This is a genomic window from Pseudomonas sp. Irchel s3f19, from assembly GCF_900187555.1.
Lineage (GTDB): Bacteria > Pseudomonadota > Gammaproteobacteria > Pseudomonadales > Pseudomonadaceae > Aquipseudomonas > Aquipseudomonas capeferrum.
On record NZ_FYDW01000010.1, the window covers coordinates 2,491 to 60,161 of the forward strand.

The 57,671-nt window shown below is 62.5% G+C and carries 41 protein-coding genes and 1 tRNA gene; 31 read left to right on the forward strand and 11 right to left on the reverse strand.

Features of this window, described 5'->3' with window-relative positions; genetic code table 11:
- From CKW22_RS20305 to CKW22_RS20330, 6 genes are all read left to right on the forward strand, one after another.
- Positions 1–17,803, forward strand: a 17,803-nt coding sequence (locus CKW22_RS20305; RefSeq protein ID WP_095064924.1) for an immunoglobulin-like domain-containing protein, incomplete at its 5' end; no start/stop codon positions are given.
- Between the two features lie 163 nt (positions 17,804–17,966).
- Positions 17,967–18,308 carry a hypothetical protein gene (locus CKW22_RS20310; RefSeq protein ID WP_033703347.1) on the forward strand — a complete coding sequence of 114 codons (342 nt, stop codon included), beginning with the start codon at positions 17,967–17,969 and terminating at the stop codon, positions 18,306–18,308.
- Between the two features lie 202 nt (positions 18,309–18,510).
- Positions 18,511–19,410 (forward strand): TauD/TfdA family dioxygenase, encoded by a 900-nt coding sequence (locus tag CKW22_RS20315; RefSeq protein WP_033703328.1) that lies wholly within the window; start codon positions 18,511–18,513, stop codon positions 19,408–19,410.
- Positions 19,411–19,428: 18 nt separating this feature from the next.
- Entirely contained in the window at positions 19,429–20,448 is a 1,020-nt protein-coding gene (locus CKW22_RS20320) for an ABC transporter substrate-binding protein (protein WP_047582859.1), read from the forward strand.
- A 6-nt stretch (positions 20,449–20,454) separates the two neighbouring features.
- Positions 20,455–21,318, forward strand: coding sequence for an ABC transporter ATP-binding protein (locus tag CKW22_RS20325; protein WP_033703325.1), 864 nt, complete (start codon positions 20,455–20,457; stop codon positions 21,316–21,318).
- A 14-nt stretch (positions 21,319–21,332) separates the two neighbouring features.
- A complete protein-coding gene (locus CKW22_RS20330) occupies positions 21,333–22,196 on the forward strand; it encodes an ABC transporter permease (RefSeq protein WP_033703323.1) in 864 nt (287 codons plus the stop codon).
- A gap of 75 nt (positions 22,197–22,271) precedes the next feature.
- Here the strand turns inward: CKW22_RS20330 and CKW22_RS20335 are convergent, their stop codons facing one another.
- A complete protein-coding gene (locus tag CKW22_RS20335; RefSeq protein WP_033703321.1) occupies positions 22,272–22,832 on the reverse strand; it encodes a WYL domain-containing protein in 561 nt (186 codons plus the stop codon).
- 206 nt (positions 22,833–23,038) lie between these two features.
- On the opposite strand from CKW22_RS20335, the gene CKW22_RS20340 reads away from it, so the two are divergent.
- The 7 genes from CKW22_RS20340 to CKW22_RS20370 all read left to right on the forward strand — a co-directional run bounded on the left by CKW22_RS20340 (position 23,039) and on the right by CKW22_RS20370 (position 31,510).
- A complete protein-coding gene (locus tag CKW22_RS20340) occupies positions 23,039–23,833 on the forward strand; it encodes a tetratricopeptide repeat protein (RefSeq protein WP_033703320.1) in 795 nt (264 codons plus the stop codon).
- Positions 23,834–24,009: 176 nt separating this feature from the next.
- Positions 24,010–24,462, forward strand: coding sequence for a MarR family winged helix-turn-helix transcriptional regulator (locus CKW22_RS20345; RefSeq protein ID WP_033703319.1), 453 nt, complete (start codon positions 24,010–24,012; stop codon positions 24,460–24,462).
- Positions 24,459–26,546, forward strand: a complete 2,088-nt coding sequence (locus tag CKW22_RS20350) for an FUSC family protein (protein ID WP_033703318.1) — start codon at positions 24,459–24,461, stop codon at positions 26,544–26,546. The genes CKW22_RS20345 and CKW22_RS20350 overlap by 4 nt, the downstream gene beginning before the upstream one ends.
- On the forward strand, positions 26,543–26,755 hold the full coding sequence (locus CKW22_RS20355) for a DUF1656 domain-containing protein (RefSeq protein ID WP_033703316.1): 213 nt from the start codon (positions 26,543–26,545) through the stop codon (positions 26,753–26,755). Before CKW22_RS20350 ends, CKW22_RS20355 begins: the two co-directional genes overlap by 4 nt.
- Positions 26,752–27,627: an HlyD family secretion protein gene (locus CKW22_RS20360; RefSeq protein ID WP_033703315.1), complete on the forward strand. Its 876-nt coding sequence runs from the start codon at positions 26,752–26,754 to the stop codon at positions 27,625–27,627. Before CKW22_RS20355 ends, CKW22_RS20360 begins: the two co-directional genes overlap by 4 nt.
- Complete coding sequence (locus CKW22_RS20365; protein WP_033703314.1) at positions 27,624–29,045, forward strand: efflux transporter outer membrane subunit; 1,422 nt, start codon at positions 27,624–27,626, stop codon at positions 29,043–29,045. Before CKW22_RS20360 ends, CKW22_RS20365 begins: the two co-directional genes overlap by 4 nt.
- Positions 29,046–29,566: 521 nt before the next feature.
- Positions 29,567–31,510 carry a cytochrome c/FTR1 family iron permease gene (locus CKW22_RS20370; protein WP_033703313.1) on the forward strand — a complete coding sequence of 648 codons (1,944 nt, stop codon included), beginning with the start codon at positions 29,567–29,569 and terminating at the stop codon, positions 31,508–31,510.
- Between the two features lie 181 nt (positions 31,511–31,691).
- Here the strand turns inward: CKW22_RS20370 and CKW22_RS20375 are convergent, their stop codons facing one another.
- Together CKW22_RS20375 and CKW22_RS20380 are read right to left on the reverse strand one after the other, a co-directional pair.
- Complete coding sequence (locus CKW22_RS20375) at positions 31,692–31,937, reverse strand: TIGR02647 family protein (RefSeq protein WP_033703312.1); 246 nt, start codon at positions 31,935–31,937, stop codon at positions 31,692–31,694.
- 69 nt (positions 31,938–32,006) lie between these two features.
- A complete protein-coding gene (locus CKW22_RS20380) occupies positions 32,007–32,306 on the reverse strand; it encodes a hypothetical protein (protein ID WP_033703311.1) in 300 nt (99 codons plus the stop codon).
- 147 nt (positions 32,307–32,453) lie between these two features.
- Between CKW22_RS20380 and CKW22_RS20385 the strand changes: the two genes are divergently transcribed.
- Positions 32,454–33,116 carry a glutathione S-transferase gene (locus CKW22_RS20385; RefSeq protein WP_033703310.1) on the forward strand — a complete coding sequence of 221 codons (663 nt, stop codon included), beginning with the start codon at positions 32,454–32,456 and terminating at the stop codon, positions 33,114–33,116.
- Between the two features lie 115 nt (positions 33,117–33,231).
- Here the strand turns inward: CKW22_RS20385 and argH are convergent, their stop codons facing one another.
- On the reverse strand, positions 33,232–34,626 hold the full coding sequence (gene argH, locus CKW22_RS20390) for an argininosuccinate lyase (protein ID WP_033703309.1): 1,395 nt from the start codon (positions 34,624–34,626) through the stop codon (positions 33,232–33,234).
- Positions 34,627–34,934: 308 nt separating this feature from the next.
- Between argH and CKW22_RS20395 the strand changes: the two genes are divergently transcribed.
- The 7 genes from CKW22_RS20395 to CKW22_RS20425 all read left to right on the forward strand — a co-directional run bounded on the left by CKW22_RS20395 (position 34,935) and on the right by CKW22_RS20425 (position 41,506).
- On the forward strand, positions 34,935–35,678 hold the full coding sequence (locus CKW22_RS20395; protein ID WP_033703307.1) for a LytTR family DNA-binding domain-containing protein: 744 nt from the start codon (positions 34,935–34,937) through the stop codon (positions 35,676–35,678).
- A 306-nt stretch (positions 35,679–35,984) separates the two neighbouring features.
- A complete protein-coding gene (gene hemC / locus CKW22_RS20400) occupies positions 35,985–36,926 on the forward strand; it encodes a hydroxymethylbilane synthase (protein ID WP_033703306.1) in 942 nt (313 codons plus the stop codon).
- The gene (locus CKW22_RS20405; protein ID WP_095064926.1) at positions 36,923–37,690 is read left to right on the forward strand and encodes a uroporphyrinogen-III synthase; all 768 of its coding nucleotides are present in this window, start codon (positions 36,923–36,925) and stop codon (positions 37,688–37,690) included. Before hemC ends, CKW22_RS20405 begins: the two co-directional genes overlap by 4 nt.
- A gap of 45 nt (positions 37,691–37,735) precedes the next feature.
- Positions 37,736–38,836, forward strand: coding sequence for a uroporphyrinogen-III C-methyltransferase (locus tag CKW22_RS20410; protein WP_047582865.1), 1,101 nt, complete (start codon positions 37,736–37,738; stop codon positions 38,834–38,836).
- Positions 38,833–40,071, forward strand: a complete 1,239-nt coding sequence (locus CKW22_RS20415; RefSeq protein ID WP_047582867.1) for a heme biosynthesis protein HemY — start codon at positions 38,833–38,835, stop codon at positions 40,069–40,071. Before CKW22_RS20410 ends, CKW22_RS20415 begins: the two co-directional genes overlap by 4 nt.
- A gap of 232 nt (positions 40,072–40,303) precedes the next feature.
- The gene (locus CKW22_RS20420) at positions 40,304–40,804 is read left to right on the forward strand and encodes a disulfide bond formation protein B (protein WP_095064928.1); all 501 of its coding nucleotides are present in this window, start codon (positions 40,304–40,306) and stop codon (positions 40,802–40,804) included.
- Between the two features lie 231 nt (positions 40,805–41,035).
- Complete coding sequence (locus tag CKW22_RS20425) at positions 41,036–41,506, forward strand: Rsd/AlgQ family anti-sigma factor (protein ID WP_033703299.1); 471 nt, start codon at positions 41,036–41,038, stop codon at positions 41,504–41,506.
- A gap of 9 nt (positions 41,507–41,515) precedes the next feature.
- On the opposite strand, the gene CKW22_RS20430 is transcribed toward CKW22_RS20425, so the two are convergent.
- Positions 41,516–42,166, reverse strand: coding sequence for an FKBP-type peptidyl-prolyl cis-trans isomerase (locus CKW22_RS20430; protein WP_033703297.1), 651 nt, complete (start codon positions 42,164–42,166; stop codon positions 41,516–41,518).
- Between the two features lie 228 nt (positions 42,167–42,394).
- Between CKW22_RS20430 and CKW22_RS20435 the strand changes: the two genes are divergently transcribed.
- Positions 42,395–43,450: an AlgP family protein gene (locus CKW22_RS20435; RefSeq protein ID WP_095064930.1), complete on the forward strand. Its 1,056-nt coding sequence runs from the start codon at positions 42,395–42,397 to the stop codon at positions 43,448–43,450.
- Here the strand turns inward: CKW22_RS20435 and CKW22_RS20440 are convergent.
- On the reverse strand, positions 43,426–43,908 hold the full coding sequence (locus CKW22_RS20440; protein ID WP_047582871.1) for a TIGR02444 family protein: 483 nt from the start codon (positions 43,906–43,908) through the stop codon (positions 43,426–43,428). The two genes, CKW22_RS20435 and CKW22_RS20440, sit on opposite strands and share 25 nt — an antisense overlap.
- A 50-nt stretch (positions 43,909–43,958) precedes the next feature.
- On the opposite strand from CKW22_RS20440, the gene CKW22_RS20445 reads away from it, so the two are divergent.
- The 3 genes from CKW22_RS20445 to CKW22_RS20455 all read left to right on the forward strand — a co-directional run bounded on the left by CKW22_RS20445 (position 43,959) and on the right by CKW22_RS20455 (position 47,213).
- Positions 43,959–45,869 carry an ATP-binding cassette domain-containing protein gene (locus tag CKW22_RS20445; RefSeq protein ID WP_033703293.1) on the forward strand — a complete coding sequence of 637 codons (1,911 nt, stop codon included), beginning with the start codon at positions 43,959–43,961 and terminating at the stop codon, positions 45,867–45,869.
- Complete coding sequence (locus CKW22_RS20450) at positions 45,869–46,456, forward strand: mechanosensitive ion channel family protein (RefSeq protein WP_033703292.1); 588 nt, start codon at positions 45,869–45,871, stop codon at positions 46,454–46,456. Before CKW22_RS20445 ends, CKW22_RS20450 begins: the two co-directional genes overlap by 1 nt.
- Positions 46,457–46,580: 124 nt before the next feature.
- Positions 46,581–47,213, forward strand: a complete 633-nt coding sequence (locus tag CKW22_RS20455; protein ID WP_033703291.1) for a LysE family transporter — start codon at positions 46,581–46,583, stop codon at positions 47,211–47,213.
- Between the two features lie 69 nt (positions 47,214–47,282).
- Here the strand turns inward: CKW22_RS20455 and CKW22_RS20460 are convergent, their stop codons facing one another.
- Together CKW22_RS20460 and CKW22_RS20465 are read right to left on the reverse strand one after the other, a co-directional pair.
- Positions 47,283–48,035 carry a slipin family protein gene (locus tag CKW22_RS20460; RefSeq protein WP_027595137.1) on the reverse strand — a complete coding sequence of 251 codons (753 nt, stop codon included), beginning with the start codon at positions 48,033–48,035 and terminating at the stop codon, positions 47,283–47,285.
- 2 nt (positions 48,036–48,037) lie between these two features.
- The gene (locus tag CKW22_RS20465; RefSeq protein WP_095064932.1) at positions 48,038–49,378 is read right to left on the reverse strand and encodes a nodulation protein NfeD; all 1,341 of its coding nucleotides are present in this window, start codon (positions 49,376–49,378) and stop codon (positions 48,038–48,040) included.
- A gap of 97 nt (positions 49,379–49,475) precedes the next feature.
- Here CKW22_RS20465 and CKW22_RS20470 point away from each other — a divergent pair, with 97 nt between their 5' ends.
- From CKW22_RS20470 to CKW22_RS20480, 3 genes are all read left to right on the forward strand, one after another.
- Positions 49,476–49,934: an aminoacyl-tRNA deacylase gene (locus tag CKW22_RS20470; protein WP_033703289.1), complete on the forward strand. Its 459-nt coding sequence runs from the start codon at positions 49,476–49,478 to the stop codon at positions 49,932–49,934.
- A 61-nt stretch (positions 49,935–49,995) separates the two neighbouring features.
- On the forward strand, positions 49,996–50,238 hold the full coding sequence (locus tag CKW22_RS20475; protein ID WP_033703288.1) for a DUF2789 domain-containing protein: 243 nt from the start codon (positions 49,996–49,998) through the stop codon (positions 50,236–50,238).
- 69 nt (positions 50,239–50,307) lie between these two features.
- Positions 50,308–50,946 carry a hypothetical protein gene (locus CKW22_RS20480; protein WP_033703287.1) on the forward strand — a complete coding sequence of 213 codons (639 nt, stop codon included), beginning with the start codon at positions 50,308–50,310 and terminating at the stop codon, positions 50,944–50,946.
- 6 nt (positions 50,947–50,952) lie between these two features.
- Here the strand turns inward: CKW22_RS20480 and CKW22_RS20485 are convergent, their stop codons facing one another.
- On the reverse strand, positions 50,953–51,390 hold the full coding sequence (locus CKW22_RS20485; RefSeq protein ID WP_033703285.1) for a CBS domain-containing protein: 438 nt from the start codon (positions 51,388–51,390) through the stop codon (positions 50,953–50,955).
- A gap of 254 nt (positions 51,391–51,644) precedes the next feature.
- Here CKW22_RS20485 and CKW22_RS20490 point away from each other — a divergent pair, with 254 nt between their 5' ends.
- The 3 genes from CKW22_RS20490 to CKW22_RS20500 are packed head-to-tail and all read left to right on the forward strand — an operon-like array spanning position 51,645 to position 55,646.
- Positions 51,645–53,189, forward strand: a complete 1,545-nt coding sequence (locus CKW22_RS20490) for an OmpA family protein (RefSeq protein ID WP_095064934.1) — start codon at positions 51,645–51,647, stop codon at positions 53,187–53,189.
- Between the two features lie 22 nt (positions 53,190–53,211).
- Positions 53,212–54,816, forward strand: a complete 1,605-nt coding sequence (locus CKW22_RS20495) for a hypothetical protein (protein ID WP_095064937.1) — start codon at positions 53,212–53,214, stop codon at positions 54,814–54,816.
- The gene (locus tag CKW22_RS20500; protein ID WP_033703282.1) at positions 54,813–55,646 is read left to right on the forward strand and encodes a hypothetical protein; all 834 of its coding nucleotides are present in this window, start codon (positions 54,813–54,815) and stop codon (positions 55,644–55,646) included. The genes CKW22_RS20495 and CKW22_RS20500 overlap by 4 nt, the downstream gene beginning before the upstream one ends.
- A 39-nt stretch (positions 55,647–55,685) precedes the next feature.
- Here the strand turns inward: CKW22_RS20500 and CKW22_RS20505 are convergent, their stop codons facing one another.
- On the reverse strand, positions 55,686–57,416 hold the full coding sequence (locus tag CKW22_RS20505) for a dipeptidase (RefSeq protein WP_095064939.1): 1,731 nt from the start codon (positions 57,414–57,416) through the stop codon (positions 55,686–55,688).
- 161 nt (positions 57,417–57,577) lie between these two features.
- Positions 57,578–57,654 (reverse strand) — tRNA-Arg (locus CKW22_RS20510).
- Between the last annotated feature and the right edge of the window lie 17 nt (positions 57,655–57,671).

Here is a 57,671-nt window from a genome sequence, read left to right on the forward strand (position 1 = left end):
GCGGGGCGAAACCAGCGCGCCCTACAGCCACGATGCGCAAGGCGACGACGTTTACCAGGACGCCGGTGAGATCAGCCTGGGTATCAAGTCCGCCGTCGATGTCGATGGCCGTGCTTTCGAGAACCTGCAGCTGGGTGATGCCGCGTCGGTCAAAGTCACCGACACCACCGACGAAGTCATCGCCAAGCTGACCGCTACGCCTTCGGTCACCGAAGGAGGCGAGATTACGTACACCGTCACCCTGACCAACAAAGACGGTTTGCCAATCAACAACCACTCGCCGCTCTACTTCACCCTGAGCGACGGCAAAACGGTCATCACAGTGCCAGCCAACGGCACCGTCGGTACGGCCACTGTTACTGCTCCGGATAATGTCTACGTGGGCAGCAACACCCCGGTAGAGCAGAGCCTGCAATCGGTCAGCGGCGCAGACGCGTGGAAGTTCGAGCAACTGACCTTGGACAAGACCCCGGTCAGCACTACGGTTACCGACGAGCCAGGTACTCCGGGCAACGAAGGCGACGTGGTCAAAGTCACCATCACCGCTGACCAGGTATCGGTCGCCGAGAACGTCCAACCGAGCTTCACCGTTCACATCAACACTGCCCTGGACCACGACCTGGTCGTGACCCTGAGCAACAATGCCACCGTCACCATCAAGGCTGGCGAAACCAGCGCGCCCTACAGCCACGATGCGCAAGGCGACGACGTTTACCAGGACGCCGGTGAGATCAGCCTGGGTATCAAGTCCGCCGTCGATGTCGATGGCCGTGCTTTCGAGAACCTGCAGCTGGGTGATGCCGCGTCGGTCAAAGTCACCGACACCACCGACGAAGTCATCGCCAAGCTGACCGCTACGCCTTCGGTCACCGAAGGAGGCGAGATTACGTACACCGTCACCCTGACCAACAAAGACGGTTTGCCGATCAACAATCACTCGCCGCTGTACTTCACCTTGAGTGACGGTAAAACGGTCATTACCGTCCCGGCCAACAGCACCACCGGTTTCACCACCGTTACTGCACCAGACAACGTTTATGTCGGCACTAACGCCCCGGTTGAGCAGAGCTTGCAAGCGGTCAGCGGCGCAGACGCCTGGAAGTTCGAACAACTCACCTTGGACAAGACCCCGGTCAGCACCACGGTGACCGACGAGCCAGGTACCCCAGGCAACGAAGGTGATCTGGTCAAGGTCACTATCACCGCTGACCAAGTCTCGGTTGCCGAGAACGTGAAGCCGACCTTCACCGTTCACATCAACACCGCGCTGGCGCACGACCTGGTCGTGACCCTGAGCAACAATGCCACGGTTACCATCAAGGCCGGTGAAACCAGCGCGCCGTACGCTCACGACGCGCAGGGCGACGACGTTTACAAAGATGCCGGTGAGATCAACTTGGGCATCAAGTCCGCCGTCGATGTAGACGGTCGTGCCTTCGAAAACCTGCAGTTGGGCGATGCGGCGTCGGTCAAAGTCACCGATACCACCGACGACGTGGTTGCCAAACTGACCGCTACCCCTTCGGTGACCGAAGGTGGCGAGATCACCTACACCATCACGCTGACCAACAAAGACGGTCTGCCGATCGACAAACACTCGGCCCTGACTTTCACCCTGAGCGACGGCACCACCGTCATTACCGTGCCGGCCAACAGCACTGTTGGCACTGTCACTGTCACTGCTCCGGACAACGACTACGTCGGTGCGAACGACCCAGTGATCAAGTCGATCGCTTCGGTTGATGGCGCTGATGTCGGTAAGTTCGAGAACCTGGTTCTGGACAAAACCCCAGTCAGCACCGCTGTCACCGACGAGCCAGGTACTCCGGGCAACGAAGGCGATCTGGTCAAGGTCACCATCACGGCCGATCAGGTTTCGGTTGCCGAGAACGTGAAGCCGACCTTCACCGTCCACATCAACACCGCGCTGGCGCACGACCTGGTCGTGACCCTGAGCAACAATGCCACGGTTACCATCAAGGCCGGTGAAACCAGCGCGCCGTACGCTCACGACGCGCAGGGCGACGACGTTTACAAAGATGCCGGTGAGATCAACTTGGGCATCAAGTCCGCCGTCGATGTAGACGGTCGTGCCTTCGAAAACCTGCAGTTGGGCGATGCGGCGTCGGTCAAAGTCACCGATACCACCGACGACGTGGTTGCCAAACTGACCGCTACCCCTTCGGTGACCGAAGGTGGCGAGATCACCTACACCATCACGCTGACCAACAAAGACGGTCTGCCGATCGACAAACACTCGGCCCTGACTTTCACCCTGAGCGACGGCACCACGGTCATTACTGTGCCGGCCAACAGCACCTCGGGCTTCGTCACCGTTACCGCGCCTGACAACGTTTACGTTGGGACTAACGCGCCGGTTGAGCAGAGCCTGCAAGCAGTCAGCGGCGCTGATGCTTGGAAGTTCGAAAACCTCGTTCTGGATAAGACGCCGGTCAGCACTACTGTGACCGACGAGCCGGGCACCCCAGGCAACGAAGGCGACGTGGTCAAAGTCACCATCACTGCTGACCAGGTCTCGGTTGCCGAGAACGTCAAACCGACCTTCACCGTCCACATCAACACCGCGTTGGCGCACGACCTGGTCGTGACCCTGAGCAACAACGCTCAGGTCACCATCAAGGCTGGTGAGACTTCGAGCGAGCCTTACACCCACGATGCGCAGGGCGACGACGTCTATAAGGACGCCGGCGAAATCAGTCTGGGTATCAAATCGGCAGTAGACATCGATGGTCGCGCCTTCGAGAACCTGCAACTGGGCGACGCGGCGTCGGTCAAAGTCACCGATACCACCGACGATGTCATTGCCAAACTGACTGCTACCCCTTCGGTGACCGAAGGTGGCGAGATCACCTATACCGTTACGCTGACCAACAAAGACGGTCTGCCGATCGACAACCACGCGCCGTTGTACTTCACCCTGAGTGACGGCAAAACGGTCATTACCGTAGCGGCCAACAGCACCAGCGGTTTCACTACCGTGACTGCGCCTGACAACGTTTACGTTGGCACCAACGCGCCGGTAGAGCAGAGCCTGCAAGCAGTCAGCGGCGCTGATGCTTGGAAGTTCGAAAACCTCGTTCTGGACAAGACGCCGGTCAGCACTACGGTCACCGACGAGCCGGGTACACCAGGCAACGAAGGTGATGTGGTCAAGGTCACTATCACCGCAGACCAAGTCTCGGTTGCGGAAAACGTCAAACCGACCTTCACTGTGCACATCAACACCGCCCTGGCGCACGATCTGGTCGTGACCCTGAGCAACAATGCTCAGGTCACCATCAAGGCCGGTGAAACCAGCAGCGAACCTTACACCCACGACGCGCAGGGCGACGACGTCTACAAAGACGCCGGTGAAATCGGCCTGGGTATCAAATCGGCGGTCGATGTTGACGGTCGGACCTTTGAAAACCTGCAGCTGGGCGAGGCGGCGTCGGTCAAAGTCACCGACACCACCGACGATGTTATCGCCAAGCTGACCGCTACCCCTTCGGTGACCGAAGGTGGCGAGATCACCTATACCGTTACGCTGACCAACAAAGACGGTCTGCCGATCGATAACCACTCGCCGTTGTACTTCACCCTGAGTGACGGCAAAACGGTCATCACTGTGCCGGCCAACAGCACCTCGGGCTTCGTCACCGTTACCGCGCCTGACAACGTTTACGTTGGGACCAACGCGCCGGTAGAGCAGAGCCTGCAAGCAGTCAGCGGCGCTGATGCTTGGAAGTTCGAAAACCTCGTTCTGGATAAGACGCCGGTCAGCACTACTGTGACTGACGAGCCGAGCACCCCAGGCAACGAAGGCGACGTGGTCAAAGTCACCATCACTGCTGACCAAGTCTCGGTTGCCGAGAACGTGAAGCCGACCTTCACCGTCCACATCAATACCGCCCTGGCCCACGACCTGGTCGTGACCCTGAGCAACAATGCTCAGGTCACCATCAAGGCGGGCGAAACCAGCGCGCCGTATAGCCACGACGCGCAGGGCGACGACGTCTACAAAGACGCCGGCGAAATCAGCCTGGGTATCAAGTCCGCCGTCGATGTCGACGGTCGTGCCTTTGAAAACCTGCAACTGGGCGATGCGGCGTCGGTCAAAGTCACCGACACCACCGACGACGTGGTTGCCAAGCTGACCGCCACACCTTCGGTCACCGAAGGTGGTGCAATCACTTACACCATCACCCTGACCAACAAAGATGGTCTGCCGATCGATAAACATTCGGCGCTGACCTTCACGCTGAGCGACGGCACCACCGTGATCACCGTGCCAGCCAATGGCACCTCGGGCTCTGTGACTGTCACTGCTCCGGACAACGTTTACACCGGCACCAACGACCCAGTGATCAAGTCGATCGCTTCGGTTGATGGCGCCGATGTTGGCAAGTTCGAAAACCTGGTTCTCGACAAGACCCCGGTCAGCACCGCTGTCACCGACGAGCCGGGTACTCCAGGCAACGAAGGCGATCTGGTCAAAGTTACTATCACCGCTGACCAAGTCTCGGTTGCCGAGAACGTGAAGCCGACCTTCACCGTCCACATCAACACCGCGCTGGCGCACGACCTGGTCGTGACCCTGAGCAACAATTCCACCGTCACCATCAAGGCCGGTGAAACCAGCGCGCCGTACGCTCACGACGCGCAGGGCGACGACGTTTACAAAGATGCCGGTGAGATCAACCTGGGCATCAAGTCGGCAGCCGACATCGATGGCCGTGCCTTCGAGAACCTGCAACTGGGTGATGCCGCGTCGGTCAAAGTCACCGATACCGCCGATGACGTGGTGGCCAAGCTGACTGCTACGTCTTCGGTTACCGAAGGTGGCGAGATCACCTACACCGTCACCCTGACCAACAAAGACGGTCTGCCGATCGACAACCACGCGCCGTTGTACTTCACCCTGAGTGACGGCAAAACGGTCATCACTGTCCCGGCTAACAGCACCAGCGGTTTCACCACCGTGACTGCACCGGACAACGTCTACGTCGGCACCAACGCACCGGTAGAGCAGAGCTTGCAAGCAGTCAGCGGCGCTGATGCGTGGAAGTTCGAGAACCTGGTTCTGGACAAGACCCCGGTCAGCACTACGGTCACCGACGAGCCGGGTACACCAGGCAACGAAGGTGATGTGGTCAAGGTCACTATCACCGCAGACCAGGTTTCGGTCGCAGAGAACGTGAAGCCGACCTTCACTGTGCACATCAACACCGCCCTGGCGCACGACCTGGTCGTGACCCTGAGCAACAATGCTCAGGTCACCATCAAGGCCGGTGAAACCAGCAGCGAACCTTACACCCACGACGCGCAGGGCGACGACGTCTACAAAGACGCCGGTGAAATCGGCTTGGGTATCAAATCGGCGGTCGATGTTGACGGTCGGACCTTTGAAAACCTGCAGCTGGGCGAGGCGGCGTCGGTCAAAGTCACCGACACCACCGACGATGTTATCGCCAAGCTGACCGCTACCCCTTCGGTGACCGAAGGTGGCGAGATCACCTATACCGTTACGCTGACCAACAAAGACGGTCTGCCGATCGATAACCACGCGCCGTTGTACTTCACCCTGAGTGACGGCAAAACGGTCATCACTGTCCCGGCTAACAGCACCAGCGGTTTCACCACCGTGACTGCACCGGACAACGTCTACGTCGGCACCAACGCACCGGTTGAGCAGAGCTTGCAAGCAGTCAGCGGCGCTGATGCGTGGAAGTTCGAGAACCTGGTTCTGGACAAGACGCCGGTCAGCACTACGGTCACTGACGAGCCAGGTACTCCGGGCAACGAAGGCGACCTGGTCAAGGTCACCATCACCGCCGACCAGGTTTCGGTCGCAGAGAACGTGAAGCCGACCTTCACCGTCCACATCAACGCTGCCCTGGACCACGACCTTGTCGTGACCCTGAGCAACAACGAAGTTGTGACCATCAAGGCCGGCGAAACCAGCGCGCCGTACAGCCACGCTGCACAGGGCGACGACGTCTACAAAGACGCCGGCGAAATCAGCCTGGGCATCAAGTCGGCAGCAGACATCGGCGGCCGTGCCTTCGAGAACCTGCAGCTGGGCGATGCGGCGTCGGTCAAAGTCACTGACACCACCGACGACGTGGTGGCCAAGCTGACTGCAACGCCTTCGGTCACCGAAGGTGGTGCGATCACCTACACCATCACCCTGACCAACAAAGACGGTCTGCCGATCGATAAACACTCGGCCCTGACCTTCACCCTGAGCGATGGCACCACCGTCATCACCGTCCCGGCCAACAGCACCAGCGGTTTCGTCACCGTGACTGCTCCGGACAACGTCTACACCGGCACCAACGACCCAGTGATCAAGTCGATCGCTTCGGTTGATGGCGCCGATGTTGGCAAGTTCGAAAACCTGGTCCTGGACAAGACCCCGGTCAGCACCGCTGTCACCGACGAGCCAGGTACTCCGGGCAACGAAGGCGACCTGGTCAAGGTCACTATCACCGCTGACCAGGTCTCGGTTGCCGAGAACGTGAAGCCGACCTTCACCGTCCACATCAACACCGCGCTGGCGCACGACCTGGTCGTGACCCTGAGCAACAACGCCACCGTCACCATCAAGGCCGGCGAAACCAGCGCGCCGTACAGCCATGCTGCGCAAGGCGACGACGTCTATAAGGACGCCGGTGAAATCAGCCTGGGCATCAAGTCCGCCGTCGATGTAGACGGTCGCGCCTTCGAGAACCTGCAGCTGGGCGACGCGGCGTCGGTCAAAGTCACCGACACCACTGACGATGTCATTGCCAAGCTGACCGCTACCCCTTCGGTGACCGAAGGTGGCGAGATCACCTACACCATCACGCTGACCAACAAAGACGGTCTGCCGATCGATAAACATTCGGCGCTGACCTTCACCCTGAGCGATGGCACCACGGTCATCACCGTGCCAGCCAATGGCACCTCGGGCTTCGTGACTGTCACTGCTCCGGACAACGTTTACACCGGCACCAACGATCCAGTGATCAAATCGATCGCCAGCGTCGACGGCGCTGATGTCGGCAAGTTCGAGAACCTGGTTCTGGACAAGACTCCGGTCAGCACTGCTGTTACCGACGAGCCTGGTTCGGGCACCCCAGGCACTGGCAACGGTGGCGACCTGGTCAAGGTCACCATCACTGCCGACCAGGTCTCGGTCGCTGAAAACGTTAAACCGACCTTCACCGTTCACATCAACGCTGCCCTGGACCACGACCTTGTCGTGACCCTGAGCAACAACGAAGTTGTGACCATCAAGGCCGGCGAAACCAGCGCGCCGTACAGCCATGCTGCACAGGGCGACGACGTCTACAAAGATGCCGGCGAAATCAGCCTGGGCATCAAGTCGGCAGCAGACATCGACGGCCGTGCCTTCGAGAACCTGCAGCTGGGCGATGCGGCGTCGGTCAAAGTCACCGATACCACCGATGACGTGGTGGCCAAGCTGACCGCTACTCCTTCTGTCACCGAAGGTGGTGCGATCACCTACACCATCACCTTGACCAACAAAGACGGTCTGCCGATTGATAAACATTCGGCGCTGACCTTCACCCTGAGCGATGGCACCACGGTCATCACCGTCCCGGCCAACAGCACCAGCGGTTTCACCACCGTGGCTGCCCCGGACAACGTCTACACCGGCACCAACGACCCAGTAATCAAGTCGATCGCTTCGGTTGATGGCGCCGATGTCGGCAAGTTCGAGAACCTGGTCCTGGACAAGACCCCGGTCAGCACCGCTGTCACCGACGAGCCAGGTACTCCAGGCAACGAAGGCGATCTGGTCAAAGTCACCATTACTGCCGACCAGGTTTCGGTCGCTGAAAACGTTAAACCGACCTTCACCGTCCACATCAATACCGCCCTGGATCACGACCTTGTCGTGACCCTGAGCAACAACGAAGTTGTGACCATCAAGGCTGGCGAAACCAGCGCGCCGTACAGCCACGCTGCACAGGGCGACGACGTCTACAAAGACGCCGGCGAAATCAGCCTGGGTATCAAGTCCGCCGCCGATGTCGATGGCCGTGCCTTCGAGAACTTGCAGCTGGGCGACGCGGCGTCGGTCAAAGTCACCGACACCACTGACGATGTCATTGCCAAGCTGACCGCTACCCCTTCGGTGACCGAAGGTGGCGAGATCACCTACACCATCACGCTGACCAACAAAGACGGTCTGCCGATCGATAAACATTCGGCCCTGACCTTCACCCTGAGCGACGGCACCACCGTCATCACCGTGCCAGCCAATGGCACTTCGGGCTTTGTGACTGTCACTGCTCCGGACAACGTTTACACCGGTACCAACGATCCAGTGATCAAATCGATCGCCAGCGTTGACGGCGCTGATGTCGGCAAGTTCGAGAACCTGGTTCTGGACAAGACGCCGGTCAGCACTGCTGTTACCGACGAGCCTGGTTCGGGCACCCCAGGCACTGGCAACGGTGGCGACCTGGTCAAGGTCACCATCACTGCCGACCAGGTCTCGGTCGCTGAAAACGTTAAACCGACCTTCACCGTTCACATCAACGCTGCCCTGGACCACGACCTTGTCGTGACCCTGAGCAACAACGAAGTTGTCACCATCAAGGCCGGTGAAACCAGCGCGCCGTACGCTCACGACGCGCAGGGCGACGACGTTTACAAAGATGCCGGTGAGATCAACTTGGGCATCAAGTCCGCCGTCGATGTAGACGGTCGTGCCTTCGAAAACCTGCAGTTGGGCGATGCGGCGTCGGTCAAAGTCACCGATACCACCGACGACGTGGTTGCCAAACTGACCGCTACCCCTTCGGTGACCGAAGGCGGTGCAATCACTTACACCATCACGCTGACCAACAAAGACGGTCTGCCGATCGACAAACACTCGGCGCTGACCTTCACGCTGAGCGACGGGACAACCGTCATTACCGTGCCGGCCAACAGCACTGTTGGCACTGTCACTGTCACTGCTCCGGACAACGACTACGTCGGTGCGAACGACCCAGTGATCAAGTCGATCGCTTCGGTTGATGGCGCTGATGTCGGTAAGTTCGAGAACCTGGTCCTGGACAAGACCCCGGTCAGCACCGCTGTCACCGACGAGCCAGGCTCTGGCACTCCAGGCACTGGCAACGGTGGCGACTTGGTCAAGGTCACTATCACCGCTGACCAGGTCTCGGTTGCCGAGAACGTGAAGCCAACCTTCACCGTCCACATCAACACCGCGCTGGCGCACGACCTGGTCGTGACCCTGAGCAACAACGCCACCGTCACCATCAAGGCGGGCGAAACCAGCGCGCCGTATAGCCACGACGCGCAGGGCGACGACGTCTACAAAGACGCCGGCGAAATCAGCCTGGGTATCAAGTCCGCCGTCGATGTCGACGGTCGTGCCTTTGAAAACCTGCAACTGGGTGATGCGGCGTCGGTCAAAGTGACTGACACCACCGACGACGTTGTGGCCAAACTGACCGCTACTCCTTCGGTCACCGAAGGCGGTGCGATCACCTACACCATCACCTTGACCAACAAAGACGGTCTGCCGATCGACAAGCACTCGGCCCTGACTTTCACCCTGAGCGACGGCACCACGGTCATTACTGTGCCGGCCAACAGCACCTCGGGCTTCGTCACCGTTACTGCGCCTGACAACGTCTACACCGGCACCAACGACCCAGTGATCAAGTCGATCGCTTCGGTTGATGGCGCCGATGTCGGCAAGTTCGAAAACCTGGTTCTGGACAAGACCCCGGTCAGCACCGCTGTCACCGACGAGCCAGGCTCTGGCACTCCAGGCACTGGCAACGGTGGCGACCTGGTCAAGGTCACCATCACCGCCGATCAGGTCTCGGTTGCCGAGAACGTCAAACCGACCTTCACCGTTCACATCAACGCTGCCTTGGACCACGACCTTGTCGTGACCCTGAGCAACAACGAAGTCGTGACCATCAAGGCCGGCGAAACCAGTGCGCCGTATAGCCACGATGCGCAAGGCGACGACGTTTACAAAGACGCCGGCGAAATCAGCCTGGGTATCAAGTCGGCAGCAGACATCGATGGCCGCGCCTTCGAGAACCTGCAGCTGGGTGGGGCCGCGTCGGTCAAAGTGACTGACACCACTGACGACGTAGTGGCCAAGCTGACTGCAACACCTTCGGTCACCGAAGGTGGTGCGATCACCTACACCATCACGCTGACCAACAAAGACGGTCTGCCGATCGACAAGCACTCGGCCCTGACCTTCACCTTGAGCGACGGCACCACGGTCATCACCGTGCCAGCCAATGGCACTTCGGGCTTCGTGACTGTCACTGCTCCGGACAACGTTTACACCGGCACCAACGATCCAGTGATCAAATCGATCGCCAGCGTCGACGGCGCTGATGTCGGCAAGTTCGAGAACCTGGTTCTGGACAAAACCCCAGTCAGCACCGCTGTCACCGACGAGCCGGGTACTCCAGGCAACGAAGGCGATCTGGTCAAAGTCACCATTACTGCCGACCAGGTTTCGGTTGCTGAAAACGTTAAACCGACCTTCACCGTTCACATCAACGCTGCCCTGGACCACGACCTGGTCGTGACCCTGAGCAACAACGAAGTCGTGACCATCAAGGCCGGCGAAACCAGCGCGCCGTACAGCCATGCTGCGCAAGGCGACGACGTCTATAAGGACGCCGGTGAAATCAGCCTGGGCATCAAGTCGGCAGCAGACATCGACGGCCGTGCCTTCGAGAACCTGCAGCTGGGCGATGCGGCGTCGGTCAAAGTCACCGATACCACCGACGACGTTGTGGCCAAACTGACCGCTACTCCTTCGGTCACCGAAGGCGGTGCGATCACCTACACCATCACCTTGACCAACAAAGACGGTCTGCCGATCGACAAGCACTCGGCCCTGACTTTCACCCTGAGCGACGGCACCACGGTCATTACTGTGCCGGCCAACAGCACCTCGGGCTTCGTCACCGTTACTGCGCCTGACAACGTCTACACCGGCACCAACGACCCAGTGATCAAGTCGATCGCTTCGGTTGATGGCGCTGATGTCGGCAAGTTCGAGAACCTGGTTCTGGACAAAACCCCAGTCAGCACCGCTGTCACCGACGAGCCGGGTACTCCAGGCAACGAAGGCGATCTGGTCAAAGTCACCATTACTGCCGACCAGGTTTCGGTTGCTGAAAACGTTAAACCGACCTTCACCGTTCACATCAACGCTGCCCTGGACCACGACCTGGTCGTGACCCTGAGCAACAACGAAGTCGTGACCATCAAGGCCGGCGAAACCAGCGCGCCGTACAGCCATGCTGCGCAAGGCGACGACGTCTATAAGGACGCCGGTGAAATCAGCCTGGGCATCAAGTCGGCAGCAGACATCGACGGCCGTGCCTTCGAGAACCTGCAGCTGGGCGATGCGGCGTCGGTCAAAGTCACCGATACCACCGACGACGTTGTGGCCAAACTGACCGCTACTCCTTCGGTCACCGAAGGCGGTGCGATCACCTACACCATCACCTTGACCAACAAAGACGGTCTGCCGATCGACAAGCACTCGGCCCTGACCTTCACCCTGAGCGACGGCACCACCGTCATCACCGTGCCAGCCAATGGCACCTCGGGCTTCGTGACTGTCACTGCTCCGGACAACGTTTACACCGGTAGCAACGATCCAGTGATCAAATCGATCGCCAGCGTCGACGGCGCTGATGTCGGCAAGTTCGAGAACCTGGTTCTGGACAAGACTCCGGTCAGCACCGCTGTCACCGACGAGCCTGGTTCGGGCACCCCAGGCACTGGCAACGGTGGCGACCTGGTCAAGGTCACCATCACTGCCGACCAGGTCTCGGTCGCTGAAAACGTTAAACCGACCTTCACCGTTCACATCAACGCTGCCCTGGACCACGATCTGGTCGTGACCCTGAGCAACAACGAAGTTGTGACCATCAAGGCCGGTGAAACCAGCGCGCCGTACAGCCATGCTGCGCAAGGCGACGACGTCTATAAGGACGCCGGTGAAATCAGCCTGGGTATCAAGTCGGCAGCAGACATCGATGGCCGCGCCTTCGAGAACCTGCAGCTGGGTGGGGCCGCGTCGGTCAAAGTGACTGACACCACCGACGACGTTGTGGCCAAACTGACCGCTACTCCTTCGGTCACCGAAGGCGGTGCGATCACCTACACCATCACCTTGACCAACAAAGACGGTCTGCCGATTGATAAACATTCGGCCCTGACCTTCACGCTGAGCGACGGCACCACGGTCATTACTGTGCCGGCCAACAGCACCAGCGGTTTCGTCACCGTGACCGCGCCGGACAACGTCTACACCGGCACCAACGATCCAGTGATCAAATCGATCGCCAGCGTCGACGGCGCTGATGTCGGCAAGTTCGAGAACCTGGTTCTGGACAAAACCCCAGTCAGCACCGCTGTCACCGACGAGCCGGGTACTCCAGGCAACGAAGGCGATCTGGTCAAAGTCACCATTACTGCCGACCAGGTTTCGGTCGCTGAAAACGTCAAACCGACCTTCACTGTGCACATCAACACCGCCCTGGCGCACGACCTGGTCGTGACCCTGAGCAACAATGCTCAGGTCACCATCAAGGCCGGCGAAACCAGCGCGCCGTACAGCCACGCTGCACAGGGCGACGACGTCTATAAGGACGCCGGTGAAATCAGCCTGGGCATCAAGTCCGCCGTCGATGTAGACGGTCGCGCCTTCGAGAACCTGCAGCTGGGTGGGGCCGCGTCGGTCAAAGTCACTGACACCACCGACGACGTGGTGGCCAAACTGACCGCTACTCCTTCGGTCACCGAGGGCGGTGCGATCACCTACACCATCACCTTGACCAACAAAGACGGTCTGCCGATTGATAAACATTCGGCGCTGACCTTCACCCTGAGCGATGGCACCACGGTCATCACCGTCCCGGCCAACAGCACCAGCGGTTTCACCACCGTGTCTGCCCCGGACAACGTCTACACCGGCACCAACGACCCAGTAATCAAGTCGATCGCTTCGGTTGATGGCGCTGATGTTGGCAAGTTCGAAAACCTGGTCCTGGACAAGACCCCAGTCAGCACCGCTGTCACCGACGAACCAGGCTCGGGCACCCCGGGCACCGGTAACCAGGGCGACAAGGTCGAACTGAGCATCGTTGCCAACCAGGCCTCGGTCTTCGAGAACGAGAAGCCGACCTTTACCGTCAGCATCAAACAGGCCTTGGATCAGGACCTGACCGTACAGCTGACCGAAGGCAAGTCGGTGGTGATCAAGAAGGGCGAAACCTCGGCCATCTTCACCCACGACGCACAAGGCGAAGACGTGTACGTCGATGCCGGTTCGCTGACCGTCAGCATCACCGGCACCAGCGTGCCGGATGGCCGTCAGTTCGAGAACCTGGTCGTGAGCAAGCCTTCGGCCTCGGTGGACATCAAGGACACCTCGAACGAAGTCATCGCCAAGCTCACGGCAACCGAGTCGGTTACCGAAGGTGGCTCGATCGTCTACACCGTCACCCTGACCAGCAAGGATGGCCTGCCGGTCAACAACCACGGCGCGCTGACCTTCACCCTGAGCGATGGCAAGACCGTCATCACTGTGCCGGCCAACGGCACCGTGGGTACGGCTACCGTCGCTGCACCGGATAACGTCTACATCGGCCAGAGCTCCGTCAGCCAGACCCTGCAGTCGGTAGGCGGCGCCGGCGCCAGCAAGTTCGAAAACCTGACCCTGGACAAGGCCCCGGCCACCACCACGGTCAACGACGAGCCAGGCGTGGGCACCCCGGGCAGCAACAACCAGGGCGACAAGGTCGAACTGAGCATCGTTGCCAACCAGGCCTCGGTCTTCGAGAACGAGAAGCCGACCTTTACCGTCAGCATCAAACAGGCCCTGGACCAGGACCTGACCGTACAGCTGACCGAAGGCAAGTCGGTGGTGATCAAGAAGGGCGAAACCTCGGCCATCTTCACCCACGACGCACAAGGCGAAGACGTGTACGTCGATGCCGGTTCGCTGACCGTCAGCATCACCGGCACCAGCGTGCCGGATGGCCGTCAGTTCGAGAACCTGGTCGTGAGCAAGCCTTCGGCCTCGGTGGACATCAAGGACACTCAGAACGAAGTCATCGCCAAGCTGACTGCTACCCCTTCGGTTACCGAAGGCGGCGTGATCACCTACACCGTGACCCTGACCAGCAAGGACGGCCTGCCGATCAACAACCACGGCGCGCTGACCTTCACCCTGAGCGACGGCAAAACCATCGTCAACGTGCCGGCCAACAGTGCGACGGGCTTCGTCACTGTGGCTGCACCAGACGACGCCTACATCGGCCAGACCTCTGTCGGCCTGTCTCTGCAGTCGGTAGGCGGCGCCGGTGCCAGCAAGTTCGAGGCGCTGACGCTGGACAAGACCACGGCCACCACCGTGGTCAACGACGAGCCAGGTGTTGGTACACCAGGCACTGGCAACCAGGGCGATGTGACCACCATCGGCATCACCGGCACCACCTCGTTGACCGAAGGCGAAACCGGCCGCTACACGCTGACCCTGAGCAACCCGTCCAAGGCAGAAGTCACCGTTACCCTGACCTACAGCGGCACCGCCAACGGCCAGGATTACACCGCAGTCACCACCGTGAAGATCCCGGCCAACAGCAGCAGCGCCACGTTCGATATCAAGACCCTCGACGACAAGCTGGTTGAGGGTACCGAAAACTTCACCGTCAAGATCGAAACCGCTACCGGTGGCAACTTCGAGAACTTGCAGGTCGATGGCAGCAAGGCGAGCGTTACCACCAACATCCTCGACAACGACCATCTGCCGGTCTCCACTGGCGGTGCGGTCAATGGCGTGGAAGACACCGACTACCTGTTCGCCTGGAACGACTTCAAGGTCACCGATGCCGATGGCAACACCGGCCTGTTCGTGACCATCACCTCGCTGCCGGTCGACGGTAGCCTGAAGTTCTTCAACGGCACCGCGTGGGTCGATGTGGCCGTGGGCCAGGTGGTCAGCCAGGCCGATATCGGCAGCAAGTACCTCAAGTTCGTCCCGACGCTGAACCAGTCGGGCACCGATGGCTACGGCGGCTCGGGCGTCGGCAACAAGCAGGCTGACTACGCGCAGTTCAAGTACAAGCCGAACGACGGCACCAACTCGGGCAGCGAAGTGACCATGAAGGTCGACATCAGCCCGGTGGCCGACAAACCGACCCTGAGCTTCGGCAGCAGCGATGTCGAGTCCAAAGGCCTGACCAAGGACGTCTGGACCACCTTGAAAGGCCTGGGCACCGACGGCAACGGCATCACTGGCGATGCGCTGAAAACGGTGTTTGCCAACTCCGGTAATGCCGCCTCCAGCGCCACCACCACCAACGTGCAGTCCGATGGCAGCGTTACGGCTGGCAGCGGTTCGAAAACCTCGGGCCTGCTCTTCCTGGAGGCCGGCAAGACCTACACCTTCAGCGGCATCGCCGATGACAGCATGGTCGTCACCATTGGTGGCAAGACCGTGGTGACCGCGACTTGGGGCGCAGGTGGCCAGATTTCCGGCACCTTCACCCCAACGTCCAGCGGCTACTACCCGATCGAGGTGTACCACGCCAACCAGTCTGGCCCTGGTAGCTATGACCTGAACATCCAGGTGGGCTCCGGTGCTGTCACCGACCTGAGCAGCAGCAACATCCCGATGTACCAGAACGTGACCGAGATGGCCAACGCTGGCCTGGGCGTGTCCGACCTGCACAACGTCAATGGCCAAAGCTACTACGACGGCTACAAGCTTAACGAAGGGCCGGAAGGTGGCTCGGTCAAACTGGTTGGCATCACCACCAACCTGACCGACACCGATGGCTCCGAGACCTTGAGCGTGACCCTCAGCGGCATTCCGAAAGGGACTGTGCTGAGCGATGGTGCGGGCCACACCGTGACTGTCGGCGGCACGCCGGTGGACGTGACAGGCTGGAAACTCAGCGGCCTGACACTGACCCCGCCGGCCTACTACAAGGGCTCGTTCGACATCACCGTCACATCGACCGCCACCGAAAGCCTCGGCGGCTCGGACAGCATCACCGGCAAGATCCCGGTGACTGTCTACGGCGCCAACTACAAGGCCACGGTGGGCACCTCGGGTGATGACACCATCAATGGCAGCGAAGGCAACGACATCATCGTCGCCGACGTCGCTGGCCTGAACGTGGTGGCGGGCAAGAACTACAACATTGCCTTCATGGTCGACAGCTCGGGCAGTATGAGCACCCAGTCCGTCAATGCCGCCAAGGCGCAGTTGGCTGCGGTATTCCAGACGCTGAAAGCCAGCCTGGGCTCGGATACCTCGGGGACGGTGAATATCTTCATCGCCGACTTCGACACCCAGGTAAACAAGAACGTGGCGGTCAACCTTGCCGATACCGACGCACTGGCCAAGCTTCAGGCGGTGCTGGACTCAATGGTGGGTGGTTCAAGCTACGGCGGTGGTACCAACTATGAGGATGTGTTCAAGACCACGGCCAACTTCTTCAAGAGCACCATGGCTACCGGTAACAGCAGCGCGGAGAACCTGACCTACTTCATCACCGACGGTAAGCCGACCTATTACCAGGCCAATGAGACGACCAATTACCGCCTGTGGAGCGGCGGCAAGTACCTGGATGACGTGGTCAACGTCAACAACTACAAGGTGGGTGACACCTTCAGTGTCTGGGCCGACGCAACGCACAAAGTTGAAATCAATAGCGAAGGCACCCTCAAAGTGCTGACCTACACAGAAAACCGTTGGGGCAGCCTGGTGCTTGATTCCACCCGCACTGTCGGGACGATTCATGCTCAAGGGGATGGCACCTACGAGTTCTCCGGCCTGGGCGGTACCGGTTATGCCGATTCCTGGAACTACTGGGATTCGGCGAACAACACCTCTGCCAGCTTCGCCCTGTTGGGCGGGACTAACGGCGTAAGCAAGGTCCAGGCAATTGGTTTGAACAACGATGTCAGCCTGACCGACCTGAAGCCATACGACAGCGCCGGCAAGCCGCAGGCCAATATCGACCCATCCAACCTGGCCAGCGCGATCCTCGGGCATTCCGAGGCGACCCTGCCAGGCGCCGACAAGGTCGATGGCGGCAACGGCAACGACATCATCTTCGGTGACCTGATCAGCCTCAACGGTGTCGTCAGCGAGGGCTACCAGGCCCTGCAGGCGTACGTTGCGCAGAAGAGCGGTGTCGAGGCCAGTGCCATCACCACCAACAACGTTCACCAATACATCACCGAGCACTACACCGAGTTCGATATCTCCGGCGCCAACGACGGCAAGGACTTCCTGTCGGGCGGCAATGGCAACGATATCCTCTTCGGCCAAGGCGGCGATGACACCCTCGATGGTGGCAGAGGTAACGACATCCTCCTGGGCGGTACTGGCAAGGACATCCTGATCGGTGGCCAGGGCGACGATATCCTCATCGGCGGTAGCGGTGCCGACACCTTCGTGTGGAAGTCGGGCGACCTCGGCAATGACGTGATCAAGGACTTCAAGGTGGCCGAAGGCGACCGTATCGACCTGAAGGATCTGCTTCAGTTCGAGAAGGGCAGCACCATCGACAACTACCTGAAGATCACCACGGTGGACGGCTCCTCGACGCTGCAGGTCAGCAGCGAAGGCAAGCTCAACGCCGCCGGTGGCCTGGCCAACGCCGATGTGACGATCAAGCTGGAAGGGGTGAACTGGTCCAATACCTCGATCAACTCGTTGATCAGCGGTGGCGACCCGACCATCCGTATCGACAACAAGGACAGCTGATGCCCAGCCCACCCGGGCGGTCTGTATGACCGCCCGGGTGGGCGCCGGCTCTTTCCTGCCTTCCCGTGACAGCGCATACTCCTGCGCCGGGCCTGCGCGCCCGGAAATCTTTGCCTATGCTGCTGTCTACCAACAAGGAATCAACGTGACGAGGGACACCGCCATGTTCTACGTGCAACGCGACGCCACCGGCCAGTTGCTGCGGGTAGAAGCCGCTTCATACGAAGGGTTCAGCGAGATACTCCCCGCCGACAATGCCGAAATCCAGGAATGGTTCGGCGATGACGAAGTGGAAAACAGCCTCAAGCAGCTCAAGCAAAGCGACCTGGACATGATCCGCGTGCTCGAGGACTTGATCGATGTGCTGACCGCCAAGGGCGTCTTCAGCATCACCGACCTGCCTGCCGGGGCACAGGCCAAGTTGCTCAATCGTTCCAAGGCGCGCAAGGCGCTCGGCAGCTTGAACAACCTGATCGATGAAGAAGAGCAGGGCGGGTTGATCTGATACTGGATCAGCCCCCGATCCTCGGTGATATGGTTATTCAATAAAGGTATTTAAAATATCCTTCTTATGACTTTATAGTCACTCCCACTGCGTACCCGTCGACCAATCGATGCGCCGCACGACTTGAACCCACACGGGAAATCCCCGTGCGTTTCTGATCGTTGCGCGTACTTTGACGTCGCGCACTGCGTGGGAGTGAACCATGTCCGCCGCCTCGAACGCCTTGTCGTCCATCGACAGCGCCCAGCCGCAACACTTTGAAATCCGCCCGTTCTCCGGTGCCGTCGGGGCCGAGATCATTGGCCTTGACCTTGGCAAACCCGTCAACGCCGAGGATTTCACCCGCATTCATCGTGCCCACCTCGATCACCATGTACTGGTGTTCCGCGACCAGCGCATCACCCCTGAACAGCAAATCAGCTTCAGCCGCCGCTTCGGCGAGCTGCAGATCCATGTGCTCAAACAGTTTCTGCTGGCCGGGCACCCCGAGATCCTGATCGTTTCCAACATCATCGAAGATGGCCACAACATTGGCCTGGGTGATGCTGGCAAGTTCTGGCATTCGGACCTGTCGTACAAGACGCTCCCCAGCCTCGGTTCCATGCTGCATGCCCAGGAACTGCCCAGCGAGGGCGGCGATACCCTGTTCGCCGACATGCACAAGGCCTGGGACGCCGTACCCGAAGCCCTGCGCACCGTGATCGAGGGCCGCGCGGCCGCTCATTCCTACACGGCGCGTTATTCCGAAACCAAGTTCGAGGGCAACTGGCGCCCGACCCTGAGCGCCGAGCAGTTGGCCCAGGTGCAGGAAGTCATCCACCCGGTGGTACGTACCCACCCGGAAAACGGCCGCAAGGCGCTGTTCGTCAGTGAAGGCTTCACCACCCGCATCGTCGGCCTGCCAGCGGATGAAAGCCACGACGTGCTGCAACAGCTGTATGCCCTGAGCGTGCTCGAACAGAACATCTACCGCCATCAGTGGCAGCCCCACGACCTGGTGTTCTGGGACAACCGCTCGCTGATCCACCTCGCCACCGGCTGCCCCGCGCACCTGCGGCGCAAGCTGTACCGCACCACCATCCAGGGCGATGCCCCGTTCTGACGACTGAGGAAACACATCATGCGCAAATCCATCAGCCGCCTGGCGGCAAGCATCGGCCTGGGCGCGAGCCTGGTCGTCGGCAGCCTGGCGGCCCCTGCCGTGGCCCAGGCCGAAGGCGAGATCCGCATCGCCGAACAGTTCGGCATCGTCTACCTGCTGCTGAACGTGGTGCGTGACCAGCACTTGATCGAGAAGCACGGCAAGGAGCAGGGCATCGACATCAAAGTCGATTGGGCCCAGCTTTCTGGCGGTGCAGCCATCAACGATGCGCTGCTGTCCGGCTCGGTGGACATCGCCGGCGCCGGCGTTGGCCCACTGCTGACCGTCTGGGACCGTACCAAGGGCCGGCAGAACGTCAAGGCCGTCGCCTCGCTTGGCAACTTCCCGTATTACCTGGTCAGCAGCAACCCCAACGTGAAGACCATCGCCGACATCTCCGAGAAAGACCGCATCGCCGTGCCGGCGGTAGGCGTCTCCGTGCAGTCGCGCTTCCTCCAATACGCCGCAGCCCAGCAGTGGGGCGACAAGGACTACAACCGCCTCGACAAGTACACCCTGGCCGTACCGCACCCCGATGCCACGGCCGCATTGATCGCCGGTGGCACCGAGCTTAACGGGCACTTCTCCAACCCGCCGTTCCAGGACCAGGCGTTGGCCAACAAGGACGTGCACGTCGTGCTCAACAGCTACGACCTGCTCGGCCCCAACTCGCCGACCCTGCTGTTCGCCACCGAAAAATTCCGCAACGAAAACCCCAAGACCTACAAGGCCTTCGTCGACGCCCTGGCCGAGGCTGCGGACTTTGCACAGAAGGACAAGGCTGCTGCTGCCGATACCTACATCCGCGTGACCAAGGCCAAGATCGACCGCGACGTGCTGATCAAGCTGATCGACAACCCGCAGTACGAGTTCACCGTCACGCCGAAGAACACCTACAAGCTGGCAGACTTCCTTTATCGGGTCGGCGCCATCAAGCACAAGCCTGAGTCGTGGAAGGATTACTTCTTCCAGGATGAACGCCCGCTGCAGGGGAGCTGATCGATCATGACCGCCCCATTGCCAGGCCACGCGGCCAGCAACCTGAGCCGTGTCGCCACGCCACCCTTGCTCAAGGTGGATAACCTCAGCCTCGAATACCGAACCGCGCAGCGCGTGGTGCGGGCCACCCACCAGGTCAGCTTCGAAGTTGACCGTGCCGACCGTTTCGTCTTGCTGGGGCCTTCGGGCTGCGGCAAGTCCACCTTGCTCAAGGCCGTGGCCGGGTTCATCAACCCCCAGGAAGGGCAGATTCTGCTGCAGGGCAAGCCCGTCAAAGGCCCAGGGCCGGACCGTATCGTGGTGTTTCAGGAGTTCGACCAGCTACCGCCCTGGAAGACGGTAAAGCAGAACGTCATGTTCCCGCTGCTGGTCTCGGGCCAGCTCAAGCGCGCCGAGGCCGAGGAACGGGCCCTGCATTACCTGGACAAGGTTGGCCTGGCGGCGTTTGCCGATGCCTATCCCCACACCCTGTCTGGCGGCATGAAGGCGCGCGTGGCGATTGCCCGGGCCTTGGCCACCCAGCCGAAGATTCTGCTGATGGACGAACCGTTCGCCGCGCTCGACGCGCTGACCCGGCGCAAGATGCAGGAAGAGCTGCTGCTGCTGTGGGAAGAGGTGCGTTTCACCTTGCTGTTCGTCACCCACTCCATCGAAGAGGCGCTGGTGGTCGGCAACCGCATCTTGCTGCTGTCGCCGCACCCGGGGCGGGTGCGGGCCGAGGTGCACAGCCATCAGTACGATCTTGGCAGCCTGGGCGCAGCGGATTTCCAGGCCAGTGCCCGCCGCATTCATCGGCTGCTGTTCGATGAGGCCCAAACGCCCGAGCAAGCCGACGAACTCGGCTTCAACGATATCCGTATCGCCTACTGACAGGAGCTTCAGCCATGACCACTACCCCTGTACGTCAGGAATACGAGGTGCAGCTGGAGCCGCTGCGCAGTGTGCCTCTGGAACGCCAACTGCCATTGGCCCAGCGTTTGTGGCAGCACGGCTGGCTGCGCAAGGCGGTCATCCTGGTTGTGATCGCCGCGCTTTGGGAGGCCGCAGCCCGCTATCAAGGCAACGACCTGCTGCTGCCGAGCTTTCTGCAAACGTCCGCTGCGCTATGGGATGGCCTGATCAGCGGTGAACTGCCGGCCAAGGTCGGCGTGTCGCTGGTGATCTTGCTCAAGGGCTACGTGCTGGGCATCGTGCTGGCCTTTGGATTGACCAGCCTGGCGGTGTCGACCCAGCTCGGTCGTGACCTGCTGGGCACCTTGACCTCCATGTTCAACCCCCTGCCAGCAATCGCCTTGCTGCCGCTGGCGCTGCTGTGGTTCGGCCTGGGCGACAACAGCCTGATCTTCGTGCTGGTGCACTCGGTGCTGTGGGCGCTGGCGCTGAACACCTACGCGGGCTTTCTCGGGGTGTCCGAAACCCTGCGCATGGCCGGCCGCAACTATGGCCTGAAGGGCCTGCGCCTGGTGTTGCATATCCTGGTTCCGGCGGCCTTGCCGTCGATCCTGTCGGGGTTGAAGATCGGCTGGGCGTTTGCCTGGCGTACCCTGATTGCCGCCGAGCTGGTGTTTGGCGCCAGCAGTGGCAAGGGCGGCCTGGGTTGGTACATCTTCCAGAACCGCAACGAGCTGTACACCGACAAGGTGTTCGCCGGGCTGGCCGTGGTGATCCTGATCGGTTTGCTGGTCGAAGGGTTGGTGTTCAATACCCTGGAGCGGCTGACGGTGCGGCGTTGGGGCATGCAGCGCTAGCAGGCAAGCCTGCACCGGCTGCTGTGGGGGCGGGGTTATCGGGGTGCCGAACCGCCACGCAGAGGCCGGTACAGGTTATGGGTTCTGGTACTGGGCAGCCGCATTGCTCAGCATCTTGCCAATCTCTTCGCGTAGCCCTTCCGGTTGCTCCACCACTACCCCATCCCCCTGGCTCAGCAGCCACCAGCGCAACGGCCAGCCATCGCTCACCGTGGCACGTACCCGATGCCCATGCTCCTGCGCGGTCAGCTGCATGTCGGTGCTTAGTGGCGTCTCGCGCAGCTGCCGCGCCAATGTGTCACTGATCCGCGCCACCAGCTCCACCCCCTCGCCCTGGGCCGGCTGCAGCGCGTCACCGCGCAGGTAGGTCAACAGGTCGAAATTGCCGCGCAGCTCACCCACGGCAGTCGACGACCAGTGCCAGCCGAACGGTATGCTCTTGTCATTGCGCTCCAGCGGAAAAATCAGCGACAACTCGTTGAGGTCGCGCTCAACCGTGCGTTTGCTGACATTGAAGCCCACATCACGCAGGCGCCAGACCAGCTCGGCGCTGGTGATGCCTGGGGAGCGGCTGGGCAGCTGGCGCAGCAGCGCCCACTGACGGCTGAGGGTGGCGCGAGTGGTGGCGAACGGCAAAAGATAACGTCCTTGTCTAGGCTTGCCGCAATAGGATGGCGGCACGAGCGGGGCATGGCAATTGGCCACAGCCTGCTCAGATCAAGGAAGTCGCATTTGGTTGCCTCGTGCCGAATCGTTCGCGACAGGTTTTGTCGTGACGTCACGCAGAATCACGCCTCATCACAGCTGAGGTTGGGGTTGTGTGTCGTTCAATGAGGATGAACATGTCTGCTGCCAGCAATATCCATTCGCTGCTCGCCCGTCTTCTGCCAGAGCGGGTCATCGCCCCACCAGCCCCTGCGGGGAGGCGTCATCGGTTGTTTGCCGGGGTCGGGTTGCCCAGCCAGCGGTCGCTGTTGGTCAGCCGCCTGGATGAGGCCAGCGATTTGCAGGTGGTGTATGCCGACCTGCGCCGCCAGGCGTTGCAAGGCAGCGTAGCGGCACTCAATGACCTCGGCTGGATCTGGCTCAATGGCAAGTACTGGCGTGCCGACACGGTGCTGGCCGGCCACCTGCTGCGCATGGCGGCCTTGCAGGGCAACGCCGCGGCCTGGTTCAACCTGGGCCAGCAGCACTATTTCGGCAAAGGCATCGAGGCATCGTACGTGCAGGCGGCCGAGTGTTATCGGCAGGCATTCGACCGCGGCATTTTGCATGCTGCCGCTGCGCTCGGTGACTTGTATGAAGAGGAAGTGTGCGATGGCGACCTGGACTGGCAGGTCGACCTGGTAGAGGCCTACCAGTGGTTTCAGCGCGGCGCCCAGCGGGGCGAAGCGCGATGCCGGTTTGAAGTCGGTTATCGGCTGATGCATGGCCTGCACGTCGAAGCCGATATCAAAGGCGCGCTGTATTGGCTGGAACTGGCGGCTGCGGCGGGCGTGATGCAGGCGGCCGAGGAGCTGGCGGTGCATTTCAGCAGCCGCGACGGCACACGGTACCTGGAATGGCGCGACCGGGCAGTGCAGATGGGCAGCACGCTGGCGCTGACGATGAAGCTGGAAGACCAGGTGCAGCCCTGACCGTTGCCTCATATTCGCGGCAAAGTGCAGCCCCTTGTGGGGGCGGCTTTGCGCCGCGAAAGGGCATTACATGAACAACAATTCATCGACGCTATCCGTCGCCCGCTGTTGACGACAGGGGGAGGGCCAGGCGTATATTGATAGTTAGCAAACTATGAATATCCTTGGTTCCTTTCATGACCCTTGATCTCCTGCGCCTGCAAGTCAGCAGCGGCATGGTGGTTGCCGCACGCCATTGGCGGCGCATCTGCCATGCGGCCCTCACCAGCTACGGCATCTCCGAAGCCTGCGCCGCGCCGTTGCTGATGATCGTGCGCCTGGGCGACGGCGTGCATCAGGTGGCGGTGGCCCAGGCCGCCGGCCTCGAAAGCCCGTCGTTGGTGCGCTTGCTCGACCAACTGTGCAAAGCCGGGCTGGTGTGCCGCAGCGAGGACCCTCTGGACCGCCGCGCCAAGGCCCTGAGCCTGACCGCCGAAGGCCGCGCCCTGGCCGAGTCCATCGAAGCCGAGCTGGTGCGCCTGCGCCGTGATGTGCTGCAGGGCATCGACCAGGCCGACCTGGAGGCCACCTTGCGCGTACTGCGCGCCTTCGAAGCCGTCGGCCTCGGCACACCAGGCGGGGCAGCATGAACGGATTCTTCAGCTCGGTGCCCCCGGCCCGCGATTGGTTCTACGGCGTGCGCACCTTCGGCGCGTCGATGATCGCCCTGTACATTGCCCTGCTCATGCAGCTGCCACGCCCTTACTGGGCGATGGCGACCGTCTATATCGTCTCCAGCCCGTTCGTCGGCCCCACCAGCTCCAAGGCCCTGTACCGCGCCCTGGGCACATTGCTCGGTGCCGGCGGGGCGGTATTGCTGGTGCCACCGCTGGTGCAGTCGCCGCTGTTGCTGAGCGTGGCCATCGCCTTGTGGACCGGCACCTTGCTGTTCCTCTCGCTGAACCTGCGCACAGCCAACAACTACGTGCTGATGCTGGCCGGCTACACCCTGCCGATGATTGCCCTGGCGGTGGTCGACAACCCTACGGCGGTGTTCGATGTGGCCTCGTCGCGGGCCCAGGAAATCTGCCTGGGCATCGTCTGCGCGGCGGTGGTCGGCGCAATCTTCTGGCCGCGGCGCCTGGCCCCGGTGGTGGTCGGCTCGACCGGCAACTGGTTCGCCGAGGCGATCCGCTACAGCGACACCTACCTGGCCCGCGACGTTGCCGCCGACAAGGTCGGCAGCATGCGCGTCTCGATGGTGGCCACGTTCAATACCCTGGAAATGATGATCGGCCAGCTCGGCCACGAAGGTGCCGGCCCCCACACCCTGAAAAACGCCAGTGAACTACGTGGGCGCATGATCCACCTGCTGCCGGTGATCGACGCCCTGGACGACGCCTTGGTCGCCCTCGAAGGCCGTGCGCCGGCCCAGTTCGCCCAGCTGCAACCGCTGCTGGCCGAGGCCCGCGAATGGCTCAAAGGCACCGCTGATGATGCCTCCCTGGCCCCCTGGACCGCATTGCACGAGCAGATCACCCGCCTGCAACCCAGCGCCACCGCCCTGGACCAGCGCGCCGGCCTGCTGCTGTCCAACGCCCTGTATCGCCTGACCGAATGGGTCGACCTCTGGCAAGACTGCTGCACCCTCCAGCACGCCTTGCGCAAGGACGACGCCACGCCCTGGCGCGCCGCCTACCGCCACTGGCGCCTGGGCCGGCTGACGCCGTTCTTTGACCGTGGCCTGATGCTCTACTCGGTGTTTTCCACGGTTACCGCGATCATTGTCGCCAGTGGCCTGTGGATTCTGCTCGGCTGGAACGACGGTGGCAGTGCGGTCATCCTCGCCGCCGTGGCGTGCAGCTTCTTTGCCGCGATGGACGACCCGGCGCCGCAGATCTACCGGTTCTTCTTCTGGACACTGATGTCGGTGATCTTCTCCAGCGTCTACCTGTTCCTGGTGCTGCCCAACCTGCACGACTTCCCGATGCTGGTGCTGGCCTTTGCGGTGCCGTTCATTTGCGTCGGCACGCTGACCGTGCAGCCGCGTTTCTACCTCGGTACTTTGCTGACCATCGTCAACACCGCCACCTTCATCAGCATCCAGGGCGTCTATGATGCGGACTTCCTGACCTTCATCAACGCCAACCTGGCAGGCCCGGTGGGGCTGCTGTTCGCCTTCATCTGGACCTTGCTGCTACGCCCGTTCGGCGTGGAACTGGCGGCCAAGCGCATGACCCGCTTCGCCTGGCGCGATATCGTCGAAATGACCCAGCCCGCGACATTGGCCGAACACCGCCAGGTGGGCGTACAGATGCTCGACCGCCTGATGCAGCACCTGCCACGCTTGTCGCAGACCGGCCAGGACAGCGGTGTGGCGCTGCGTGACCTGCGCGTGGGCCTGAACCTGCTCGACCTGCTGGCCTACCTGCCACGCGCCAACCCGCAGGCCCGCGAGCGCCTGGCTTTGGTCATCGAAGAAGTCGGCGCCCACTACGCCGCCTGCCTGCGCGCCAACCAGCGCCTGCACGCCCCGGCGGCGCTGTTGCGCAACATGGAGCGTGCGCGGCAAGGGCTGGCGCTGGACGATCACAACGACCGCGGCGATGCCCGTGTGCACCTGCTGCACGCCTTGAGTGGCCTGCGCCTGGCCTTGCTGCCCGGTGTCGAAGTGATGCTCGAACCCACCGAACAACCGCAACTGCCCCCCGGCATCGATGGAGCCCCACTGTGATCGGTGATCTGGATATCAGCGGGGTGTTTCTGCCCACGCTGTTGGTGATGATGTTGTTCACCTACCTGTTGTTCCTGGGCGTGCACGCTGTACTGGTGCGCCTGCACTTTTACCGCCTGGTCTGGCACCGGGCCTTGTTCAACGTTGCCCTCTACGCCGTGATGCTGGGCGCGGTCGACCACTTTTGCCGAAACCTGATGCTGCCATGAAAAAACCTTTGCTGACCCTGGGCCGTGTGGTCCTGACCTTGCTGGTCGTGAGTTTCGCCGCCGTGCTCGTCTGGCAGATGGTGGTGTACTACCTGTTCGCCCCCTGGACCCGCGACGGCCATATCCGCGCCGACGTGATCCAGATCGCCCCGGATGTGTCCGGGCTGATCCAGAAGGTCGAGGTGCGTGACAACCAGGTGGTCAAGCGCGGCGACGTGCTGTTCACCATCGACCAAGACCGCTTCAGCCTGGCCCTGCGCCAGGCACAGGCAACCCTGGCCGAGCGCGAGGAAACCCTGGCCCAGGCCGCCCGTGAAACGCGCCGTAACCGCAAACTGGGCAACCTGGTGGCGGCCGAGCAGCTGGAAGAGAGCCAGTCCCGCGAGGCCCGCGCCCGCTCGGCGGTCAACGAGGCGCAGGTGGCGGTCGATACTGCCCAGCTCAACCTCGACCGCTCGGTGGTGCGCAGCCCCGTGGACGGCTACCTCAACGACCGCGCCCCGCGTAACCATGAGTTCGTCACCGCCGGCCGCCCGGTACTGTCGGTGGTCGACAGCGCCTCGTACCACGTCGATGGCTACTTCGAAGAAACCAAGCTCGGAGGCATCCATATCGGCGATGCCGTGGACATCCGCGTGATGGGCGACAACACCCGCCTGCGCGGCCACGTGCAAAGCTTCGCCGCCGGTATCGAAGACCGCGACCGCAGCAGCGGCGCCAACCTGTTGCCCAACGTCAACCCGGCCTTCAGCTGGGTGCGCCTGGCCCAGCGGATTCCGGTGCGTATCGCTTTCGATGAAGTGCCGGAAGACTTCCGCATGATCGCCGGGCGCACCGCCACGGTATCGATCATCGAGGACAAGCGCCCATGAAACGCCTGATGCTGGTGGGCATGGCCTTGTCCCTCGGTGCCTGTGCCCTGGTTGGCCCGGACTATGAAGTGCCGAAAGACGCGGCCGTGCAGCGCAGCGACCTCAACGGCCCGCTGCGCCAGGATGCCGACAGTGTGGTGTCGGCGCCGGTACCTGAAGACTGGTGGCAGCTGTACCAGGATCAGCGCCTCAACGCACTGGTACGCCAGGCATTGAGCGCCAATACCGAGCTGCGCGTGGCCGCAGCCAACATTGCCAAGGCCCGTGCGCAGGTTGAAGTGGCCGAATCGCAGGGCGGCTTCAGCGGTGGCATCAAGGCCGGCGCGCAGCGCTTGCAGGAGTCCGGCGAGGCCTTCCTGCTGCCTGAGAAGGTGCCCGTGGCCAATATCGGTGAGGCCATCATCAGCGCCTCCTACCAGTTTGACCTGTGGGGCACGTTCAAGCGCGGCACCGAAGCGGCCAAGGCCAACGCCGACGCGGTGCAAGCTGCCGCAGACACCGCGCGCATCACCCTGGTGGCCGATGTGGTCAAGGCCTACACCCAAGTGTGCTCGGCCAACGAGGAATACCACATTGCCCGCGAGTCGCTGGACTTGCAGGAGCAAGGCGTGAAGCTGAACCAACGCCTGCGCGATGCCGGCCGTGGCGATGAAACCCAGGTCACCCGCTCGCAGACCCAGTTCAAATCGTTGCGCGCCGAGTTGCCGCGCTTCAAGGCCGAGCGCGAGACCGGCCTGTATACCCTGGCTGCACTGCTGGCAAAACCAGTTGAGCAATTGCCTGCCGGCACCGCCGACTGCGCCGAGCTGCCGCACCTGGCTCAGTTGGTCCCGGTGGGCGACGGCGCCGCGTTGCTCAAGCGCCGCCCCGATGTGCGCCAGGCCGAACGCCAACTGGCGGCGGCTACCGCCAACATCGGCGTGGCCACCGGCGCGCTGTACCCGGATATCAGCATCGGCGCCCAGGTCGGCACCATTGGTATTCTCGAGAACCTTGGCGAGCCGGCCACCAACCGCTGGGGCTTTGGCCCGCAGATCAATTGGAGCATCCCGACCAATGGCACCCGTGCCCGCATCCGCATGGCCGAAGCCTCGACCCAGGCGGCGCTGGCGCATTTTGATGGTGTGGTGCTGAACGCCATTCGCGAGACCCAGACCCGATTGGCGCAGTACAGCGCCTTGCTGGACCGGCGTGATGCTCTGGCCGAGGCGGAGCAGTCGGCCAAGGAAGCGGCAGACCAGACGCATCGGTATTACCAGGCTGGGCGTGAGTCGTTCCTGGCGGATTTGCAGGCGACGCGGACGTATACCGATATGCGGGCGCAGTTGGCGGCGGCGAATAGCCAGGTGGCGATGGGGCAGATTGGGGTGTTTCTGGCGTTGGGTGGGGGGTGGAAGGGGGGTGGTGGCAAGCCTTGAGGGTTGTGGGTAGGGTTTGACGACAGAGCCGCGGCGCCCTTGAGATCGAGCGCCGCCCGCGCGGCGCTCGATCTCAAGGGCGCTGAAACTCTCACGGTGAACACCTTGAAGCCGTAAGACATTTCCGAACCTGAAAGCTGCGGCCTGCTGATCCGCGCCCTGACCCTGACCGTGGAACAGACCACCACCGCCCTGCCTGCTATGCGCAATGATCAACGCCCTGTGCGACCACTCCCGCGCCACCGCCTGAAGCGAGGCACGACAGATGCGCGACGAGCCCAGAGCGTCTTCCACCGCAGGCGAGGAAACCTTCGACCTGTTCCGCCTGCAACCCTGTATCCGCCACCTGAATAGCTACTGACATGGGCAGCAGTAAGCCATTGTCCAATGCTCCAGCACGGCATAGTGCTTGGTGGATCAAAAAGCGCTTTCATTTCACGATCAATCCCCTCCTGTTTTGTCACAAGATTTTTCATGAAATCTGCCCGCACACCTTGAGAGAAGAAGAGTGGAAGTGAACAATGTTCTCTTTCGCATTCCCTCCGAGACTGGCCATGAATACCCATTCCCGTCTGCTTGCCTGGCTGCCTGCTTTACTGCTGGGCCCAATGCTGGCGCTGTGCAGCACCCTGGCGTTGGCCGAAGCCCCTGCCGAAGCTACCAAGGCCCTGCACTTGCTCGACTACATGGGCGCCGACTACCCGCCGACCGTGCGCGAAGGCAAGGTGATCGACGAGGGCGAGTACCGCGAGCAACAGGAGTTCAGCGCGGTCCTGGCCGACCTGGTCAAGAACCTGCCGGCGCATGCCGAACAAGCCGCTCTGGTACAGGGCGTGCAGGCGTTGCGCCAAGCCATCGACCAGCGTCAGGACGGCGCCGCTGTAGCCCGTCAGGCCCGTCAGTTGGGCGCACGCCTGGCGGTGGCCTACGAGGTCAGCCAGGCCCCGGTGATTACTCCGGACCCGGCCCGTGGGGCTTCGCTGTACGCGCAGAACTGCGCGATCTGCCATGGCGATAGCGGCGCCGGCGATGGCCCAGCCGGCGTTGGCCTGGAGCCGCCTCCAGCCAACCTGCGCAGTGTCGAGCGGCTAGACCAGCTGAGCCTGTTCGACCTGTACAACACCCTCGGCCTGGGCATCGAAGGTACCGAGATGCCATCGTTCGCCGACCAGCTCGACGAGCGTCAGCGCTGGGACGTGGCCGCCTTTGTGGCCAGCTTCACTGCCAACCCCGAGGCGGCCAAGGGCGATAAAGCCTGGAACCTGGCAGACCTGGCGCGCCAGACCCCGGCCGAAGTCGCGGCCAACGAAGGCGCCGATGCAGTAGCGGCGTTCCGCGCCCAGCGTGCCCAGCCGCCGCAAGCCAAACGCGGCCCGGCGCAGTTGCTCGAATACACCGCCAGCACCCTGGACAAAAGCCTGGCGGCCTACCGCGAGGGCGATCACGACCAGGCCTATGACCTGTCGGTAGCCGCTTACCTGGAAGGCTTCGAGCTGGTGGAAAGCTCGCTGGACAACATCGACACCCAGGCGCGCAAGGACACCGAAAAAACCCTCATGGCTTACCGCCAGTCCCTGCAGGACGGCTTACCTGTGGCCCAGGCCGAGCAACGGCTGGCCGAAGCCAAGGCTAAGCTCGACCAGGCCGCCAAGCTGTTGGGCAGTGATGGCCTGAGCTGGTCGCTGAGCTATATCTCCGGTTTGTTGATTCTGCTGCGCGAAGGCCTTGAAGCGATTCTGGTGCTGGCGGCGATCCTCGCCTTCCTGCGCAACACCGGCCAGCAGTCGGCGGTGCGCAGCGTCAACGTCGGTTGGGGCCTGGCGCTGGTCGCAGGTTTTGCCACCTGGGCCTTGGCGGCTTACGTGATCGACGTCGGCGGTGCCCAGCGCGAGCTGCTGGAAGGCTGCACAGCGCTGTTTGCTGCGGTCATGGTGCTGTGGCTCGGGGTGTGGATGCACGACCGCCGCCACGCCGCTGCCTGGCAGGACTACATCAAGAGCAGCCTGGTCAGTGGTGGCGGGCGCTTCGGCTTTGCCATGCTGGCGTTCTTCTCGGTGTACCGCGAACTGTTCGAAGTGATCCTGTTCTACGAGACCCTGTGGCTGCAGGCCGGGCCTTCCGGGCATCAAGCCGTGCTAGCGGGGGGCGCCACGGCATTGGTGCTGCTGGTGGGATTGGCGTGGGTGATTCTGCGCGGCTCGGCCAAGCTGCCGCTGTCGCTGTTCTTCAGCATCAACGCCGCGCTGCTGTGCGCGCTGTCGGTGGTGTTCGCCGGGCATGGCGTGAAGGCGCTGCAGGAAGCCGGGGTGCTGGGCACGCGGCCGGTGGCGTTCTTCGAGTTTGACTGGCTGGGCATTCATGCCGATGCCTATTCGCTGGCAGCGCAGGCAGTGGCCTTGCTGGCCATCGTGTTCCTGTACGGGCGCTCGTGGCTGGCAGAGAAACGCAGGGCGGCGGCCAACTAGCAAAGGTGTGTAAACCCCCTGTAGGCGCGGCCTTGCCGGGGCGCCGGACCGGTCGGAACGGGCCGCGAAGCGGCCCCAGGATTTCAGCAGTGCTGCACAAATTGCCGGGGCCGCGTTGCGGCCCTTTCCGACCGGTCCGGCGCCCCGGCAAGGCCGCTCCTACAAGGATTGCGGCAGTCTGTCAGGCCGGTTGTGGCGCCTTGAGAATGTTCTGCAGCAGTTGCACACTTTCGACGGCGTCATGACCCAGGCTGGTCAGGTAGCCACCATCGGGTTGATCGGTCAGCCCTTTTTCGTGCAGGCGTTTAGCTGCCGCGATGAGTTTAGTGGGGGCTTGGCTGTTTATCTTGATGCCTTCCTGGCTGCTGTCGTGCTTGAACAGCGCAAGTACTTCCAGTTCATCGATCAGCTCGGGGGTAAAGGACATGGCGACTCCTGACTTCCAGACGAGGATGGCGGCACCTTCATGGGTGCCTGACCTTCGAGTGTAGTCGGGTTATTCGTCGTCGCCTTGATCCATCTCAGGTGGCAGCTCGGGCAGGGCACGCAGGGCGTTTTCATACCATTCGCTGTTGAACGCGCGGTCTTCCACCAGCATGTTGTCGATCTCGAAGGCCAGCACATGGGCCATCAGGTTGAGGATTTCCTCGCGCGCATAGCCAACCAGGGTGAGTTTGTTGAAGGTGGCCTTGGCCGCTGGCGGCTCGTCGCTTTCGATCTGGTTCTCGATGGCCTGGGTCAGCGTTGCCTCGGCGAAGGCTTCGTCGTCATTGTCGATGTCGGTGGGCTCGCTCATGGCGGTACTCCTGTGATTGGGCATACAGTTTGCCACGCCTGTGGCGGCAATGTCCGGTCATTGACCGGGTGCATGACGCTGGTCAGGCGCAGGCTGAGGGGCTATAAAAGCCGGGCCATCCCCATACGGCCTGGAGGCTGTTACCCCATGCTCAAGCTTCACGGATTCTCAGTCAGCAACTACTACAACATGGTCAAGCTGGCACTCCTGGAAAAAGGCCTGCCTTTCGAGGAGGTCACCTTCTATGGCGGCCAGGCGCCGCATGCACTGGAAGTCAGCCCACGGGGCAAGGTACCAGTGCTGGAAACCGAACACGGCTTCCTCAGCGAGACCAGTGTGATTCTCGACTACATCGAGCAGACCCAGGGCGGCAAAGCGCTGTTGCCTGCGGACCCGTTCGAGCAGGCCAAGGTGCGCGAGCTGCTGAAAGAAATCGAGTTGTACATCGAGCTGCCGGCACGCACCTGCTACGCCGAGTCGTTCTTTGGCATGGCGGTAGAGCCGTTGATCAAGGAGCGCGCGCGGGCCGACCTGTTGGCGGGCTTTGCCACGCTCAAGCGCAATGGTCGCTTCGCGCCGTATGTGGCGGGTGAGCAGCTGACGATTGCCGACCTGATGTTCTGCTTCTCGGTCGACCTGGCTTACGCGGTGGGCAAGAAGGTGCTGAACGTCGACTTCCTGGCGGATTTCCCGCAGGCGAAGGCATTGTTGCAGCGAATGGGCGAGAACCCGCACATGGCGCGGATTTTGGCAGACAAGGAGGCGTCGATGCCGGCCTTCATGGAGATGATTCGCAGCGGCAAGCGCTGAGGTTTGCACAAGCGTCAAGCCTGCCCCCACAGGGTTCCGTTAAATCAATGAGTTAGCGGTTTCTCTGTGGGGGCGGGCTTGCCCCGCGAACGAGGGCAAAGCCCTCGCCATGGTCTTAGCGCGAAGCCAGCAAGGCTTGGCCGCGTACCACCGCCGCACGCACTTGCGCCGGCGCGGTACCACCAATGTGGTCACGGGCATTGACCGAGCCTTCCAGGGTCAGCACGGCGAACACGTCCTGCTCGATCTGGTCGCTGAACTGGCGCAGTTCTTCCAGGCTCATCTCGGCCAGGTCCTTGCCGGTGTCCACACCATACTTCACGGCATGGCCGACGATTTCGTGGCAATCACGGAACGGCAGGCCACGGCGTACCAGGTAGTCGGCAAGGTCGGTGGCAGTCGAGAAGCCACGCAGGGCCGCTTCGCGCATGATCGCGTGCTTGGGCTTGACCGCGGGGATCATGTCGGCAAAGGCACGCAGCGAGTCGCGCAGGGTATCGGCGGCGTCGAACAGCGGTTCCTTGTCTTCCTGGTTGTCCTTGTTGTAGGCCAGCGGTTGGCCTTTCATCAGGGTCAGCAGGCCGGTCAGCGCGCCGAACACGCGGCCGCTCTTGCCACGTACCAGCTCCGGTACGTCCGGGTTCTTTTTCTGCGGCATGATCGAGCTGCCGGTGCAGAAGCGATCAGGCAGGTCGATGAACTGGAACTGCGCGCTGGTCCACAGCACCAGCTCTTCGGAGAAGCGCGACAGGTGCATCATGGCGATGCTCGCTGCAGCGCAGAATTCGATGGCGAAGTCGCGGTCGGAAACGCCGTCCAGCGAGTTGCCAGACACGTCCTCGAAGCCCAGCAGCTTGCAGGTGAGCTCGCGGTCGATCGGGTAGGTGGTGCCTGCCAGCGCGGCGCTGCCCAGGGGCATGCGGTTGGTGCGCTTGCGGCAGTCGACCAGGCGCTCGTAGTCGCGGCTGAGCATTTCGAACCAGGCCAGCAGGTGGTGGCCGAAGGTGACCGGCTGGGCCGTCTGCAGGTGGGTGAAGCCGGGCATGATGGTGTCGGCTTCACGCTCGGCCTGCTCCAGCAGGCCCTTTTGCAAGCGGGTGATTTCGGCCAGGATCAGGTCGATCTCGTCGCGCAGCCACAGGCGGATGTCGGTGGCCACCTGGTCGTTTCGGCTACGGCCGGTGTGCAGTTTTTTACCGGTGATGCCGATGCGATCGGTCAGGCGTGCCTCGATGTTCATGTGCACGTCTTCAAGCTCGACGCGCCAGTCGAAGTTGCCGGCCTCGATTTCGCCCTGGATGGTCTTCAGGCCATCGATGATGGTGTCGCGCTCGGCATCGCTGAGCACGCCGACCTGCGCCAACATGGTGGCGTGGGCGATCGAACCCATGATGTCGTGGCGGTACAGGCGCTTGTCGAAATCGACCGAAGCGGTGAAACGGGCGACGAAGGCGTCGACGGGCTCACTGAAGCGGCCGCCCCAGGACTGATTGGTCTTGTCGGTGCTCATGGATTCACTCATTGCAGGCGTGAACGAAAAAGTGGCAACGATGATAGCAGGGTTGGGCTTGCTGCCGCAGGGCGCCGGTCGAGAGAAATGACCCGAAAACGGCAGGCAGACACGCACACAAGGATTTGCAGGATTGAACGGCAGTGTTCCATGGACCGTCTACAGTTGGACAGAGGACTGGCAGTGAATCTGCCGGCCGAGTGAATCTTTGGCCATCGCACCGGTCTAGAGCGTGACCGCAGTGTCGCTCGAACCACATCTGTCTACGCTATACCTGTGCGAGACTCATTCAGGAATCCAGCGCAATTATGAATGTCCTGATCGTTGATGACGAACCCCAAGGCCGTGAACGCCTCAGTAGGCTGCTCGGCGAACTGGAGGGTTACACCGTGCTGGAGCCTAGCGCCACCAACGGCGAGGAAGCCCTGGCGCTGATTGAAAGCCTCAAGCCTGATGTCGTCCTGCTCGACATCGGCATGCCCGGCCTGGATGGCCTGCAGGTTGCCGCTCGCCTGTGCGAACGCGAGGCGCCGCCGTCGGTGGTGTTTTGCACCGGCGACGACGAATACGGCACCGAGGCTTTCAAGGACAGCACCCTCAGCCATGTGACCAAACCCTTCCAGCCCCAGGCGCTGCGTGATGCCTTGCGCAAGGCCGAGAAGCCCAACCGCGCCCAGTTGGCGGCGCTTACCCGGCCTGCCAATGAAGGCGGAGGCCCGCGCAGCCATATCAGCGCGCGAACGCGAAAAGGCATCGAGCTGATTCCGTTGCCCCAGGTCATCTATTTCATTGCTGACCACAAATACGTGACCTTGCGCCACGAGACCGGGGAAGTGCTGCTCGATGAGCCGCTCAAGGCCCTGGAAGATGAATTTGGCGATCGCTTTGTGCGCATCCATCGCAACGCGCTGGTGGCCCGCGAACGTATCGAACGCCTGCAGCGCACGCCGCTGGGGCATTTTCAGCTGTTTCTCAAGGGCCTTGACGGTGATGCGCTGACCGTCAGCCGGCGCCACGTGGCTGGCGTGCGCAAGATGATGCAGACGCTCTGACCCGCCGTGCGCTGCGTGTTGTAGGAGCGGCCTTGCGTCGCGAAAGGGTTGCGCAGCAGCCCCAGGTTTTCAGCTTCGCCGCACAGATTGCCGGGGCCGCAAAGCAGCCCCAGGTTTTCAGCTTCGCCGCACAGATTGCCGGGGCCGCTTCGCGGCCCTTTCGCGACGCAAGGCCGCTCCTACAAACAGACATCCGTGGGCACAAACACAACAGCCACCCCCACCGCACCGCCTTTGACCCGTATCTGCTAGCGATGCCATCGGAGCTGTTATCATCGGCGGTATTTCTCTGCATCGGGGCGTTCCATGTCCACTCGCGAAATCCGCATTGCCACCCGTAAAAGTGCCTTGGCCCTGTGGCAGGCCGAATACGTCAAAGCCCGCCTCGAGCAGGCTCACCCTGGGCTGATCGTGACCCTGGTGCCCATGGTCAGCCGCGGTGACAAGCTGCTCGACGCGCCGCTGGCGAAAATCGGCGGCAAGGGCCTGTTCGTCAAAGAGCTTGAAACCGCCCTGCTGGACAACGAAGCCGACATCGCCGTGCATTCGATGAAGGATGTGCCCATGGACTTCCCCGAAGGCCTGGGCCTGTATTGCATCTGCGAGCGCGAAGACCCGCGCGATGCGTTCGTTTCCAACCGTTTCGAAAGCCTTGAAGCCTTGCCCGCCGGCAGCATCGTCGGTACCTCCAGCCTGCGCCGTCAGGCCCAGTTGCTGGCGCGCCGCCCGGACCTCGAAATCCGCTTCCTGCGGGGCAACGTCAATACCCGCCTGGCCAAGCTCGATGCCGGCGAATATGACGCGATCATCCTCGCTGCGGCCGGCTTGATCCGCCTCGGTTTCGAAGACCGCATCACCTCCAGCATCAGCGTCGACGACAGCCTGCCAGCGGGCGGCCAAGGCGCGGTGGGCATCGAATGCCGCAGCGCTGACAGCGAAATCCATGCGCTGCTGGCGCCACTGCACCATCTCGACACCGCCGACCGGGTGGTGGCCGAACGGGCATTGAACAAACACCTCAATGGCGGCTGCCAGGTGCCGATCGCCTGCTACGCGGTACTTGAAGGCGACCAGCTGTGGCTGCGTGGCCTGGTCGGCCAGCCCAGCGGTGGCACCTTGCTGGTGGCCGACGCCCGGGCGCCGCGCGCAGCGGCTGAGGCGTTGGGCGTGCAGGTTGCTGAAGACCTGCTGGGCCAGGGCGCCGAAGCCATCCTCAAGGAAGTCTATGGCGAGGCCGGGCACCCGTGAGTGATTGGCGCCTGTTGCTGACCCGGCCCGCCGATGACTGCACAGCACTGGCGCAACGGCTGGCGGCGGCGGGGGTGGCTAGCAGTTGTCTGCCGCTGCTGGCGATAGACGCTGTCGCCGTGGACGAGCGGCAACGCCAGTTGCTGGCTGGGCTGCAGGGCTTTCAGGCAATCATCGTGGTCAGCAAGCCGGCAGCCAGGTTGCTGCTCGAACGGCTGGCCCAGGCCGGGCTACAGCCACCGGCTCAAGGCTGGTTCACGGTGGGCGAGGCGACCGCAGCGGTGCTGCAGGGCGCGGGCCTTGAGGTGGCCTGCCCAGCGCAAGGTGACGACAGTGAAGCCTTGCTCGCGCTGGCGGCCCTGCGCGAGGCTATCGGCGTGCCTGCGCCGCGTGTCTTGATCGTCCGCGGCGTCGGAGGTCGCGAACTGCTGGCAGAGCGTCTTGCAGAGCAAGGTGCTAGTGTCGATTATCTGGAACTGTATCGTCGCAGCCTGCCGGAATACCCGGCGGGCGCCTTGATGCGTCGCATCGAAGCGGAACGCCTCAATGGCCTGGTGGTCAGCAGTGGGCAGGGCTTTGAACACTTGCAGCAGATGGCCGGCGCCGATTGGCCGCAGGTAGCGCGTCTGCCGCTGTTCGTGCCGAGCCCGCGGGTTGCCGAGCAGGCCAGGGCCGCCGGGGCCCAACAGGTTGTGGATTGCCGTGGCGCCAGTGCCACGGCCTTGCTGGCAGCTGTGCAGCGCCGCGCTGCACCTGCCTCTTAAGGCGCTAAGCTGAACGCCAAGCGCCCCCATGCAAAGGATGGATACGTGAGCGAAACTGTCTTGTCCAATAATGATCAGCCGTCGGCCCAGACGCCGGCGGACCCCGTCACAGCCCCACCTGCTAAGCGCTCCGGCAGTGGTCTGGCAGCACTGGCCCTGCTGCTGGGAGCGGCCGGGGTCGCAATAGGTGGCTGGGGTGTCTGGCAGGTGCGTCAACTGCAAGGCAACGAGTTCAACCAAGGGCAGCACCTTGAAGCGCTGAACCAGCGCGCCGAAGCGCTGCAGCAGCGTGAGCAGCAGATCAGTGCACAGTTGGCCAGCCTGCCGGCCGCCAGCGAGCTGGAAGACCGCCGCCGGCTGGTCTCGCAGCTGCAAGGCGACCAGCAGCGCCTCAGCCAGCGCCTGGAAACCGTGCTTGGCGAAAGCCGCAAGGAATGGCGCCTGGCAGAGGCCGAGCACTTGCTGCGCCTGGCCACCCTGCGCCTCTCGGCCCTGCAAGACATCACCAGTGCCAAGGCGCTGGTCGAAGGCGCCGACGAAATCCTGCGCGAGCAGAGCGACCCAGGCGCCTTCGCCGCCCGCGAGCAATTGGCACGCAGCCTGGCAACGCTCAACAGCACCCAGCAACCCGACCGCACCGGCCTGTACCTCAAGCTGGCCGCGCAACGTGAACTGGTGCAGCAGCTCAGCGCCCAGTCGCCCGAGTTCGACAGCAACGCCGATGCCCTTGGCGCGCTGACTGCCGACGGCGATGGCGCCAGTCGCTGGTCGCAGTGGTGGGCGGAAATCTCCAAGTACTTCCAGATCGACTTCAATGCCGATGACAACGTGCGGCCGCTGCTGGCCGGGCAGTCGCTCAACCAGTTGCGCCTGGCCCTCAGCCTGACCATCGAGCAGGCCCAGTGGGCGGCGCTCAACGGCGAGGCCAAGGTCTACACCCAGGCGCTGGATGATGCGCGCTCTGTGCTGTTGGCCAACTTCAACGCCGACAACCCGCAGAGCAAGGCCATGCTCGACAGCCTCAACGCCCTGGCCGAGCAGCCGGTGTCTGTCGTCACCCCTGACCTGAGCGAGAGCCTGGCCTCGGTGCAGGCCTACATCCAGCGCCGTCACCTGCCGGCCGAGGGTGAAGGGGGCAAACCATGAAGCGGGTCTACCTGCTGGCCGTGCTGGCGATCGTGATCGCCGCCGCGCTGGGTATCGCGGTGGCCAAGCACAGTGGCTATGTGTTGATCTCCTATGGCAGCTTCCGTTACCAGTCGGGACTGTGGGCGGCGTTGGCCGGGCTGATCGCCGTAATCGCCGTGCTCTGGTTGCTGCGCTACCTGGTCGGCCTGGTGCTGACCTCCAGTGGTGTGGTCAACCCGTGGTCGCGACGCAACCGCAGCCGTCGCATCCGGGTGGCCATCGAGCAAGGCCAGTTGGACCTCGCCGAGGGCCGCTGGGCCAGCGCCCAACGCCATCTGCACCGCGCCGCCGAAGCCGAGCGCCAACCCTTGCTGTACTACCTCGGTGCCGCCCGCGCGGCCAACGAGCAAGGCCGCACGGCAGACAGCGACCAGTTGCTCGAGCGTGCTCTGGAGCGTCAGCCGCAGGCCGAGCTTGCCATTGCCCTGACCCATGCCCAGTTGCAGATGGACCGCGGTGATACCGACGGCGCCCTGGAAACCCTGCTGGTCATGCACGAGCGACACCCGCACAACGGCCAGGTACTGCGCCTGCTGCAGCGCCTGCACCTGGGGCGCGGCGACTGGTCGGCGCTGATTCGTCTGCTGCCTGAGCTGCGCAAGGGCAAGGTGCTGCCGGCCGATGAGCTCGCCGAACTGGAAAAACGCGCCTGGGGCCAGAACCTGAGCCTGGCGACGACCCGGGGCGAAGATGCGCAAAGTGCGCGTCAGGCCTTGGAGCGCGCCTGGCAACAGCTTACCGCCGCCCAGCGCCAGGAACCGCAACTGGTGCTGGCCTATGCCGAGCAACTGCGGCAGGTGGGCGCCCAGGGCGAGGCGGAGCAGGTGTTGCGCACCGCCCTCAAGCGCGAATACGAAAGCCACCTGGCCCGTTTGTATGGCCTGGTGCGCGGTGATGACCCGGCACGTCAGCTACAGGCTGCCGAAGGCTGGCTTAAAGCCAACCCTCAAGACCCGAGCCTGTTGCTGACCCTCGGCCGCCTGAGCTTGCAGAACCGCCTGTGGGGCAAGGCGCGTGACTATCTGGAAAGCAGCTTGCGGATGGAACGCAACCCGGAAACCTGCGCCGAGCTGGCCCGCCTGCTCGCCGGCCTTGGCGAGACCGAGCGCAGCAACCAACTGTTCCAGGAAGGCCTTGGTTTGCTGGATGAGCGTCTGTTGGCGCTGCCGTTGCCAGAAGCCGTACGCGCCTGAACCTTTGCCTGAGCCACCCCTGAGCCCGCGCCGAAGTGCGGATTCAGGGGCTGGGTAACTTGTCTGGCAATGTAAGTTAGATCTGCAATCCACTTCTTAAGACGTTTCCTACTTACAGAATGGAAACTTCCTTTGCTATTCAGCGACTTGTCGTCCCTGTAGTGCCTTGAAACAAAGCGGTTGTTTCCTCTACCGTTTCAAGCCACTTCATTCCCCGGGACCACCATTGCCCATGCTGCCGGCCCGTTTACGCACTTTCTTTGTCCCTGCCTGCCTGGCCTCGTTGGCGGTGCTGGTCGGGTCCTATTACCTGGAATATACGCTGGGGCTGATACCGTGCCCGTTGTGCTTCACCCAGCGCCTGCTGTTGGGCCTGTACGCGATGCTTTGCCTGGGCGCAGTGGTACAGGCGCCTTCGACCAGCCGCGGTTACACGCGGGCGCTGCTGGCCTGCTCGCTGACGGGGGCGCTGCTGGCCGCCCGGCATGTCTGGCTGCAAGGGGCGAGTGGGGCGGTCCATGTATGCCCGGCGCCGATCTGGCGGGTGTTCGAGCAATCCTGGCGCGAGGCTGCCCGGCAGTTACTGCTGGGTGGGCCGGATTGCCACTCGCTGACCTGGAGTTTTTTCGACCTGACGCTGCCTGAATGGAGCCTGTTGGCGTTCCTGTTGCTGGCTGCGCTGCCCTTGAGCCACCTGCTGGCGTATCGTTTCCGCACCCTGTCCGGTACTTGACCTGGCGCACGCCTGGGGCGCCATCGCGACCAATGGCGTTGCCAGGGGGTATTAAACACTTGTATGAACTTTGTCTGCTGAGTACCTTGATGGTCAGCACGCGCGGGAATAATCTCCCAGCACGCATACCGAAAATACAACTGCTCGATGCCGTCCTGCTGATGTCACCTTTGTGCTGCGCGGTCGTGGTGCGAGGTGCAGCGGCATCTACCCAGAAGGGAAGAGATCGCCATGCTCGATAGTTGTCAGAACGCCCAGGAACGCTGGGGCGGGGTTCATAAGCTGATCGACCGTTGGCTTTTGGAGCGCCAGGAGCTGGTGCAGGCTTTCCGCGCGTTGCGCGACGCCAAGCCGGCCTTCGCCGACAAGGACAAGAACCGCGATTTCTGTGCGGTCCTGGTCGACTACGTGTCGGCCTGGCACTTCGAGGTCAGCGAACAGTTGGTCAGCGAAGCCAAGGCCTTCGGTGATACGCGTGGCCTTGAACTGGCCACACAGATCAACCCACGTATCGATGACAGTACCCAGATCGCCCTGGCATTCAATGACCATTGCGAGAAGGGCGAGTGCAAGGACCCTGAGCGCTTCGCCGAAAAACTGGCCAAGCTGGGCGGCCTGCTGCACGAGCGCTTCGAGCTGGAAGATTGCCTGATCGAGGTGCTGCACAACGCGCACAAGGAAGAGGGCGCAGTCGAAGCCTGAGGCTTGGCGTCAGTCGCCAACTGCCAGCAGTTCGATCTCGAATACCAAAGGCGTATAGGGTGCGATCAGGTCACCCGCGCCCTCTGCGCCGTAGGCTTGTGCCGACGGAATCACCAGGCGCCATTTGGCGCCTGCATGCATCCGAGGCAAGGCCACCTGCCACCCCTCGATCACCGAGCCCAGGCTGAACCACTGCGGCTGTTGGTTCTGATCGAACACCGAGCCGTCCGGCAACCTGCCTACGTAACGAACCTGTACCTTGCCCCCCGCTTTGGGCTGTGCCCCGGCGCCACTTTGCAGTTCGCTGTAGAGCACGCCTTCGGGTAGCTCATGCACACCGGCCCGTGCCCGCTCGTTGGCCATGAAGCGTGTTTCCACCGCCTTGAGCTTGTCTGCCTCGGCCTGCTCCGCCGTGCTGTCTGCCTGCGCCTCATGCTGCTGCAGTACGGCCTGCATGCGTGCCTTGTCGAGCTTCAGCGGCTGCCCTTGATAGGACTGGCGCAGGCCTTCGACCAAGGCGTCCAGTTGCAAGCCAGGCATCTCGGTGCGCAAGCGCTCGCCCAGGCTGGCGCCCAGGCTGTAAGCCAGGTCGTGGTCGTCCGCATTGGCCAGGGCAAAGGGCGCCACCAGGCACAAACCTAAAACAAGAAAACGAGGCATGGGCAGTTCCTGCGCAATGAACGGGCCGTTACAGCCAACATCGGGGTGGGCCAGTATCAGCCAAATATGAGCAACGCTTAATTCAGCAACTACACTTTCACGGAGCTGCAAGATAACAACTTTGCCCAGGCATGCAACGCGGCGTAAATATTACTGTCAACATGCCCTAGCGGCGGTAGCAGCAGAAGCATAGTATGAGCCGCAATCTCGTCAGCCAGGAGGTAAACCATGTCGGCCAAAAAGAAGCCAGTAAGTACGCCGTTGCACCTGCTCCAGCAACTTTCGGGCAGCCTGCTCGAACATTTGGAAGATGCCTGCTCGCAAGCGCTGGCTGATGCGGAAAAACTGCTGGCCAAGTTGGAAAAGCAACGGGGCAAGGCACAAGAGAAACTGCACAATGGTCGCCTGAAAATGCAGGACGCGGCCAAGGCAGGTAAAGCCAAGGCGCAGTCCAAGGCCCAGAAAGCCATTGGTGAACTTGAAGGGTTGCTCGACTCGCTCAAGGACCGCCAGACCCAGACCCGCACCTATATCCAGCAACTCAAACGTGATGCCCAGGACAGCCTGAAGCTGGCCCAGGGTGTGGGCAAGGTGCGTGAAGCCGCCAGCAAAGCACTGGACCAGCGCGCCGTAGCCGCCAAGGCTGCAAAACCGGCCGCTGCCAAAGCACCGGCGAAAGCCGCCGCTACCAAGCCAGCCGCTCGCACCGCCGCCAAGCCAGCCGCCAAAGCCGCCACTGCCAAGGCGCCAGCCAAAGCTGCCGCTAAACCCGCTGCCGCCAAGGCGCCAGCCAAAACCGCCGCCGCCAAGCCTGCGGCCAAGCCAGCCGCCAAACCAGCCGCTGGCAAAGCTCCGGCCAAGGCTGCTGCTGCCAAACCCGCAGCCAAGCCAGCTGCTGCCAAAGCCCCGGCCAAGGCTGCTGCTGCCAAACCCGCAGCCAAGCCAGCTGCTGCCAAGGCACCCGCCAAGGCCGCTGCCGCCAAGCCTGCAGCCAAACCAGCTGCTGCCAAAGCCCCGGCTAAAACAGCAGCGGCCAAACCTGCGGCCAAGCCTGCGGCGAAACCGGCCGCTGCCACCAAGGCACCCGCGCGTGCCGCCGCCAAGCCCGCTGCAAAACCGGCGGTGAAAGCAGCCGCCAAGCCAGCAGCCGCCAAGCCAGCCGAAACCAAGCCGGCCACGGCTGCCACCAGCACGCCTGCTGCCGCGACCAATTCGGCCGCCCCGGCCCCGGCCGCTTCGGCACCTGCCAGCACCCCGGCTCAGGCGCCGTCTTCGGCCTCCTGAAGCGCTGCCGCCGCGACGCGCAATTGATGCAGCGCGCGGTGTTCTCGGGCCTGGTCCGGCGCTAGCCGGGCCAGCCAGTCGTCCGTGGGCTCGTGAGAGTCTGCGGGCCACTGTTGCGAAAGCGCCTGCAAGCGTGCCAGCAAGGTCTTCTCGGCCTGCAATTCCAGCCCCTTTACCTGCTCACGCAATGCCGCCAACAGCGCATCGTTGTGCGCTGCCGTGCGCCATTGTTGACGCAGGCCACGTAACGGGGCCACCACCTCACGCTGCCAAGGTTCGGCGATATCAACCAGGGCTTGCGCGCGCTGCTCAGTCACGGCCACGCCGCGTGCTTGCAGCCAGGTCGCACAGAGCAACAGGCAAACGTCGCCGCCCAGCGCTTGCACGCCAAGGCAGGCCTCTTCCACGCCGGGCCTGGCATACAAGGCCAAGGCGTGATTCCACAGGTCGGTGCACATGATTCCACTCACGCTACGGGCCGAGGAAGCTGGTAGACTCCGCGACCATCATGATCAGACTATCCAACCTCACTTTACAGCGTGGTCCGCAGCGCTTGCTAGAAGGCGCCGAGATGACCTTGCACGCCGGCCACAAGGCCGGTTTGATCGGCGCCAACGGCGCCGGAAAATCCAGCCTGTTCGCCTTGCTGCGCGGTGAGCTTTCGCCCGATTCCGGCGACTGCCAGCTGCCCGGCGACTGGCGCATAGCCCACATGCGCCAGGAGGTCGACACCCTCGACCGCTTGGCCGTGGACTATGTGCTCGATGGCGACGTGCGCCTGCGCAAGGTGCAGGCCGAGCTTGCCGTAGCCGAAACGGCGCATGACGGCACCGCCCTGGCCCGCCTGCACAGTGAGCTGGAAAGTGCCGACGGCTATACCGCCGATGCCCGCGCGCGCAAGCTGCTGGCAGGCCTGGGTTTCACCAACGAGCAGATGGACCGCCGTGTCGGTGACTTCTCCGGTGGCTGGCGGATGCGTCTGAGCCTGGCGCAGGCGCTGATGTGCCCGTCCGACCTGCTGCTGCTCGATGAGCCCACCAACCACCTGGACCTGGATGCGATCCTCTGGCTGGAAGACTGGCTCAAGGGTTACCCCGGCACCTTGCTGCTGATTTCCCACGACCGCGATTTCCTCGATGCTGTGGTCGACCACGTGCTGCACGTCGAGCAGCGCAAGCTCAACCTGTACAAGGGCGGTTACAGCGCGTTCGAGCGCACCCGTGCCGAGCGCCTGGCGCAACAGCAGCAAGCCTACGAGAAGCAGCAGGCCCAGCGCGCGCACATGGAAAAGTACATCGCCCGCTTCAAGGCGCAAGCCACCAAGGCCCGCCAGGCACAGAGCCGAATCAAGGCCCTGGAACGTATGGAAGAACTGTCGGCGGCGCATGTCGATTCGCCGTTCGATTTCGTCTTCCGCGAATCGCAGAAAATTTCCAGCCCGCTGCTGGACATGTCCGAGGGCTGTCTGGGCTATGGCGACAAAGCCATCCTGGAGAAGGTCAAGCTGCAGCTGGTGCCGGGTGCGCGCATCGGCCTGCTCGGCCCCAATGGTGCGGGCAAGTCGACCCTGATCAAGAACCTCGCCGGCGAGCTGGCACCGCTGTCGGGGCGCCTGGTCCGTGGCGAGAACCTTGCCGTGGGTTATTTTGCCCAGCACCAGCTCGACTCCCTGGACGACAAGGCCAGCCCGCTGCTTCACCTGCAGCGCATTGCCCCCACAGAGCGCGAGCAGACGTTGCGCGACTTCCTCGGCGGCTTCGATTTTCATGGCAACCGTGTCGACGAACCGGTGGTGAATTTCTCCGGCGGCGAGAAGGCCCGGCTGGCCCTGGCGCTGATCGCCTGGGAGCGGCCGAACCTGTTGCTGCTGGACGAACCGACCAACCACCTCGACCTGGAAATGCGCCTGGCCCTGACCATGGCCCTGCAGGAGTTCGCCGGTGCCGTGGTGGTGGTTTCCCACGACCGTCACCTGCTCAAGAGCACCACCGACGACTTCCTGCTGGTGGCCGACGGCAAGGTCGGTACCTTCGATGGCGACCTGGAAGACTACAGCCGCTGGCTGCTCGACTACCGTCAGCGCAGTGCGCCGGCCAGCAACGCCCCAGCCAACCCGGACAAGACTGACAAGAAGGCCCAGCGCCAGGCGGCAGCGGCCTTGCGTCAGCAGTTGGCACCGCACAAGAAAGCGGCCGACAAGCTGGAGGCCGAGCTCAACCAAGTGCACGGCCAGCTGGCCGAGATCGAGACCGCGCTAGGCGACAGTGGCGTCTACGAGGCGGCGCGCAAGGATGAACTGCGTGACCTGCTGGCCCGCCAGAGCAAGCTCAAGCAGCGTGAAGGCGAGCTGGAAGAGGGCTGGATGGAAGCCTTGGAAACCCTCGAAAGCATGCAGGCCGAGCTCGAGGCGCTGTCCTGATGGAGGAGTTGCGCTCGCTGCTGCCGGGGCAATGGATGGATACCTTCTGGCTGGGGTTGCAGATTCTGCTGATCCTGGCCGCCGCCTTCGTGCTGCAGCGCGTCATCGCCCGTGGCCTCAGCCGTCTGGGCCAGCGTTATCCATTGCCGCCGGAGTTGCTGGTGCCGGTGCGTGGCAGCCTGCGCTGGTTGATCATGGGCAGCGCACTGCTGTTCGTGCTGGAGCGCATGGGGGTTTCTGCGACGGTGCTGTGGACGGCGCTGTCCGGTTTCGTCGCGGTGGCCGCGGTGGCCTTCTTCGCCATGTGGAGCGTGCTTTCCAACCTGCTGTGCGCAGTGTTGATCTTCACCGTCGGGCCGTTTCGCATCGGCGATGTGGTGGAGTTGGTCGATACCCTGGACAAGCCTGGGGTCAAAGGCCGGGTCATAGCCATCAACCTGCTGTTCACCACGCTGATGGAATTGCCCGAGGCGGGCGGGGCGCTGGTGCAAGTGCCCAACAGCCAGTTCTTCCAGAAGTCGGTGCGGCGCTGGCGGGGGGCTGAAGTGCAGGGCCTGAACAGGGACTTGTCGAGCGAGTCTGACTGACCCCCTGACATTGGCCAGCAAAGAGGCCGCTACAACCCCCGCACACACTCAAAAAATCGCTGGTTATTTTTTCACCAACACCTTAGCTTAACGTTTTGCAACATATGTTCGAGCGAGGTGTGTGATGTCGATGGAAGTGTGGTTGGGCTTCTTTGCTGCGTGTTGGGTGATCAGCCTTTCACCGGGGGCCGGGGCGATTGCCTCGATGTCCAGCGGCCTGCAGTACGGTTTCTGGCGCGGTTACTGGAACGCCCTGGGCCTGCAGATTGGCCTGATTGTGCAGATCGCCATCATTGCCGCCGGTGTCGGCGCCATCCTTGCTGCGTCCGCCACTGCCTTCACGATCATCAAGTGGTTTGGCGTCGCCTACCTGGTGTACCTCGCCTACAAGCAATGGCGTGCGTTGCCGATGGACATGAGTGACGAGCCTGCCGTACGCCCCATCGGCAAACCGCTGAGCCTGGTGTTCCGTGGTTTTCTGGTCAACGTCAGCAACCCCAAGGCCTTGGTGTTCATGCTGGCGGTGCTGCCGCAGTTCATCAATCCCCATGAAGCGCTGCTGCCGCAGTACGTGGCAATCACCGTGACCATGATCACCGTCGACATGCTGGTGATGGCGGGTTACACCGGCCTGGCTTCGCGCGTGCTGCGCCTGCTGCGTACGCCCAAGCAGCAGAAGCGGCTGAACCGTACCTTTGCCGGGTTGTTCCTCGGCGCGGCGACCTTCCTGGCGACCCTGCGCCGCGCGCCTATCTGAAAAAAGCCCGCGAGTGATGGCACCGGCTTCGCCGGTGTTCGCGGGGCAAGTCGGATCGCCGCACCGCCGCTATTTCGGTTTTTCCACAAACCCCTTGAGCAAATCCAACGGCAGCGGAAACACGATGGTCGAGCTCTTGTCCCCGGCTATCGCCCCCAGCGTCTGCATATAGCGCAATTGCATGGCCCCCGGCTCCTTGCTGAGCATCTGCGCCGCCTGCATCAGTTTCTCGGACGCCTGCAATTCCCCTTCGGCATGGATCACCTTGGCCCGCCGTTCACGTTCGGCCTCGGCTTGGCGTGCGATGGCACGCACCATCGATTCATTGAGGTCGACGTGCTTGATCTCGACATTGGCCACTTTGATGCCCCAGGCATCGGTTTGCGCATCCAGCACTTGGCGTATGTCGGCGTTGAGCTGCTCGCGTTCGGCCAGCAGCTCGTCCAGTTCGTGCTTGCCGAGCACTGCGCGCAGGGTGGTCTGGGCCAGTTGGCTGGTGGCGACGAGAAAGTCCTCGACCTGAATGATGGCTTTTTGCGGGTCGAGCACGCGGAAGTACAGCACCGCATTGACCTTTACCGAGACGTTGTCGCGGGTGATCACATCCTGCGGCGGCACATCCAGCACGACCGTGCGCAGGTCTACCCGGACCATCTGCTGGATGACCGGGATCAGCAAGATCAGCCCCGGCCCTTTGACCTGCCAGAAGCGCCCCAGCTGGAACACCACGCCGCGCTCGTACTCTCGCAAGATACGGAACGCCGACAGCAACAGCACGCCCAGCAGCATCAGCAGGGCGCCGAAACCCAATTGCATGAACATCGTCATTCTCCTTGCGCCGAAGGTGCAGCGGCGCTTACCTCCAGCATCACGCCGCGACGCGCCATGACGCGCACGTGTTGGCCAGGTTGCAGTGGCGTCGCGCACTGTACCTGCCACTGTTCGCCCTGCGCCTGTACCGAGCCGCAGTACGGGTTGTCTGCCAGCACCTGGGTGACGGTGACCAGGCTGCCGACCAGCCCGGCATCACCGCTGACCAAGGCGCGTTTGCGCGTTTTCAGCGCCATGCCCAGCACGCCACCGATGAACAGCGCCGAAAGCAGCGCCAGGCTGGCGATCAACGCCAAGGGGATGCCAAAGCCGGGGGCATCGGTATCCATCAAGATGACCGCACCGACCACGAACGCAACGATGCCGCCAAAACCGACCACGGCAAAGCTGGGCAAGAACGCTTCGGCGATCATAAAGGCCAGCCCAAGCAAAATCAGCGCGACCCCGGCGTAGCTCACCGGCAGCAACTGCAGGGCATACAGCGCCAACAGCAGGCAGATGCCGCCGATCACGCCGCCAACGGCGGAGCCAGGGCTCATGAACTCGAACAGCAGGCCGTACACGCCGACCATGATCAGCATCAGCGCCACGCTGGGGTTGGTGATCACCGCCAGCAAGCGCGTGCGCCAGTCCGGCAGGTGCTCGACCAGGCTGGCATCGCGGGTGTGCAGTTGCCGTGGTTGGCCGGCAACCTCCAGCGTCTTGCCATCGAGCTGGCGCAGCAGGTCGGGCAGGTCGTTCGCCACCCAGTCGATTACCTTCAGCTGCATAGCCTCGCTGGCAGACAGGCTGACCGCTTCACGCACCGCCTTCTCCGCCCAATCGGCATTGCGCCCGCGCAGCTGCGCCAGGCCCCGTATGTAGGCGGCGGCGTCATTGACCTGTTTGCGGGCGAGGGTTTGCTCATCGTCACCGGGCCTGGCCTTGTCCTCCTTGGGGGCGCCGCCGATCTGCACCGGTGTGGCAGCCCCCAGGTTGGTCCCTGGGGCCATGGCTGCAACATGGCTGGCATAGAGGATATAGGTGCCAGCACTGGCAGCCCGCGCCCCGCTGGGGGCGACGAAGCTTGCAACTGGCACGGGGCTGGCGAGTATTGCCTTGATCATCTGGCGCATGGCGCTGTCCAGGCCGCCGGGCGTATCCATGCGAATGACCACCAGTTGCGCGCCCTGCGCCTGGGCCTGGTTCAGGCTGCGCACCAGGTAGTCTGCACTGGCCGGGCCGATGGCATCGTCGATGCTCAACACCCAGACCGCTCCGGGCGCGGCCTGGCCGCTCGGCGTCAACCCGAGCAGCATCAACAGCAACAGCCAGCGCCACCAGCGAGCGGCCACCTGTCGTCACCTCGTTCGCCTCTATTACACAAGTTTAGTCATGGCTGGCGGCCCAAGGCCTAAAATTGAAGATTGGGGGTAACTGCGGAGGTGCATCATGCGCATGGCAAAGACGCTGCAGGCTCGCCTGGACAAGGCCAACTGCGACTACGACATCATTCCCCATCCACATTCGGCCACCAGCCTGGAATCGGCCCGCACGGCCGGCGTACCCGCCGAGCGGGTCGCCAAGTCGGTAATGCTCGATGACCGGCATGGCAACTACATCATGGCCGTGCTACCGGCCAACCGGCACCTGGACATGAGCAAGGTACGCATGTCCGGCGCCTGGCAACTGACCCGCGAAAGCGGCTTGCCGAGCCTGTTCGGTGATTGCGAACGGGGGGCGGTACCGGCGCTTGGCGATGCCTACGCGATAAAAATGATGCTCGACCCGACCCTTACCCGCCAAGGTGATGTCTACCTGGAGGCAGGTGACCACGATCACCTGATCCACATGAGCATGGAGCAGTTCATGAAGCTGGTACCGCACGCCGAAGTGCGTGAGCTGTGCTGATGTTCTCAAACCAATGCCGGGCGGGCGTCGTGGACGGCCTGGCCGGCTTTCAGGAGGAACCATGGAAGCACCTACCCACCCATTTGCAGACCTTTTCAAACAGCTGGGCTTGCCTGAAGATGCCTTGAGTATCGATCAATTCATCACCAGCCATTCACCGCTGCAAAACGAGATCAAGCTGGTGGATGCCCCGTTCTGGACCGACGCCCAGCGCAATTTCCTGAAGGACAGCATCAATGAAGATGCCGATTGGGCGGTGCCCTTTGACCAACTCAACGAAGCGTTACGTCGCCCCCGAAAATAAAGCGCCGAGCGGCACCTGACGAGTGATTGGCCGTTGCTATGCTCAGGAAAACAATAAGGGGATAGCGCGATGAAAGATCCCTACGCACCAGGCTTCTGGTGCTCCGTGACGATCCTGGGCACGCTGACGGCCAGTTACTTCTATGGCATCAGGCAGACGCAACAGATGAACCAGGCGGTGCAGTTTCTCTACGCCGCCGCCGCGGTCACCGTGGCGGTTGCGCTGGTGGCGCTGACCTGGATCGCCTGGCAGCACTTGCACCTGAACAAGCGCGAAGTGATTCAGGGGCGAACGTTGCTGACCATCTGGAACACCAAGGTGGCCCTGCGCCGGGTCGAAACGGTGTTCGACCGCTATTTCTGGGGTAGCTACTGGCATTCCGGGCGTACGTTCGAAGAGGTCATGGGCGAGCTCAAGGGCACGCCCCTGGAGCAGAGCCTGGATGCCCTCAAGCGCCAGTGCCGGGCGCTCGACCGCGAAATCCACGATCATCAACACCATTGGCTGGCCAACGCGCGGGACTTATCCAGTGTGGCGGCGGCCATGGCCCGTGAGCGCTACCAGCTCGACCTGGGCGAGCCCACCTGTACCGGCAACGGTACCACCGCAGTGCTCAATCGCGACCTTGAAGTGCTGGTGTATACCTGGTCGGCGCGCCTGCGCAGCTTCGACCATCAACTGGACGAACTGGAGCGCGCCTACCATTGACGCGGTTCATTCGCCGCGGATGTACTGCTCCAGCTGCAGGATCAGGTTGGCCTGCTCGGCAATGGTTTCCTTTACCAGGTCGCCGATCGACAACAGGCCGAGCAGCTCGCCGTTGCTGACCACCGGCAGGTGACGCAAATGCAGGTTGGTCATCTGGTTCATGCAGTATTCCAGGTTGTGCTTGGGTTCGACCGTGATTACCGGGGCACTCATGATCTCGCGCACCGGTGTTGCCGCTGACGAACGGCCCTTGAGCACCAGCTTGCGGGCGTAATCGCGTTCGCTGACGATGCCCACCACCTGGTTGTTCTCCACCACCGGCAGTGCGCCGATATTCTTCTCCGCGAGCAGCTTGAGGGCCTCCAGCACCGAGTCGTCAGGGCCGATGGTGTAAACGGTCTGGTGTTTCGACTTGGTTTTGAGGATTTGTTCGACGTTTTTCATACGGGCCTCTGCGGTGGAAAAAGCGTTGTCTCCAAGTAAATAAAGCATCCGGCACGGCGCTCTGCACGGCAATGCAGGAAACGGCATGGAGGCGATTGAAAAACGTCATGGTTGAGCCGATTGCGTACTTCGCGCAGGAGGCAGGCCAGATATAGTGTGCTGGCGACCTTCCTGGGGGCGGCAATGTTCCCAATAATCTGTGACAATGCATGTCAAGTTGCCATCATCTAGACCTCGTTCGGCAAGGAGCCGCAATGCAAAGTATGTTTCGCCTTACAGCGCTAAGCTGCGCCTTCATGATCGCTGCCGGTTGCAGCAGCCAACAGAGGGAGAGTATTTCCAAGACTGTAAAAGACATTGGCAAGGACTACGGCCTGCCAGTGCTCTGTGGTGTCGGGGCCGTGGCCGGGGGGGCTGCCGGTTATGCCCTCAAAGGCAAGGACGGCATCTTGCCCGGCGCCGCAGCTGGCGGCGCCTTGGGTTGCGTCGTCGGTTATGTGTGGCAGTCCCGCCTGCAGGAGCTTGACCGCATCGCCAAGGAAGAAAACCTGAAGATCACCACCGAGCAGTTGACGGTCGCCTCGGCCGCCGTGGTAACGGCGGTGCCTGAACAGGCAGGCCTGGTGACTCAGATCGAGGACACCGGCATGTTCGCCACCGGTTCCGACCAACTGACCGCAAGCGGCCAGCGGGCCGTGGCCAAGCTGGCGCAGATGTATGCCAAGCCTGCGGCCAGCGACAAGCAGGCTGCCGCCAAGGAGGCGCAAGCACGTCGCCTGCTGATCGTTGGCCACAGCGATGCGGTGGGTAATGCCGAGTTCAACCAGAAGCTGTCCGAGCGCCGCGCCAAGACGGTCGGCAAGGTCATGCTGCAGGCCGGCATCCCGGCCGGCGCGATCTACTACCAAGGGGCTGGGGCATCGCGCCCGATCGCCGACAACAGCGACCCGCTGCTGCGTGGCAAGAACCGCCGCGTGGAAATCGTCGAGCTGGCAAACGAACAGGCCCTGGTAATGCGTGCCCAGGCCGAAGCGAGCAACACCCGCTACCTGCACTACGGCACCTCGACCGCCGCCAAGCCCCGTCAGGCGGCCACCACGGCGCAAGCGAGCAGCAAGCCTGCGCCGACCAAAGCCACCACGGCGCAGCGTACGCCTGCCGCGACCAGCACCAGCACCAGCACCAGCACCAGCACTGCCAAGGCCGTTGCTGGCGCACGACCGCAAGTCGATTTCGCGGGTACGCCGGTTGCCAGCTACAACTGGACCATGGCCCAGAACATCAAGCCGAAACAGAGCGGTTTCACGCTGATCAGCAGCGCCTACGCGGCGCAGATGCCGATGTCCAGCTGCGAAGCCGACCGGCCACGCAATGCCGGTGAAGTGCTGAGCATGGCCAATGACCAGCCCTTGCAGCGGCGCGCCACCAAGGACTATCTGCCGGGCTACAACAACCGTGTCTGGGCCAACTTGGTCAACGGGCACCTGGTGACCGTGTCGCCGGTCTCGATCTTGCGCGAGAACGCCCGGGTCGATCGCCAGCCGATCCTTCAGCTGGTCGAAGACTACAAGCTGCCCACCCAGCACAAGACGCGGACGATGAACGCCGTGGCCAACACCTATGAAGGCGAAAGCGAAGTGCTGTACCGGGTCTTCGCCAGTGATGCCCAGGCCTCGATTTCCTGCATGGATATCGTGTTCAGCAAAGGCAACGCCGAAGTCAACGAGGGTGCCTTGTTCTATGCCGCCGGCAGTGACGCGTATGTCGCTTCCTACAAGCCGATCCCGGCCAAAAAATAAATCCCCGTCAAGGACGTCCTGAATGGAAGACTTTTCGCTTGCTGCACTCAAATCGCTGATTCTCGCTAATCAGTTGCTTTCCGCTGGCCTGCTTTCGCTGCTGATCACGGCGGTGATCGTGCGTAACTACTGGGAAGAGGTGTCCTACTTTCTGATCCGTGTCTGGCACAGCTTCCCCTTGATCGGCACGGTGGCGCGCTTGTCGCGCAAGCCAGCTTCGGTCGACGGTGACGGCTGGATCAACCACGAAGTCAACCTGGCGAACGTGTACAACAAAAAATTCAAGCTGTACGCCAAGGACGCGAACGCCTACAGCGCCTACCTCGATTACCTGTCCAAGGCTGGTGAGGCCGGGCGTTCTGCGCGCCCGTGGTGGGTATTGGCGGTAGTACTGATGTTGGTGGTGGTCGAGGCCATGGGCTTCGCCTATGTGGTCGCCGGCTGGGTGAACATGGATGCCTCCACCAACGACCGTCATTGGCTGACCGCTTTTGTGGCGATCCTGCTGGCCGTCGCCTCGGCGTTTCTTGCCGAAGCCGCCGGGCACGCGTTGCACCACAACAGCCTGGTCGCCCGCGCCCGCCACTGGTGGCAAGGTGAAGAGCCCTCCAAGCGCTCCCGCTCCCTGAAGTCCAACAAAGCGATCAACCTGGAAGACTCGTTCGACGACTCGGACAAGCCTGACTACGAGCAGCTGCTGGCCCGCGTAAAGGATGTAAACGCCAACGTCACGCGCAAGTTCTTCTGGTTGATCACTTGTGGTGTGTTCGTGGTTGCCATGGCCATCGGCGCCTTCGTCATCCGTTCGGCCACCCTGGACAGCATCGAGACCGAAATGGTCAACGGCATGCGTGCCGAAGCGTCCTCGCAAAGCAGCACTGCAGGTTCGCCATTCGACCTGCCGGCAGAGTCCCAGGCCATCAACGATGAAGCGGATAACGCCACCATCGACGACAAGATGCAGGCGATCCGCAAGGCCAGCCTGACCACCTATGTGATGCTGTCGCTGATCTACGTGGCGATTCAAGGCATCAGCCTGTGGTTGGCGAGCCGCTACTTCTTCGCCGGTACGCACTCGCATACCGCCTGGCAGCGTACCCACAAGTACGCCACCTCCGAAGAGATGCTCGATGCAATGGATCAGCAGCGTTCGGCCATCGCCAGCCATGCCGATGACAAGCTGCGTCGCCTGCAGACCTTGTTGTCCAGCCGCGATCACACCGATGCCAACGTGCTGACTGCGTTGGACGGGGAAAATACCGCCCGCCGCAATTTCCTGAGTTTCGTCGAGCACAAGGCAGACAAAATCTCGGAGAAGCCGGAAAAGCCAGTTCGGCCCGTTGAAGCCGTTGCGCCAGCTGCGGTCGCCGTCGCAGCAGCGCCGGTCGAGCCCCGGCCTGCCGTTGCCCCAGCTGCCCCAGCTGCCCCAGTTGCGGCAGTGGTCGAGCCGGCCGCTATCAAGGCGTCGGACTTCCACGATGTCACCGGCCTGCCGGAAGAAAGCCTGGCCGCCGCCAGCCGTGCGCTGAATGTCAGTGAGGCGCAACTGCGTGATATCCGCGAGCAACAGCAGGCGCTGAAGGCGCTTGGCCTGTTCCCGGCGAACAAGGAGGGCATGCTGTCATGAGGCTTGCCAAGGCCCTGATCCTTGCGCTGGCGCTGCCGTGTGCAGCGCTGGCCGCCGAACGCAACGACCTGCAGAGCTGCTACACGCGCAACGGCCTGGCCGATATCAAGCCAGCAGGGACCGGCCGCGAGCTGGTGGTGATCATCGATCAGACCATCCCGATGCCTGAAGACCTGCAGCGCAGCAGCTGGGGCCAGATCGACCGGTTCGTGCAGCCGGGCGATCGCGTCAGGCTGTATACCTTCTCGGCGTTCCTGCCGGGTGAGTATCAGCGCCTGGTGTATGCCGGGGAGCTGGACATGCCGTTGCAGGGCGAGGTGCGTGACGATGTGAACATGCGCAAACTGCGTGGCCTGGACCAGTGCCTGGCGACCCAGAAAAAAGCCTTTCAGGCAGGCTTTGGCGGCTTGTTCGTGAAAGGCCTGCGTGAAGCCCGCCAGGACATCCCCAAGAGCGAGATCATGAACACGCTGCGCCGCGTGGGTGAAGACATGGGCAAGGAGCAGGGTGTCCAGGAGCGGGTGGTGTACCTGATTTCGGACATGCTCGAGCATTCCGACTACACCAGCTTCTACGCCGCCAATCAGATCAAGCAGCTGGATGTCGCCAGCGAGCTCAAGCTTGCGCAAAGCAAGGGGCTGTATGCGGACCTGCAGGGTGCACGGGTGTATGTGTCTGGCGCAGGCCTGGTCACCGACGCGGTGAAGCATGCCTACCGTTCCGGCAAGACCATGGATGCGCTGAACAACTTCTGGGCGCAGTACCTGAATGCGTCCAACGCGACGCTGGAAGGCTTTGGTACACCGAGCCTGAGCACCGACCTTCGGTAATCAGACACTGGGGCCGCGCTGCGGCCCCAGTGCGCTTGCTTACAGCTTCGGCATCTGCCCGATGCGCGCGACCATCTCGCTCACTACCTGCAGATCCAGCATGAACTGCTCCACGGTCTTGAACTCGTTGTCGTTATGCCCGGTGTACTTCACATCAGGCATGGCCAGGCCGAATTGCACGCCGTTGGGCAGGTCATGCACCGAGGTGGCACCCGCCGAGGTGCCGAACTCATGTTTCATGCCCAGGTTTTCGCTGGCCACGGCCAGCAGGGCCTTGACCCATTCGCCTTCCGGGTTGCGGAACATCGGCTCGTCGAGGCTGTAGTCGAAGGCGACCGGGACATGGCGGGTGCTGGTCCATTTGCCCAGTCTGGCTACCAGTTCCTGCTTGATCGTGGCGACCGGCTTGCCTTTCGGGATGCGCAGGTTCACCGCCAGTTTCAGCCCCTTGTCATCCACGCCGACGAAGGTCAGCGAGGCGGTCAGCGGGCCCATGAACGCATCTTCGAAGCCTACGCCCAGCTTCTTGCCCAGGTAGTCCAGGCCCCAGTTGTCGTTGGCATAGCGAGCGGCGTCGGTGAACTGGTTGTGCTTGAGCGGCACCTGTTGGCCCAGGCCATCGATGAACACCAGCATGCGCGCCACCGGGTTGACCCCAGATTCGGGCTCCGAAGAGTGGGCCGAGACGCCGGTGACGGTCAGCAGCACGTCCTTGCCGGCCACCTTGGCGTCGATCTTGAAGTCACCGCCATTGCCCTTCACGTACTCGGCACCGGCCTTGTTCAGGCTTGCTGCCAGTTCAGCCGGCTTGTCGCTGGCCAGGGTGGCTACCGAGGTGGTGGGGATCTGGTTGGTGGCCAGGCCGCCGGTGAGGTGGGTGATTTCAGCGCCCTGGCCGCTGGCGGCGCGTTTGTCGAAGCTGGCCATCACCGTGCCGTAGCCCTTCTCGGCTATCACCACCGGGTAGCCGCCATCGAGCGCCAGGTTGTAGTCGGGCGTCGGGTTGCGCTCGAAGTAGTAGGGGATGGCATCCCCGCTGGTCTCTTCGGTGGTGTCCACCAGCAGTTTCAGCTGCCGGGCCAGGGGCAGGTTTTCGTCCTTGGCCACCTTCAGTGCATACAGCGCCACGACGATGCCGTTCTTGTCGTCTTCGGTGCCACGGCCGTACATGCGGTCACCTACCAGGGTGACCTTGAACGGGTCGAGGCGGGTGCCATCGTCCAGCTTCCAGTTGTCCGGGTTGACCGGCACCACATCGGCGTGGGCATGGATGCCGACCACTTCCTTGCCTTCGCCGAGGGTGATCTCGTAGACCCGGTTGTCGACATTGCGGAACGTCAGGCCAAAGCCTTCGGCCAGGGCTTTGATCTTGTCGGCGATCTTCAGGAATTGCGGGTTCTCGTGCTGCGGCACACCGTCGACGCTGAAGGTGGGGATGGCCACCAGTTCACGCAGGGTTTCGGTGGCGGCCTTGCCGTACTTGATGCGGGTATACAGGCCCAGCAGGCGGTTGATCTCGTTTTGCTGTTCGACGGCCAGGGGTTTGTTGGCCAGGTAGGCGCTCAGCGTATCGCCGAGGTTGTCGGCCTTGGCCAGGTCGCTGCCGTTGAGCTTGCCGATGAACTGCTTGAAGTCCGCAGGGTCGGTGCCGTCGTAGGCCTTGATGATGGCCGCAGATTGTTGCTGGGAGAGGTTGGCCTGGGCCGGCACGCTGAACAGGCCGATACTGGCCAGCAGCAGTGAGGTTGCGGTGAGTTTTTTCAGGTGCATGGGTGCGCGCATTCCTTCGCGAATCGTTGTAGGGAGGTACCCGTTCGAAAAACGGGAAGGTGCCCACGCTAACACCAATGCTCTGCGGTACGGGAGTACCAGAAACGCGACATGTCGCACAAACGAAAAAGCCCCGGGAATAATCCCAGGGCTTTCGAAGATGGCGCACTCGGCGGGATTCGAACCCACGACCCCTGCCTTCGGAGGGCAGTACTCTATCCAGCTGAGCTACGAGTGCAACGCGCACGCATGATA

Coding starts and splice junctions, on each gene's coding strand:
- CKW22_RS20350 (WP_033703318.1), top strand. CDS start 24,459: ATGAACGGATTCTTCAGCTCGGTGCCCCCGGCCCGCGATTGGTTCTAC.
- CKW22_RS20375 (WP_033703312.1), bottom strand. CDS start 31,937: ATGTCCTTTACCCCCGAGCTGATCGATGAACTGGAAGTACTTGCGCTG.
- CKW22_RS20310 (WP_033703347.1), top strand. CDS start 17,967: ATGTTCTACGTGCAACGCGACGCCACCGGCCAGTTGCTGCGGGTAGAA.
- CKW22_RS20430 (WP_033703297.1), bottom strand. CDS start 42,166: ATGCCTCGTTTTCTTGTTTTAGGTTTGTGCCTGGTGGCGCCCTTTGCC.
- CKW22_RS20320 (WP_047582859.1), top strand. CDS start 19,429: ATGCGCAAATCCATCAGCCGCCTGGCGGCAAGCATCGGCCTGGGCGCG.
- CKW22_RS20505 (WP_095064939.1), bottom strand. CDS start 57,416: ATGCACCTGAAAAAACTCACCGCAACCTCACTGCTGCTGGCCAGTATC.
- CKW22_RS20340 (WP_033703320.1), top strand. CDS start 23,039: ATGTCTGCTGCCAGCAATATCCATTCGCTGCTCGCCCGTCTTCTGCCA.
- CKW22_RS20380 (WP_033703311.1), bottom strand. CDS start 32,306: ATGAGCGAGCCCACCGACATCGACAATGACGACGAAGCCTTCGCCGAG.
- CKW22_RS20330 (WP_033703323.1), top strand. CDS start 21,333: ATGACCACTACCCCTGTACGTCAGGAATACGAGGTGCAGCTGGAGCCG.
- CKW22_RS20345 (WP_033703319.1), top strand. CDS start 24,010: ATGACCCTTGATCTCCTGCGCCTGCAAGTCAGCAGCGGCATGGTGGTT.
- CKW22_RS20325 (WP_033703325.1), top strand. CDS start 20,455: ATGACCGCCCCATTGCCAGGCCACGCGGCCAGCAACCTGAGCCGTGTC.
- CKW22_RS20315 (WP_033703328.1), top strand. CDS start 18,511: ATGTCCGCCGCCTCGAACGCCTTGTCGTCCATCGACAGCGCCCAGCCG.
- CKW22_RS20440 (WP_047582871.1), bottom strand. CDS start 43,908: ATGTGCACCGACCTGTGGAATCACGCCTTGGCCTTGTATGCCAGGCCC.
- CKW22_RS20395 (WP_033703307.1), top strand. CDS start 34,935: ATGAATGTCCTGATCGTTGATGACGAACCCCAAGGCCGTGAACGCCTC.
- CKW22_RS20480 (WP_033703287.1), top strand. CDS start 50,308: ATGAAAGATCCCTACGCACCAGGCTTCTGGTGCTCCGTGACGATCCTG.
- CKW22_RS20425 (WP_033703299.1), top strand. CDS start 41,036: ATGCTCGATAGTTGTCAGAACGCCCAGGAACGCTGGGGCGGGGTTCAT.
- CKW22_RS20475 (WP_033703288.1), top strand. CDS start 49,996: ATGGAAGCACCTACCCACCCATTTGCAGACCTTTTCAAACAGCTGGGC.
- CKW22_RS20385 (WP_033703310.1), top strand. CDS start 32,454: ATGCTCAAGCTTCACGGATTCTCAGTCAGCAACTACTACAACATGGTC.
- CKW22_RS20435 (WP_095064930.1), top strand. CDS start 42,395: ATGTCGGCCAAAAAGAAGCCAGTAAGTACGCCGTTGCACCTGCTCCAG.
- CKW22_RS20415 (WP_047582867.1), top strand. CDS start 38,833: ATGAAGCGGGTCTACCTGCTGGCCGTGCTGGCGATCGTGATCGCCGCC.
- CKW22_RS20420 (WP_095064928.1), top strand. CDS start 40,304: ATGCTGCCGGCCCGTTTACGCACTTTCTTTGTCCCTGCCTGCCTGGCC.
- hemC (WP_033703306.1), top strand. CDS start 35,985: ATGTCCACTCGCGAAATCCGCATTGCCACCCGTAAAAGTGCCTTGGCC.
- CKW22_RS20460 (WP_027595137.1), bottom strand. CDS start 48,035: ATGTTCATGCAATTGGGTTTCGGCGCCCTGCTGATGCTGCTGGGCGTG.
- CKW22_RS20470 (WP_033703289.1), top strand. CDS start 49,476: ATGCGCATGGCAAAGACGCTGCAGGCTCGCCTGGACAAGGCCAACTGC.
- CKW22_RS20500 (WP_033703282.1), top strand. CDS start 54,813: ATGAGGCTTGCCAAGGCCCTGATCCTTGCGCTGGCGCTGCCGTGTGCA.
- CKW22_RS20445 (WP_033703293.1), top strand. CDS start 43,959: ATGATCAGACTATCCAACCTCACTTTACAGCGTGGTCCGCAGCGCTTG.
- CKW22_RS20455 (WP_033703291.1), top strand. CDS start 46,581: ATGTCGATGGAAGTGTGGTTGGGCTTCTTTGCTGCGTGTTGGGTGATC.
- argH (WP_033703309.1), bottom strand. CDS start 34,626: ATGAGCACCGACAAGACCAATCAGTCCTGGGGCGGCCGCTTCAGTGAG.
- CKW22_RS20450 (WP_033703292.1), top strand. CDS start 45,869: ATGGAGGAGTTGCGCTCGCTGCTGCCGGGGCAATGGATGGATACCTTC.
- CKW22_RS20485 (WP_033703285.1), bottom strand. CDS start 51,390: ATGAAAAACGTCGAACAAATCCTCAAAACCAAGTCGAAACACCAGACC.
- CKW22_RS20360 (WP_033703315.1), top strand. CDS start 26,752: ATGAAAAAACCTTTGCTGACCCTGGGCCGTGTGGTCCTGACCTTGCTG.
- CKW22_RS20370 (WP_033703313.1), top strand. CDS start 29,567: ATGTTCTCTTTCGCATTCCCTCCGAGACTGGCCATGAATACCCATTCC.
- CKW22_RS20365 (WP_033703314.1), top strand. CDS start 27,624: ATGAAACGCCTGATGCTGGTGGGCATGGCCTTGTCCCTCGGTGCCTGT.
- CKW22_RS20490 (WP_095064934.1), top strand. CDS start 51,645: ATGCAAAGTATGTTTCGCCTTACAGCGCTAAGCTGCGCCTTCATGATC.
- CKW22_RS20495 (WP_095064937.1), top strand. CDS start 53,212: ATGGAAGACTTTTCGCTTGCTGCACTCAAATCGCTGATTCTCGCTAAT.